Genomic DNA, 57,671 nt, shown 5'->3' with positions numbered 1-57,671 from the left:
CCCACCCGGCAGCGGGCGCACCTCGCTGCTGCTCGCCCTGGCGGGTCGCTTCCCGACCAGCGAGGGACGGCTGACCCGGCACGGCCCCGCCGCGCTGGGGCAGGTCGCCGGCGTGCACGAGCCCGACCCCGCGCTGACCGTCGCCGAGCATGTCCGGGAGCGGCTGCTGCTGCTCGGGCCGGTGCCCCGCCGCCGGCGGCAGTTGGTGCCGGTCGCCGCGCTGCGGGCCCGCCGGGCGTACCGGCGGGACGCCTTCGCCGCCGCGATCGCCGGGGCCGGGTTCACCGGGGAGATGCCCTTCGACCCGGACACCCGGGGGCGCGACCTCACCCCGCTGCAACGGCAGGTGCTCGGCCTGGTCCTGGCCACCCTGGGCGGGCCCCGGCTGATCGTCGCCGACGACGTGGACGCCGGTTGCGACGCCCCGGAACGAGCCCGGCTCTGGGCGACGCTCGCCCGCCTGGCCGACCAGGGCTACGTGGTGGTCGCCAGCGCCCGCGCGGTCGAGGCGGACAGCCCCGCGACCGTGCACCGCCTCGGTGACCCGCCGGCCGCGCCGTCACCCCCCGACGAGGCGGCGGCCTGGCCGCCCGCGGCCAGAGCCCGGCTGACCGAGGCGGCAACCGGATCGCCCGAGGCGGCGGCCGGACCGCCCGAGGCCGCTGCTCCGGGCGACGAGACCGATCCGATCGAGACCGTCGAGGTGGCCCGATGAGCGTCTTCCGGCTCGCCCGGTTCGAGCTGCGCCGGCTGACCCGGGGCCGGCTGCCCCGCGCCGCGCTCGCCGTGCTCACCGTCGTCCCGCTGCTCTACGGGGCGCTCTACCTCTACGCCTTCTGGGACCCGTACGCCAAGCTGGACCGCATCCCGGTGGCGCTGGTCAACGCCGACCGCCCCGCCACCGCCAGCGACGGCACGGTCGTGCACGCGGGGCAGGACCTCGCCGACGAGCTGCTCGACCGGCGGGTCTTCGGCTGGCACGTCACCGACGCCGGGGACGCCGCCGCCGGCCTGCGCAGCGGTCGCTACCACCTGGTCTTCGCGATCCCGGAGGACTTCTCCGCCAGCCTGGCCGACAGCCCGGAGCCCGACCGGCCGGCCCGGCGGGGGGAGCTGCGGGTGGTCAACGACGACGCCACCAACTACCTCTCCGGGCTGCTGGCCCGCACGGCGTTCAGCGAGATCCGCGCCGCCGCCGCGCAGAGCGCCGCCGGGAACTACTTCGAGAAGATGCTCGTGGGCTTCACCGACGCCAAGGCCGAGACCGGCCGGGCAGCCGACGGAGCCGCGAAGCTCGCCGACGGGCTCGACTCCTCCACCACCGGTGCGGGCAAGGTGGCCGACGGGCTGGGCACGTCGCAGGACGGTGCGGGCCAGATCGCGGACGGGCTGGACGCGTCCGCGACCGGGGCGGGCAGCCTCTCGGCGGGGCTCGACAAGACCGCGAAGGGCGCCGACGAACTCGCCGCCGGGCTCGGCGAACTGCGTACCGGGGCGGTGCAGCTCGCCGACGGCACCGCCCGCGCCGCGACGCAGACCCGCGCGGTGGCGGAAAGGGTCAACGGCGCGGCCGGCCGGATCGAGCCGGTGCTGAGGGACAACGCGAAGCGGATCGAGGAGTCGGCCACGGCGATCGCCGAGGGGGCGCAGGCGCTCGCCGACGGGCTGGACGCCCTGCCCCGGCGGGCACAGGAGGCGGTCAGCCAGGCCGAGCAGGTCCGCGACCGGCTCGACGCGCTGGTCGCCGCGCACCCCGAACTCGCCGACGATCCCAGCGTGGTGGCCGCCCGTACGGCCGCGAAGGCCGCCGTCGAGGCGGCCCGCGCCGTGGCCGGCACGCTGGACGACGCCGACCTGACCACCCTGGAGAACCGGATGACCAGGGTCGCCGCCACCGCCCGGGAGATCGCCGCCGGGGCGCCCCACCTGGCCGACGACGTCGTCGCCGCCAAGGCCAAGGTCAACGAGCTGGCCAGCGGGCTAGGCACCCTCGCCGAGGGCAGCGCCAAGCTGCGCGACGGCCTCGGCACGGCGGCCACCGGGGCCGGCGAGCTGCGCGGCGGGCTGTTCCGGCTGGCCACCGGCGCCCGGGAACTCGACGGCGGCCTGCACCGGCTCAGCACCGGCGGCGAGCGGCTCGCCGACGGCCTCACCCGGCTGGAGAGTGGCGCGGGCGACCTCGCGGCCGGCCTGACCCGGCTGGGCGGCGGCGCCGGCGACCTGGCCGACGGCCTCGCCGAGGGGGAGGAGAAGATCCCCGGGTACGCCGACGCGGAGGCCCGCGCCGCCGTCCTCGGCGACCCGGTCTCGCTGGACCGCACCGCCCGCAACGCCGCCGGCGCGTACGGCGTGGGCTTCGCCCCGTACTTCCTCGGGCTGGCCCTCTGGGTCGGCGCGATGATCACGTACATGCTGCTGCGGCCGGTCAACCGGCGGCACGTGATGTCCGGCGCGCCCGCCTGGCGGGTGGCGCTGGCGGGCTGGCTGCCCGCCGCGGCGATCGGGCTGGCCCAGGCCGGGGTGCTCTTCGCGGTGGTGACCCTCGCGCTCGACCTCGACCCGGCGCGCCCGGCGGCCACCCTCGGCCTGCTCGCGCTGGCCGCGCTCGCCTTCACCGCGATCGTGCAGTGGCTCGGCGCGCTGCTCGGGCCCGCCGGCCGGCTCGCCGCGCTGGCCCTGCTGATGCTCCAGCTCACCTCGTCCGGCGGCACCTATCCGGTGCAGACCTCACCGGGCTTCTTCCAGGCGATCCACCCCTGGCTGCCGATGACCTACGTGGTCACGGCCCTGCGGCACACCGTCAACGGTGGGTCGGCCGGGCCCGTCGCAACGGGGGCGCTGGTGCTGGCCGGCTTCGGCGCGGCGGCGCTCGCGCTCACCGTGGTCACCGCCCGCCGGGCGCGCCGCCTGACCCCGGCCACGCTGCACCCCGAGCTGTCCATGTGAGGATGCTGACGGGCCGGAGGTGCGGACGGGGGGAGGGCCGGTGACGGACGGACGGTCGCGGCGGCGGGAGGACACCCGCCAGCGCCTCTTCGAGGCGGCCGTGGAGCTCATCGCCGAACAGGGCTTCTCGGCGACCACCGTGGACGACATCGCGGCCCGTGCCGGGGTGGCCAAGGGCACCGTCTACTACAACTTCGAGTCCAAGACGGTGCTCTTCGAGGAGCTGCTCCGGCACGGGATCGGCCTGCTCACCGCCGAGTTCCGGGCCGCCGTGGCCGGGCTGCCGCCGCGCGAGGCGTTGGCGGCGCTGGTGCGCGCCGAGCTGGAGTACATCCGGCGTTACCGGGCCTTCGCGCAGCTCCTGCTCTCCGAGATGTGGCGGACGAACCGGGAGTGGCAGCAGACGCTGCGGCTGCTGCGCGGCGAGGCGATCGAGGTGATCGCCGAGACGGTCCGGTCCGGGGTGGCCGCCGGCGACCTGCCCGCGGACCTGGACGTGCGGACCGCCTCGTCCGCGCTGTTCGGCGTCGGGCTGGTGGTGGCGGTGGACTGGCTGGTGTTCCAGCCGGACCGGCCGATCGAGGACGTCGAGGAGGCGCTGCTCGGCATCGTCCGCCGGGTCGCCCGGACCTGACCCGGCCGCCCCGCGCCCGGGCGGCGTCGGAAGGTCGGCTCTCGGGTGTCACCGGGTGCCGGGCGGGCCGTAAATGCGTTGAACCGGACACCCCCACCGAGCAGGCTGGACGTCTCCCCACCGCCTTCCCGAAGGGACTCCGATGCGTCTGCTCCGGGACCTGTGGGTCACCTCGCCCCGCCGCATGGCGGTCGTGACCTGCCTGATCGTGTTCGGCGCCGGCGGTCAGGCCGCCGCCGCCGCGCTGGCCGGTCCCGTCCTGGTGCACCGCGCCGCCGGGTTCTTCGCGCTGCTGGCGGTGGCGCTGGTCGCCGCCGTGCTCACCGACCTCGTGGTCAGCCTGCTGATGGCCGGGCTGACCGCCGACTGGTCCGCCGACGTGCGCCGCCGGCTGTGCCGGGTGGCGTTCGGGCAGGACCTGCCGACCCTGGAGACCACTCCGGTCGGCGAGCTGCTCGACCGCATCGACGGCGACGTCTACCAGGTCGCCGCCGCGGTGCGCAACCAGGGCGTACGGATCGCGCAGGCGCTGACGACGGGCCTGCTCTCGACGGTCGTCGCCCTCGCGGTCTGGTGGCCGGCCGGCATCGGGATGCTGCTGCTCACGGTGCTGCTCGCGGTCGGCCTGCGCCGGCCCACCGCGCGGATCGCCCCGGCCCGGATGGCCGAGGAGGAGGCGTGGTCCGACCTCGCCGCCGTGATGGAGGAGGCCGTCCACGGCCAGGACGACGTGCGGACCAGTCTGGCCCGGCCGTACGTGCTGCGCCTCTACGCCCGGCGGGCGGCCGAGGTGCTCGACCGGGGCGTCCGCGTGTGGCGGATGTCGGCCCGGGTCACCACGGTGGCCGCCGGCGCCACCCTGGCCGGGATCGCCGCCGTGGTGCTCGGCGGCGCGTGGGCGCTGGTCGCCGGCCGGGTCGACGGCGCCCGGCTCACCGCCGTCTGGCTGCTCGCGATCGGATTCGGCATGACCGTCGAGCACGTCAGCCGGATGGTCCCCGAGCTCCAGTACGCCCTCGGCGCGTGGGGCCGGGTGCAACTGCTGGCGAACTCCCCGCAGGAGCCGGTGGGCGGAGCCGCCCCGACCGAGGGCGACCTGCTGGTCCGCGGCCTCACCTTCCAGTACCACGGCGCCGAGCCGGACGGCGGGCGCGGCCCCGCGCTGCGCGACGTCCACCTGACCTTCACCCGTGGCCGCTCGTACGCCCTGGTCGGCCGGACCGGCTCCGGCAAGTCCACCCTGGCGAAGGTGCTCACCCGGGCCGTCGACGTGCCACCAGGGACGGTCTTCCTGGCCGGCCGCGACGTGCGCGACCTCGACGTCGAGCAGCTGTGTCGGTGGATCGCCGTGGTGCCCCAGCGCACGGAGATCCTCGCCGGCACCCTCGCCGAGAACGTCGCGCTGTTCGAGCCGGAACTGCGCGACGCCGCCGCCCGGGCGCTGCACGAGCTGGGCCTGGCGGGCTGGATCGCCGAGCTGCCCGACGGCCTGGAGACCCGGCTCGGCGAGGGTGGGCACGTGCTCTCGGCCGGGCAGGAGCAACTGGTCGCCTTCGCCCGGATCCTGGTGCGCGACCCGCACGTGGTGATCCTCGACGAGGCCACCGCCCGTCTCGACCCGGTCACCGAGGCGCGGGTGCAGCAGGCCACCGAGCGGCTGCTGCGCGACCGGATCGGCATCGTCATCGCGCACCGCCTCTCGTCCGTACGCCGCTGCGACGAGGTGGTGGTGATGGCCGACGGGGCGGTGGTCGAGGCGGGCCCGCTGCGGGAGTCGGCCCGCTTCGCCGACCTGCTCGCCAGCAGCCACGCCACCGCGTACGCGCACGCGGGGTCGGGGGCCCGGTCCGGCGGGGTGGACCTGCTGACCGGCCCGTCGGACCCGTGGCCGTCCGCCGGCCCCGACCCGGTGGAGCCGGCGGCCGGGCGGCCGGCCGCGCCCGACGGCGACCCGACGCCGGCGGTGCAGGCGGAGCCCGCGGCGGAAGCCCCGGCGCCGCCCCGGGGGCTGCGGGGCCTGCGCGGGCTGCGGGAGGTCCTGCGGCTGTGCGTCAACGACGCCCGGTACGGGCTGGCCTCGCTCGCGATGTTCGTGCTGCTGGTGGTCCTCGGGATGGACGGGCCGGTGCTGCCCTGGCTCTGGGCCGACCTGGTCGACGGCGTCGGCGATCCCTGGCTGCCGGCGGTGGGGATCGTTGCCGCCCTGCTGGTCACCCTGCCGGTGCACTGGTTCACCGGCTACCGGTTCCCGCAGTGGTGGGTCCGGCAGATGCTGCGGATCAGCCTGCGGCTGGTGCACGGGCAGACCGGGCCGCGCCGGGTCAGCGGGCACACCCCGGCGGAGGTGGTGGCCCAGGGCGGCGACACCGAGCGGGTGGTGCAGCTCGCCGACAACGTGAGCGACCAGGGGATCTCGCTCGTGCTGCTGGCCGCGATGACGGCCGTGACCGGCAGCGTCGTGCCGGGGCTGTTCTTCGCCGGGACGATGGTGGTCTCCGGGCTGGCCGCGACGCTGTTCGGGCCGCGGCTGGAACGCTCCGCCCGGGCCACCGTCGCCGCGCGGGCCGCGTTCGCCACCGCGCTGGTCTCCTCGCTGTCGGCCGCCCGTACGGTGAAACTCGCCGGGGCCACCCGGCCGGTGCTGGCCCACCTGGCCGACCTCGACGTGGTCCGCAGCGACCGGCAACGCCGCGAGATCGCGGTGCAGGTGTGGTCGCGGTCGACCCCGTCGCTGGTCAGCGGCCTGCTGCCGATCGGCGCGTGGGCGCTGTTCCTGGCCGGCGAGCTGTCGGCCGGCGCCACCCTGGTCGCGGTCGCCACCCTGGCGGCGGCCCGCTGGTTCGCCTGGACGACGGCGTCGCTGATCTCGCAGATCCCCTCCGCACGGGTGTGGACGCGGCGGACGGTGGCGATGACCGGGGTGGCGGCGTACTCGGCGGCGGTGCCGGACGTGGACCTCGGCGCGGGCACCGCGCCGGCGCCGGACGTGCCGCCCCGGCGCCCGCTGCGCCGGCTGGAGCTGACGGGCTTCGGGGTCCGGCACACCGACGGGACGGTGGCCGTCCGCGACGTCGACCTGACGGTGGAACGCGGCCAGCTGGTCCTGGTCGTCGGGCCGGTCGGCTCGGGCAAGTCGTCGCTGCTGCGGGCGCTCGCCGGCATCGCGCCGCACACCGGCCTGCTGACCTGGAACGGCGAGCCGGTCACCGAGCCGGAGCTGTTCCTGCGCCCCAACCAGGTGGGTTACGTCGGCCAGCTGCCCCGGGTGCTCTCCGGCACGGTGGCCGACAACATCACGCTGGGCCACCAGGTGGACGCCGCCGCGGCGGTGTCGACCGCCCAGCTCGACCACGACCTGGCGGCGGCCGGGGGCGGGCTCGGGCTGCTGATCGGGCACAAGGGCACCCGGCTCTCCGGCGGGCAGTTGCAGCGCCTCGCGCTGGCCCGGGCGCTCGCGCCGCGTACCGAGCTGCTGGTCGCCGACGACGTGTCCTCGGCGCTGGACGTCACCACGGAGCTGGCGCTCTGGCAGGCCCTGCGCGAGCACGGGGTGACCGTGGTGGGCTCGACCTCGAAGCGGGCGGCCCTGGTGCGGGCCGACCACGTCGTGGTCCTCCTGTCCGGCACGGTCGCCGCCCAGGGCCCCTGGCGCGACCTGGAACCGCACTGGTCCCACCTGGCCGGCTGACCCGCCCTCCCCGGCCCCGTTCCGAGGGGCCGGGAGGGGGTGGGGTCAGAGGGCGCGGGTGTACTGGGCGGGCCAGCTGGGGGTGGCGCCGAGCTTGGCGGCGGCGCGGTGCGGCCAGTACGGGTCGCGCAGGAGTTCCCGCCCGAGCAGGACCAGGTCGGCGTCGCCGGCGGCGACGATCTCCTCGGCCTGCTCCGGCTCGACGATCAGGCCGACCGCGCCGGTGGCCACGCCCGCCTCGCCGCGTACCCGGGCGGACAGCGGCACCTGGTAGCCCGGGCCGACGGGGATCGTGGCGGTGCTGGACGCGCCGCCCGAGGAGCAGTCGACGAGGTCGACCCCGGCACCGGCCAGCTCGCCGGCGAGCACCACGCTGTCCTCGACCGTCCAGCCGTCGGGCTCCCAGTCCGTGGCGGAGATCCGGGTCAGCACGGGCACGTCCTCGCCGACCGCCGCGCGCACCGCGCGGGCCACCTCCAGGGTCAGCCGCATCCGGCCGGCCCGGTCTCCGCCCCAGCCGTCCCGCCGCTGGTTGGTCAGGGGCGAGAGGAACTCGTGCAGCAGGTAGCCGTGCGCGGCGTGGATCTCCACGGCGGCGAACCCGGCGTCGACGGCCCGCCCGGCCGCCGCCGCGAACGCCTCGACCACGCCGGCGATCCCGGCCTCGTCCAGGGCGGTCGGCACCCGGTGGTCGGGCAGGAACGGCGTCGACCCGGGGCCGACCGGCGTCCACCCGCCCTCGGCGTCGGGCACCCCGCCCCGGCGCGGCGCCCACGGCCGGTACGTCGACGCCTTGAACCCGGCGTGCGCGAGCTGTACCGCCGGCACGGCGCCGTGCGCCGCGACGAACGCGGTCACCGGCCGCCAGGCGTCGACGTGCGCCCCGGACCAGAGCCCGGTGTCCTGGGGGCTGATCCGCCCCTCCGGCACCACCGCGGTGGCCTCGGTCAGCACCAGGCCGGCGCCGCCGACCGCCCGGCCGCCCAGGTGCACCAGGTGCCAGTCGGTGGGCAGGCCGTCCGGGCCGGCGGTGTACTGGCACATCGGAGCCAGGGCGATCCGGTTGGGCAGGGTGACCGCGCGCAGGGCCAGCGGCGTGAACAGGACACTCATGTCGACATCCTCTCTACCGGCCGAGGAGGACCTTCCCACGGAGGTCCTCCTCGGCGTCGACGCGACCGTCGGCGGTGGGCGTCGCCCGGACGCCCCCGGGGTCGTGGCGGGGCTGGTCCGCCGGGGTCGTGGCGGGGGTGGCCCGCCGGGACCGTGCCGCAGCGGGGTCCCGCAGCGGCGGGCGGGAGGAGTCCTCAGGCCGGGACGGGGCTGAGGTCCTCCGGCCGGCGGGACCGGGCGTCGGCGTCGGCGTCCGCCGGGTCGAGCGGCGAGCGCCGGCCGGCCGAGTCGTACGCGGTCCGGTCCAGCGTGCCCTCGCGGGCCGCGACGATGGTCGGCACCAGCGCCTGACCGGCCACGTTGGTGGCGGTGCGGATCATGTCGAGGATCGGGTCGATCGCCAGCAGCAGGCCGGCGCCGGCCAGCGGCAGGCCGAGCGTGCTCAGGGTCAGCGTGAGCATCACGATCGCGCCGGTCAGGCCGGCGGTGGCCGCCGAGCCGACCACCGACACGAAGGCGATCAGCAGGTAGTCGGTGACGCCGAGGTCCACCCCGAAGACCTGGGCGACGAAGATCGCCGCGAGGGCCGGGTAGATCGCCGCGCAGCCGTCCATCTTCGTGGTCGCGCCGAACGGCACCGCGAACGAGGCGTACTCGCGGGGGACGCCGAGCCGCTCGACCGAGCGCTGGGTCACCGGCATCGTGCCCACCGAGGAACGGGAGACGAAGGCCAGTTCGATCGCGGGCCAGGCGCCGGCGAAGAAGCGCAGCGGGTTGAGCCGGCCGGCGGCGAGCAGCACCAGCGGGTAGACCACGAACAGCACGATCGCGCAGCCGACGTAGACGGCGGTGGTGAACTTCGCGAGCGGGGCCACCAGGTCCCAGCCGTACGAGGCGACGGCGTTGCCGATCAGGCCGAGCGTGCCGATCGGGGCGAGCCGGATGACCCACCAGAGCGCCTTCTGGACGATCTCCAGCAGCGCCCGGTTGAGCGCCACGAACGGCTCGGCCTTCTCGCCGACCAGCAGCGCCGCGGCGCCGACGACGAGGGCCAGGAAGACGATCTGGAGCACGTTGCCCTCGACGAACGCGCCGACGGGGTTGGTCGGCACGATGCCGGTGAGGAAGTCGGTCCAGGAGCCGGTCCGCTTCGGGGCGGCGGCGCCGGCGGTGTCCAGGGTGACGCCGCGGCCGGGGTTGGTGAGCAGGCCGAGCCCGATGCCGACGGCCACCGCGACTAACGCGGTGGCGCCGAACCAGAGCAGGGTCTTCAGCGCGAGCCGGGCGGCGTTGGCCACCCCCCGCAGGCTGACGACGCTGACCACGATGGCGGTGAAGACCAGCGGCGGCACGGCCAGCTTGAGGAGCTGGACGAAGAGGCCGCCGACGGTGTCGAGGGTGCTGGTGAGCCAGCTCAGGTCGTTGGCGCGGGCGAGGAAGCCGAGCGCCACGCCGAGGACGAGGCCGAGCAGGATCTGCACGGAGAAGGGGATCTTGCGCAGGGCGGAAGCCATGAGGATGTGTCCCAGGGTCTGGAGGGTCGAACGGGGCAGCGTCAGGAGAGCGGCTGCGCCGGACAGATGCCGCTGGCCTGCAGTCGGAGGTCGACATACAGGCGCACGGTGAGGTGCCAGACGTTGGTCATCGCCCGCCGAGGCTATCTCCCCGGCCGACCGATCGGAAGGATCGACTCCGGTGACGCTCCTTACAGCGAATGCTTGGAAGGGGCCCTTCCTCTACCGGAGGCGTTAACAAGGTGCCCTTCCTTACCGGCGGAGGGCGATGGTGATGGCGGTGGCGGCGGCCCAGAGGAGCGCCACCAGGAGCAGCAGTCGCTCCAGCACCCCGACCAGGGCGCCCCGGCCCACCGCGAGCATCGCCAGGCCCACCACCCCGGCCAGCGGCAGCGCCACCGCCGCCGCCCCGGCGGCCAGCCGGCGCAGCGACCGGTCGGCCCCGGGCGGGAAGGCGATCGCCAGCATCGCGAAGACCACCGCCGCGGTCGCGACGATGCTCGCCCCGCCGTGCACCAGGTCGGCCGCCGTGGCCCGCTCGAACGGCGGCAGCGGGCAGCCCGCGCTGCACGTCACCGCGCCCGAGACCAGGGTGCAGACGCTTCCGGCGGCGAGCAGCGCGGCCGCGAACCGCAGCTCCGCCGGCAGCGCCGCCGCGAGCAGCAGCAGCGCCGCGGCGAGGGCGAAGACCCCGATCCGGTACGCCGGGGCGTACGCGCTGTCGGTGACGCCCGCCTCGCTGACGTACCCGGTCAGGCCCGGGCCGGGACCGGCGACCACGGCGACGGTCACGGCGGTCGCGCCCGCGGCGATGCAGCCGGTGGCGGCCGACGCGGCGGCGGCCCGGGACGGGGAGACGGTTGGGCCCGCCCGGCGCGGCTCGGCCACGCCCGGGGTGGCGGTCGGGTCTGCCCGGCGCGGCTCAGCCACGCCCGTGCGGCGTCGTCCAGCCGGAGGTGTCGGGGCCGAGCGGGACGATGCCCGTCGGGTTGATCGCCGCGTGGGTGCCGTAGTAGTGCCGCTTGATGTGGTCGAAGTCGACCGTCTCACCGAAGCCCGGCGTCTGGAACAGGTCCCGCGCGTACGCCCAGAGCACCGGCATCTCGGTGAGCTTCTGCCGGTTGCACTTGAAGTGCCCGTGGTACGCCACGTCGAAGCGGACCAGGGTGGTGAACAGCCGCACGTCGGCCTCGGTGATCGCGTCGCCCATCAGGTAACGCCGGCCCGCCAGCCGCTCCGACAGCGCGTCGAGCCGGGCGAACAGCGCCGTGAACGCCTCCTCGTACGCGGCCTGCGAGGTGGCGAAGCCGCACCGGTAGACGCCGTTGTTGACGTCCCGGTGGACTTCCGCCATCAGCGCGTCCATCTCCGGGCGGAGCCCCACCGGGTAGAGGTCCGGCGCGCCCGGCTTGTGCAGGCTGCGCCACTCGGTGGAGAAGTCGAGGGTGAGCTGCGGATAGTCGTTGGTGACCACCCGCCCGGTGCGCGTGTCGACCAGGGCCGGCACGGTGACCCGCCCGGTGTAGTCGGGGTCCGTGGCCAGGTACGCCTCGGAGAGGAAGCCGATGCCGAGCACCGGGTCGAACCCGTCCGGGTCGAGGCTGAACCGCCAGCCGCGCTCGTCGCGGATCGGGTCGACCGTGCCGAGCGAGATCGCGTCCTCCAGGCCGAGCAGGTTACGGACGATCCGGGCCCGGTGCGCCCAGGGACAGGCCCGGCACCAGATCAGCCGGTAGCGGCCCGGCTCCAGCGGCCAGCGGCCCTGCTCGTCCGGGCCGCCGCCCGGCGGGGAGGTCGAGTGCGGGGTGACCCGGTCGGTGAACCGGTTGGGCTGGCGGACGAACGCGCCACCGCCGCTGGTCTCTGCGCTGAACTGGGCCCGGGCCATGCCGTCAACCTATCCGCTGGGCGCGCGGATATCCTGGCGGCCGGGCGACCCCGTGACCCGGAAGCGCCCGCCCCCGCCCCTTCCCACCCCCCGAAGGATCGCGCTGATGACCGTGGCATACCTGGTGGCCGGTGTCCGCACCCCGATCGGCCGGTACGGCGGCGTCCTCGCCGGCGTCCGCCCCGACGACCTGGCCGCGCACGTGATCCGCGAGCTGGTCGCCCGGCACCCGTCCGTGGACTGGGCGCGGGTGGACGACGTGATCCTGGGCTGCGCCAACCAGGCCGGGGAGGACAACCGCAACGTGGCCCGGATGGCGGCGCTGCTCGGCGGGCTGCCCGAGGAGGTGCCCGGCAGCACGGTCAACCGGCTCTGCGGTTCGGGCCTCGACGCCCTGGCCACCGCCGCCCGGTCGATCGTGGCCGGCGAGGCCGACCTCGTCGTGGCCGGCGGGGTGGAGAGCATGAGCCGCGCCCCGTTCGTGATGCCGAAGGCGACGACCCCGTACTCCCGCAACGCCGAGGTCTACGACACCACCATCGGCTGGCGGCTGGTCAATCCCCTGATGAAGAAGCACTGGGGCATCGACTCCATGCCGGAGACCGCGGAGAACGTCGCTGCCGAGTACGGCGTCGGACGGACCGAGCAGGACGAGTTCGCGTACCGGTCGCAGCAGCGGGCCGCGAAGGCGCAGGCCGACGGCCGGTTCGCCGAGGAGATCGTGCCGGTGACCGTGCCGGCGGGGCGGCGCGAGACGAAGCTCGTCGAGGTCGACGAGCACCCCCGGGAGACCTCGCTGGAGAAGCTGGCCGCGCTGCCCACCCCGTTCCGCGAGGGCGGCACGGTAACCGCCGGCAACTCGTCCGGCGTCAACGACGGCGCGGTGGCGCTGCTGGTCGCCTCCGAGGCGGCCGTGACCCGCTACGGCCTGACCCCGCTGGCCCGGTTCGCCGGGGCCGCCGCGGCCGGCGTACCGCCCCGGACCATGGGCGTCGGGCCGGTGCCGGCCACCCGGAAGCTGCTCGACCGGCTCGGCGTCGGCCTCGACGCGGTCGACGTGATCGAGCTGAACGAGGCGTTCGCCGCGCAGTCCGTCGCGGTGCTGCGCGAGCTGGGCCTGCCCACCGACGCCGAGCACGTCAACCCGAACGGCGGGGCGATCGCGCTCGGGCACCCGCTCGGCGCGAGCGGCGCCCGGCTGGCCCTGACCGCCGCGCTGGAGCTGCGCCGCCGGGGCGGCCGGCGGGCGCTCGCCACCATGTGCGTCGGCGTCGGACAGGGCATCTCGCTGCTGCTGGAGTCCGCCGGCTGACGCGGCGTCGGCCGGTGCCGTCGCTGTCCGCTCAGTCGGGGGTACGGGCGCAGCCGCAGGTGCCGGCGAGGTGCCGGCGCCCCCGGCTGGCGCCGCCGGCGAAGTGCATCAGGAAGAAGCCGTCCTCCACGGCCGCGCAACGCTTCGCCTCCGCTTCGAACTCCTCGTCGCGTCCCTCGATAACCAGCAGGCGGCCGAGCGCCCGCCACGCGTCGGCGCGTTGGTCGAGGTCGTCGGTGGCGTCCCGGAGCACCTGGATCGTCTCGTCGAGGCGTCCCTGCTGGTAGAGCAGCCGGGCCAGACGTCCGTACAGGTACGTCCCGCCTGCCGCCAGCGCCGCTCGGTAGATCCCGATCGCCTCGTCCGGCAGGCCGTGCTCCTCGAACACCCGGCCCACCGGGTACAGCGGGACGTCCCCAGCGTGCCGGACCGAGCGGCTGACGGCGACCGCGTCGTCCCGCCGGCCCGTCTCGGCCAGCAGCTTCACCAGGTCCGGCACGACCGCATGGTCGCCCGCCGACACCAGGGCGCGGTGGATCCCCTCCGCCTCCTCGGCGTGTCCCGTACGGGCCAGGTGCCGGGCCAGGTCGGCCTGGGCGGACGGCTCGTCTTCCGCCACGGCGGCGCGGAACGCGGCGGTGGCCTCGTCGATGCGACCGGCCCTGGCCAACAGGGCGGCCAGACCGCCGCGGGCGCCCACCACTCCGCCCGCGATGGCCCGCCGCCATTCGGCTACCGCCTCGTCGAACCGGCCGTTGTCGGCCAGCATGTCGGCCAGCCAGGCTAGGTTGCCGAGGTACGGCTCGTCGGCCACCCGGGCCCGGGCCAGGGCCACGGCCTCGTCGACCCGGCCGTGGTCGACCAACCACTCGGCCCGTTCGTGGTCGTGGATCGGTTCGTCGGTGGACACGGGCGCCACGGTAGAGCACAGGAGGCCGCTACGCCCTGGGCTTTTCGCCCGCCCGCCGCTGCCCGGTCTGCGTTCGGTGTCCGTCCCGTGACGGACATCGGAAGTGCCGACGAAGTGGGTCATGGGACCTCCCGGAGCCGGGAGTGGGCGGCCTAGAGTGGTGGGCACCACAGGATCCGCGGGTCGGCCGGTGTGCCCGCCGCGTGCCGCGCACGCGCCGACACCGGTTCCCTCCCGCACCGCGGCGACGACATGGGGTGCAGCAGTGCAGATGCCGGACGGACTTCCCGCCGAGATCGACCTCTCCCGGCCGAGCGCGGCCCGGGTCTACGACTACTTCCTCGGCGGGGCGCACAACTTCGAGATCGACCGGCAGCTCGCCGAGCAGATCGCCGGCATGACCCCCAACCTGGCGGCCACCATGCGCGCCGGCCGCGAGTTCCTGCGCCGGGCCGTGCGTACGCTGCTGGACGCCGGGATCGACCAGTTCCTCGACATCGGCTCTGGCATCCCGACCGTGGGCAACGTGCACGAGGTCGCCCAGACGGCCAACCCGAAGGCCCGGGTGGTCTACGTCGACATCGACCCGGTCGCGGTGGCGCACAGCCGGGAGCTGCTCGCCGGCAACGAGCTGACCGGAGTGATCCACGCCGACCTGCGCGAGCCGGAGCGGATCCTGACCGAGGCCCGTGAGCTGGCGCTGCTCGACTTCAGCCGGCCGCTGGGCATCCTGCTCGCCGGGGTGGTGCACTTCGTACCGGACGCCGACCGTCCCGGCGACGTCCTGGCCACCCTGCGTGCCGCCGCCGCCCCGGGCAGCTTCCTGGTCATCTCGCACTCCACCTTCGAGGACCAGCCGCAGGAGATGCTCGACGCCCAGCGCCTCTCGGCGCGTACCGACACCGAGATCACGCTGCGCTCGCGGGCCGAGGTCGCCAGCTTCTTCGGCGACTGGACGATCCTGGAACCGGGCGTGGTGCACATGCCGCTCTGGCGTCCGGACTCGCCGTCCGACGTGGACGACCAGCCGGAGCGGTTCGGCGCATTCGGCGGCGTCGCCCGGTACGACCAGCCCACCGCCTGAGCCCATGGGCGCCGTCCCGGAGCCCGGCGGCGACGACCTCAGCCGGTCGGGCGCCCTGTGGTACGCAACCGAGTGGTCCCGGGCGGTGCGCCGGCTCGGTTTCGTGCCGCTCAGCGCGGCCGAGACCGAGCGGCTGCTGCACCTGCACACCGTCCGGCTGGCGCAGGCCGTGCTCGCCGAACCCTTCTCGGCCCTGCCGGCCGAGAAGGTCGGGCGCGCACTGGTCGAGGAGCACCTGACGGAGCCGCGGGTGCTCGACTGGTCGGTGCGGGCCCTCGGCGAGCGCTTCCTCCCCGAGGTGCTGCCCGCCCGGGCGCACCACGACGAGACGGTGGAGCGGGTCGCGGCCCTGCAGGGCGGGCTGGCCGCCGGGTTCGCCCGCGCCCTGCGCGACCGCACCTTCGCCCAGCAGGAGCGGATCGCCCGCTCGGCGTGGCAGGCGCGGGACGAGGTGGAGCAGGCCCTGCGTGACAGCGAGGCCCGGTTCCGGGCGGTCTTCGTCGGGGCGCCCACGGGCATCGGCATCGCCGGCATCGACGGTCGGATCATCGACGTCAACCAGGCGTTCGCGGACATGCTCGGCTACTCCGTCGAGGAGCTGCGGCAGATCAACGTGGCGTCGCTGTTCCACGCCGACGACGCGGCCGGGATGTGGGAGCTCTACCAGGAACTGGTCGAGGGCAAGCACGACAGCGCCCGGGTGGAGAAGCGCTACCACCGCAAGGACGGCAGCGTGGTCTGGACCGACCTGTCCGTCTCGCTGATCCGGCACGACGACGGGCGGCCCCGGTTCACCGTCGCGATGATCGAGGACATCACCGAGCGGTACGAGCTCCAGCAGCGGCTGCGCTTCCAGGCGCTGCACGATCCGCTCACCGGCCTGCCCAACCGGACCCTGTTCTTCGAGACGCTGGGCCGGGTCTTCGAAACGGCCGACGCGGACCACCGCGTCGGGGTCTGCTTCCTCGACCTGGACGGCTTCAAGGCGGTCAACGACAGCCTCGGCCACGACCTCGGTGACCGGCTGCTCGTGGTGATCGCCCGGCGGCTCGCCGAGTGCGTCGCCGGACGCGGCCACCTGGTCGCCCGGATGGGCGGGGACGAGTTCGTCATCCTGGTCGACGACGGCACCGGCATCGACGACGCGGTGGCCGTCGCCGAGGCGGCTCTGGCCGCCGTGTCCGCCCCGGTCCGGATCGGCGAGCACCAGCTCGCCGCCTCGGCGAGCGTCGGCATCGTCGAGTGTCCCGTCGGCGGGACGAGCGCCTCGGAGCTGATGAAGGCCGCCGACACCACGCTCTACTGGGCGAAGGCGGAGGGCCGCGGCCGGTGGGCGGTCTACGACCCGGAGCGCGGCGCCCGGGACATCGCCCGCTCCGCGCTGGCCGCCGGGCTGCCGGCGGCGCTGGACCGGGACGAGTTCGTGCTCCACTACCAGCCGATCGTGTCCCTGCTGGAGGGCTCGATGCTGGCCGTGGAGGCGCTGGTCCGCTGGCAGCACCCGGAGCTGGGGCTCATCGGGCCGGACCGGTTCATCGGGCTGGCGGAGGAGACCGGCCTGATCGTCCGGCTCGGCGAGTGGGTGCTGCGGCAGGCCTGCCGGGACGCGGAGGAGTGGCGGCGCGAGTTCCCGGCGGCCCGGCTGGTGGTCAGCGTCAACCTGGCCGCCCGGCAGGCCGACGACCCGCGGATCGTGGAGACCGTCGCCGACGCGTTGGCCTCCACCGGGCTCCCGGCCGGGCTGCTGCAACTGGAGCTGACCGAGAGCGCCGTGATGGGCACCGCGGGGGAGCCGCTGCGGTCGCTGCACCGGCTGGCCGCGTTGGGCGTACGGCTGGCGATCGACGACTTCGGCACCGGCTACTCGAACCTGGCGTACCTGCGGCGGCTGCCGATCCACTGCCTCAAGCTGGCCGGCCCGTTCGTCGAGGGGATCCGGGGCGACGGCCCGGAGGCGGCCACCGACCACCGCGACGAGCGGATCGTGGACGCGCTGGTGCGGCTGGCGCACGCGTTGGAGCTGTGGGTCACCGCGGAGGCGGTCGAGACCGGGGTGCAGGCCGAGCGGCTGCGGGCGCTGCGCTGCGACACCGGGCAGGGGCGGTACTTCGGCCCGCCGGCGCCGGCGGCGGAGATCACGGCCCGGCTGCGCGGCGGCGGGCACGGAGCCGCGGCATGAGCCTCACCGACACCGAGGCGGCCGTCGCCGTCCTCGCCGCGCTGGCCATCCTCGCCGGGCTGGCCGGCGTGGTGGTGCCCGGCCTGCCGGCGCTGCCGCTGTGCTGGGGCGGGGTGCTGGTCTGGGCGCTCTTCGGCGGCGCCGGCCCGGGGCGCTGGGCGGTGCTCGCCGCTGCCACGGTGGTCGTCGCCGGCGGCACCGTCGTGAAGTACGCCTGGCCGGGGCGGAACCTGAAACGCACCGGGGTGCCCACCTCGTCGCTGCTCGCCGGCGGCGTGCTGGGACTGGTCGGCTTCTTCGTCGTGCCGGTGGTCGGGCTGGTGCTCGGCTTCGTCGGCGGGGTGTGGGCGGCGGAGCGGCTGCGGCTGGGCGACTCCCGGCTGGCCTGGCCGGCGACGAAGCAGGCCGTGGCGGCGGCCGGCCTGTCCATGCTGGTCGAGTTCCTCGCCGGCCTGCTCGTGGCGGCGCTCTGGGTCGCCGGTCTGCTGCTGACCTGACGGCGTGGTGGGGCGGCGGCGCGGGGCGGGCGTCGGGTACGGCGCAGCGCCGCACGGGTGAGAGAGAGAGGTGACGTGCCCCGCGCCGCCGCGGTGCCGGGGCGGTCCGAGCGCCCGGCGGTGGCCCGTCGCGATCGGGCCTGGTCACGGGCTCAAGCATGCGGCGCACGCGCCCGGACGGCAACGCAATTTGCCCGCTCGCCGAGCGGCGGGAGCGCCGCACGGCCGGTCGGCGGGAGCGCCCCACGGCCGTCGGCGAGAGCGCCCCACGGGCCGGTCGACGGGGGCGCCCCACGGGCCGGTCGGCGAGAGCGCTGCCCCCTGGTCGGTCACGGGTAGTAGTCCCCCTCCGCCCGCCTGTCGAGCTGCCCCATCAGGTGGGGCGTCCGGCCCGGCCCGAGTTCGGTTCGGCATGGTCTGGCCTAGTTCCTCCTGGCTCGTCCGGGGCCGGCCTGGCCTGGCCTGGCCGGCTCGGGCTCCGGCTCGGCCCCTTCGCCCGGCTCGTGCGCCTGGTCCCATGGATGGGGCAGCTCGACAGGGCCGGTCCGGCCACACCCGGCGGAGGCCGGGCGACCGGCCGGTCAGTGAGCCCGGCGCACCAACCCCGGGCGGTTGCCGGGATCCTGTGCTGGGCATTGACGGTGGTCAGGTTAGCCAGTAGACCTTGGTGATGGAGGCCCGCCGATGAGGAAAGCTCCGCTCACGTTGGAACAACTGCGGGTCGCCATCGCCGAGGGCGAGATCGACACCGTGGTGCTGGCCCTGGTGGACATGCAGGGCCGGTTGCAGGGCAAGCGGTTCCACGCGTCCCACTTCCTCGACCACGTCGTCGCGCACGGCAGCGAGGGCTGCAACTACCTGCTCGCCGTGGACGTCGACATGAACACCGTCGACGGGTACGCGATGTCGAGCTGGGAACGCGGCTACGGCGACTTCGCCATGGTGCCGGACTTCGACACGCTGCGCCGGGTGCCCTGGCAGCCGGGCAGCGCGCTGCTCCTGGCGGACCTGGCGTGGCTGGACGGGTCAGGGCCGGTGGCCGCCTCGCCCCGGCAGATCCTGCGCCGTCAGCTGGACCGGATGGCGGGGCACGGGCTGACCGCGTACGCCGGCACGGAGCTGGAGTTCGTGCTGTTCCGCGACTCCTACGAGGACGCCTGGCGGCGCGGCTACCGGGAGCTGACCCCCGCCAACCAGTACAACGTGGACTACTCCCTGCTCGGCACCGCCCGGGTGGAGCCGCTGCTGCGCCGCATCCGCCGGGAGATGGCGGGGGCGGGGCTGACCCCCGAGAGCGCGAAGGGGGAGTGCAACCTGGGCCAGCACGAGATCGCCTTCCGCTACGACGAGGCGGTGGCCTGCGCCGACCACCACGTCATCTACAAGAACGGGGCGAAGGAGATCGCCGCCCAGGAGGGCATGTCGATCACCTTCATGGCCAAGCCGAACGAGCGGGAGGGCAACTCCTGCCACATCCACTTCTCGCTGCGTGACGCGGACGGCCGGTCGGCGCTGCTCGGCGACGGGCCGGCGCACCTGTCGGCGACCGGGCGGCGGGTGCTGGCCGGGCTGCTCGCCACCATGCAGGAGTTCAGCCTCCTGTTCGCCCCGAACGTCAACTCCTACAAGCGCTACCAGCCCGGGTCCTTCGCCCCGACCGCGCTGCGGTGGGGCACGGACAACCGCACCTGCGCCCTGCGGCTGGTCGGGCACGGGCAGGGCATGCGGGTGGAGAACCGGGTCCCGGGGGCGGACGTGAACCCGTACCTGGCCATCGCCGCGCTGGTCGCCGGCGCCGTGCACGGCATCGAGCGCGGGCTGGAGCTGGGCGAGGAGTGCACCGGCAACGCGTACGACGATCCGGCCGCCGAGCGGGTCCCCGGCACGCTGCGCGACGCCCTCGCCCGATGGGAGTCCTCGACGGTGGCGGGGGAGGCATTCGGCGACGAGGTGGTGGCGCACTACGCCAACCAGGCGCGGGTCGAGCTGGCCGCCTTCGACGCCGCCGTGACCGACTGGGAGCTCTTCCGTGGCTTCGAACGCCTCTGACCTCGACCGCGTGACCGACGGGAAGGGGTGGGGCCCGTGACCGAGGTGGTGAACCCGGCGACGGGCGAGGTGGTGGCGGTCGTGCCGTCGGCCTCGGCCGACGAGGTCGACGCGGCGATCGGGCGGGCGGACGCGGCCTTCCCGCGGTGGCGGGCGGTGGCGCCGGGGGACCGGGCGCGGCTGCTGCGCCGGTTCGCCGCGCTGGTGGACGCGCACCTGGAGGAGCTGGCGCAGCTGGAGGTGCGCAACTCGGGGCACACCGTCGGCAACGCGCGGTGGGAGGCGGGCAACGTCCGGGACGTGCTCGACTACTACGCGGGCGCGCCGGAGCGGCTGACCGGGCGGCAGATCCCGGTGCCGGGCGGGCTGGACGTGACGTTCCACGAACCGCTCGGCGTGGTCGGGGTGATCGTGCCGTGGAACTTCCCGATGCCGATCGCCGCCTGGGGCTTCGCGCCGGCGCTGGCGGCCGGCAACACGGTGGTGCTCAAACCCGCCGAGTTGACCCCGCTGACCGCGCTGCGCCTGGCCGAGCTGGCCCGCGAGGCGGGGCTGCCCGAGGACGTGTTCACGGTGCTGCCGGGAGCCGGGTCCGTGGTGGGGGAGCGGTTCGTCACCCATCCCGCCGTCCGCAAGGTCTGCTTCACCGGCTCCACCGAGGTCGGCACCCGGATCATGGCCGGCTGTGCCGCCCAGGTGAAGCGGGTGACCCTGGAGCTGGGCGGCAAGAGCGCCAACCTGGTCTTCACCGACGCCGACCTGGAGAAGGCGGCGGCGACCGCCCCGTACGCCGTCTTCGACAACGCCGGCCAGGACTGCTGCGCCCGGTCCCGGATCCTGGTCCAGCGGCCGGCGTACGACCGCTTTTTGGAGCTGCTCGAGCCGGCGGTGCGGGCGTTGCGGGTGGAGGATCCGGCCCGGGAGACCGCCGAGATGGGCCCGCTCATCTCCGCCGGCCAGCGGGACCGGGTCGCGGGGTACGTCGACGGGGCGACCGTCGCCTTCACCGGCTCCCGCCCCGACGGCCCCGGCTTCTGGTACGCCCCGACGGTGCTGCTCGCCGACTCCACGGCGGACCGGCACTGGCGGGAGGAGATCTTCGGCCCGGTCGTCTCGGTGCTCCCGTTCGACGACGAGGCCGACGCGGTGCGGCTCGCCAACGACACCGAGTACGGCCTGTCCGGCTCGGTCTGGACCCGGGACGTGGGCCGCGCCGTCCGGGTGGCGCGGGCGGTCGAGGCGGGCAACCTCAGCGTCAACTCGCACTCCTCGGTGCGGTACTGGACCCCCTTCGGCGGGATGAAGCGCTCCGGGCTGGGCCGCGAGCTGGGCCCGGACGCGCTGCACGCCTTCACCGACGTCAAGAACGTGTTCATCGCAACGGAGGAGTGAGGCGCGTGCAGGGTCGTCTTCAGGACCGGGTGGCCGTGGTCACCGGTGCGGGCAGCGGGATCGGGCTGGCCACCGTGCGGCGGTTCGCCGCCGAGGGAGCGCGGGTGGTCTGCGTGGACATCGACCCGGAGGCCGGCAAGCGGGCCGCCGACTCCGTGGGCGGCGAGTTCGTCGCGGCGGACGTCGCCGACGAGGCGGCCGTACGGGACCTCTTCGACGGGGTGGCCGAGCGGCACGGGCGGGTCGACATCGCGTTCAACAACGCCGGCATCTCCCCGCCCGAGGACGACTCCATCCTGGAGACCGGGCTGGACGCCTGGGAGCGGGTGCTGCGGGTCAACACCACGAGCGTCTACCTCTGCTGCAAGCACGTCATCCCGCACATGCGCCGGCAGGGCAAGGGCTCGATCGTCAACACCGCCTCGTTCGTGGCGCTGATGGGCGCGGCCACCTCGCAGATCGCGTACACGGCGAGCAAGGGCGGGGTGCTGGCGATGACCCGGGAACTGGGCGTGCAGTTCGCCCGGGAGGGCATCCGGGTCAACGCGCTCTGCCCCGGCCCGGTCGGCACCCCGCTGCTGCTGGAGCTCTTCGCCGCCGATCCGGAGCGCGCGGCCCGCCGGCTGGTGCACGTGCCGATGGGGCGGTTCGGCAGGCCGGAGGAGATCGCCGCCGCGGTGGCCTTCCTCGCCAGCGACGACGCCTCCTTCATGACCGCCGCGCAGTTCGTGGTCGACGGCGGCATCACCGGCGCGTACGTCACCCCGCTGTGAGCCCGCGCCCTCCGCATCAAGGGGGGAGGTGCTGTCGGGCAGCCGACGGCCGGCCGAGGCGGACATAACCAGCGACCAAGGCGTGGCATGCGTTACGTTGCTGGCCCGTCAGGGTATTGAGCGGGGCACGGCCGGATGGATCATCGGGCCGAGGCGGGGAAGGCCGGAGCGGGAGGCTGCATGAGCTCGGCCCAGGGGGGCGTGGACGAGGGGCACCCGCCCGACCGCGTCCGGGAAGCGGAGTTTCCCCCGCTGCTCGCCGCGGCGTTCGCGGCCGGCGGCGAGATGGGCGAGCGGATGCGCGCGTTCGACTGGTCCACCACCCCGCTGGGCACCCCGGACCGCTGGCCGGCTGCGCTCTGCGCGGCGGTCGGCATGATGCTCGCCTCCAGCGCCCAGATCGTCATGTTCTGGGGCGAGGACCTGCTCGCCTTCTACAACGACGCCTACCGGCCGACGATCGGCGGCAAGCACCCGGACGTGCTGGGCCGGCCGGCCCGCGAGCACTGGGCGGAGACCTGGGACGTGCTCGGGCCGCTGCTGGAGGGCGTCCGGCGCGGCTGCCGGTCGTACCGGGCCGAGGACCATCCCTTCCCGCTCGACCGGCACGGCTTCCTCGAGGAGACGTACTTCGACGTCTCGTACGATCCGATCCTGGGCGTCGACGGCACCGTCGACGGCATCTTCTGCATCGTCAACGAGACCACCGGCCGGGTGCTCGGCGAGCGCCGGCTGCGGCTGCTGGCGGAGTTGGGCAGCGAGCTGGCCGAGGTGGGCAGCACGGCGGAGCTGGGCCGGGCCGCCGCCGCGGTGTTCGACCGGCACCGGCCGGACGTGCCGTTCGCCCTGGTGCACCTGCCCGACGACACCGGCCGCCTCGCGCTGGCGGGGCGCAGCGGCGTCGACGCCGCTGCGGTCACCACGCCGTCCCCGGCGTCGCTCGCCGAGGTCGCCGCCGGTGGCGCTGCCACCACCGTCGCCGTGACGGACCTGCTCGCCCGGGTCCCGGCCGGCGCGGCCGAGCGGGCGCTGGTGCTGCCGGTCACCGCGGCGAACGAGACCGTCGGGACGCTGGTCGTCGGCCTCGCCCGCCGGCTGCCGCTGACCGACGAGTACCGCGACTTCTTCGACCTGGTCGCCGCGCAGGTCTCCCGGGCCGTCGGCAGGCAGCAGGCGTACGAGCACCAGCGCGCCCGGGCCGCCGAGCTGGCCGCCCTCGACCGGGCCAAGACCAACTTCTTCGCCAACATCAGCCACGAGTTCCGCACCCCGTTGACCCTGGTGCTCGGCCCGCTGGAGGACCTGCTCGCCGACCCGGCGCTGCCCGAGGCGTACACGGACCGGCTCACCACCATGCACCGCAACGCGCTGCGGCTGCTCAAGCTCGTCAACACCGTGCTCGACTTCTCCCGGCTGGAGTCCGGTCGGCTGGCCGCCCACTACCGGCCGACCGACCTGGCGGACTACACCTCCCGGCTGGCCAGCACCTTCCGCTCGGCGACCGAACGGGCCGGGCTGCGCCTGGTGGTCGACTGTCCGCCGCTGCCGGCACCGGTCTTCGTGGACCGGGACATGTGGGAGAAGATCGTCCTCAACCTGGTGTCGAACGCGGTGAAGTTCACCTTCGACGGGGAGATCCGGGTGCGGGTCCGCGCCGTCGACGGCGCCGCCCGGCTGGAGGTCGCCGACACCGGCGTCGGCATCGTCCCCAGGGAGTTGCCGCACGTCTTCGAGCGCTTCCACCGGGCGCCGGGGGCGCGCTCGCGCACCCACGAGGGCACCGGGATCGGCCTGGCGCTGGTCCGCGAGCTGGTCGAGATGCACGGCGGCGAGGTGGCCGTCAGCAGCCGCGTCGACGAGGGCAGCACCTTCACCGTGACCGTCCCCTTCGGCACCGGGCACCTGCCGCCCGAACGGGTCGCCGACGCCGGCCCCCCGGCGCCGGTCGAGCTGGTGCGGGCCGACCTGTACGTGGCGGAGACCGCCCGCTGGGCCGACGCCGCGGGAGCCGGGGCGACCCGGGTGGCCGGCTCGGGCGCCACCGGGCGGATCCTGGTCGCCGACGACAACGCCGACCTGCGCGAACACGTCACCCGGCTGCTCTCCCCGTCGTGGGAGGTGGTCGCCGTGACCGACGGCGTGGAGGCGCTGCGGCTGGCCGTCGACGGCGCGTTCGACCTGGTGCTGACCGACGTGATGATGCCCCGGCTGGACGGCTTCGGGCTGGTCGCCGCGCTGCGTGCGGACGCGCGTACCCGGCATGTGCCGATCGTGCTGCTCTCGGCCCGCGCCGGCTCCGCCGAGGCGGTCGCCGGGCTCTCGGCCGGTGCCGACGACTACCTCACCAAGCCCTTCTCCGGCCAGGAGTTGATCGCCCGGGTCCGGGCCAACGTCGAGCTGGGCCAGCTCCGCGGCCAGATCATCCGCGGGCTACGGGCGCTGGCCGACGCCGCGGTGGCGGTCAACACCGCCCGATCCACGGCCGACGTGCTCCAGGTCGCCGCGCGGCACGCGCTCAGCCTCGCCGAGGCCGCCCGGGTGGTGGTCTCGGCGACCGGGATGCGTTTCGAGGCCGACGGCGGCGGGTCGGTCCCGGTCGAGCCGTCCTTCGTGCTGCCGCTGACCGGCACCGTCGGCGAGCACCTCGGCGAGCTGCGGGTCTGGCGGCCGGACGGCGACGGCGCCCACACCGACGAGGCCGCGCTCACCCAGCTCGCCCGGCTGGTCGGCGTGCGGCTGGAGAACGCCCAGCTCTACGAGGCCGAGCACCGCATCGCCACCACGCTCCAGCACAGCCTGCTGCCCCGGTCGTTGCCGCAGCTGCCGGGCGCCGTCGTCGCCAGCCGCTACCTGCCGGGCAGCGCCGACGTGGAGGTCGGCGGAGACTGGTACGACGTCGTCGCCCTGTGCGACGACGAGCTGGTGCTGGCCATCGGCGACGTGGTGGGCAAGGGCGTCCGCGCGGCGGCGGCGATGGGCCAGCTCCGCAACGCGCTGCGGGCGTACGTGCTGGAGGGGTTCGACCCGGGGGAGTCGCTGACCCGGCTCAACCGGCTGGTCGGGACGACGGAGCGGCGCTCCTTCGCCACCGTGGTCTGCCTCTGGTTCAGCCCGCGCACCGGCCGGCTGCGGTACGCCAGCGCCGGCCACCCCTCGCCGCTGCTGATCCGGGGAGACGACGTGGCGTTCCTGCACGACCGGGCGCTCGGCCCGCCCGTCGGGGCGATCCCGGACACGTCCTACCGGACGGTCGAGGGGGAGCTGACCCCGGGCAGCCGGCTGCTGCTCTACACCGACGGGCTGATCGAGGACCGGCAGCTCGACATCGACGACGCGCTGGCCCGGCTCAGGCAGGACGCGGCGATGCCCGGCGAGCACGTGACGGACGTGATCGACGCCGTGGTCCGGCGGATCGCCGGACGGCCCCTGCGTGACGACGTCGCGGTGCTGGCCCTGGAGGCGGCGGAACTCAACCGGTTCGCGCTGCGGCTGCCGGCCGACCCCACCCGGCTCAGCGTGCTGCGCAAGCGGCTGGAGGACTTCCTCGTCGCCCACTCCGTCAACGAGACGGACCTGTTCGACCTGACCGTCGCCGTCTCCGAGGCGGCCGCCAACGCCATCGAGCACCCCGTCGACCCCGCGGAGCCGACGATCGCCGTCGAGGTGGTCATCGAGGATCGCACCGTGGTGGCCACCGTGCGCGACAGCGGGCGGTGGCGGGAATCGACCGGGGCGGGCTTCCGCGGGCGGGGGTTGTCCCTCATCAAGGCGCTGGGGGAGCTGTCGGTCACGCGTACCCCCGAGGGGACGGAAGTGACGCTGCGCCGGCGGCTGGCGGACTGAGCACCCGCCCGGCGGCGGCCGGAGCGGCGCGGCCCGAGGTCAGGCCGGGCGGAGCCAGGTCTGCTCGCCCAGGCCGGCGATGTCCAGCACGCGGCGGACCTGCCGGGACGGCAGGACGGCGAAGGCGTCGGGGAGCTGCTGGGCGAGCCGGACCACGGCGTGGATCGCCGCCGAGTCGAAGAAGGTGACCGCCCGCAGGTCGAGCGTCACCCGCTCGGCCGGCTCCCGCAGCACGGTCTGGACCATCGTGTCGGCGGTGGCCATGTCGACCTCGCCGGTCACCACGACGCGGACGTGACCACCGTCGACCTCCGCGCTGGCGGAGAAGACGGGAGGCGCGCCGTCCCCTTGATCCACGCAGCCACAATGGCACAGCCTCTCGGGCGCGGCAACAACCGGGCCGGGCGGGCGGTGGCGGGGGGCACCCGCCCCCGCGGCGATAGGCTTGGGCCCATGACCGTCCGTGCGCCGCTGACCCCAGGCACGCTCTCCCCGTTGCGGCCCGTGCCCGCCCACATCGTCCGCCCGGAGTACGTGGGCAAGAAGCGTCCCCAGGAGTGGCGCGGCTCGCACGTGCAGACCCCGGAGACCGTCGAGAAGATGCGGATCGCGGGTCGGCTCGCCGCCCAGGCCACCCAGCTCGCGGGTGAGCACTGCAAGCCCGGCGTGACCACCGACGAGATCGACCGGGTCGTGCACGAGTTCCTCTGCGACCACGGCGCCTACCCGTCGACGCTGGGCTACAAGGGCTTTCCCAAGTCCTGCTGCACCAGCCTCAACGAGGTGATCTGCCACGGCATCCCCGACTCCACCGTGCTCGCCGACGGCGACATCATCAACGTCGACGTCACGGCGTACATCAACGGGGTGCACGGCGACACCGACGCCACCTTCTGCGTCGGCGAGGTCAGCGAGGAGGCCCGGCTGCTGGTCGAGCGGACCCACGAGGCGATGATGCGCGGCATCCGCGCGGTCGCCCCGGGCCGCCAGATCAACGTGGTCGGCCGGGTCATCGAGTCGTACGCGAAGCGCTTCGGCTACGGCGTGGTCCGCGACTTCACCGGCCACGGCATCGGCGAGTCCTTCCACAGCGGGCTCTACGTGCCGCACTACGACAGCCCGCGCCCGACCGACGTGATGGAGCCGGGGATGACGTTCACGATCGAGCCGATGATCACCCTCGGCACCCACCAGTACGACATGTGGGACGACGGCTGGACGGTGGTCACCAAGGACCGCAAGTGGACCGCGCAGTTCGAGCACACCATCCTGGTGACCGAGGACGGCCACGAGATCCTCACACTGCCGTGACCGACACCCCTGCGGCGCTCCGCGAGGCGCACCACGCGGACGTGTCCGGCGGCTGGCTGCGGCCCGCCGTCTTCGGCGCGATGGACGGTCTCGTCACCAACATCGCCCTGATCGCGGGCGTCGGCGGCGGCGGGGTGTCGCCCCGCAGCATCGTGCTCACCGGCACCGCCGGCCTGGTGGCCGGCGCCATCTCGATGGGGCTGGGGGAGTACACGAGCGTCCGCTCGGCCAACGAGCAGGTCGCGGCCGAGGTGGCCAAGGAACGCCGCGAGCTGGAGCGGCACCCCGAGGCGGAGGCGCGCGAGCTGGCCGAGGCGTGGGTCGCCCGGGGCCTGCCGCACGACCTCGCCATGCAGGTCGCCGAGGCCGTGCGGCGCAACCCGGAGGAGGCGCTGCGGGTGCACGTCCGGGAGGAGCTCGGCGTCGACCCCGACGACCAGCCCAGCCCGTGGGCGGCGGCGCTCTCGTCGTTCCTGTTCTTCTCGGTCGGGGCCCTGGTGCCGCTGCTGACCTACCTGTTCGGCTCGACCAGCCTCTGGCTGGCGCTGGCCGTCGGTGGGCTCGGGCTCTTCGCGGCCGGGGCGGTGGTCGCCCGGTTCACCGCCCGGGCCTGGTGGTCCGGCGGCCTGCGTCAGCTCCTGCTGGGCGCCGCGGCGGCCGGCGCCACCTACCTCGTCGGCGCCCTCATCGGCGTCCAGGGCGCCCTCGGCTGATCCCCGCCGCACCCCGGGTCGGCGCGGAGCCGGTCGTACGCGCTCCGCTTCGTCGGCAAGGGCGGCATTCCGCCGCCGCGCGGCGGGTCAGCCGTCGAGGAGGTCGTCGACCGTCCCGTCGACGGGGCGGCCCCGGGCCGTCAGCTCCGCCGCCTGGCGGGCCAGCACGGCGCCCACCTCGGTCATGTCCGCGCCGGCCAGGCCGGTGCGCCGCACCGCGTCCCCCGGGTCACGGAAGTAGGTGCGGCTGAGCAGGCCGTTCACGGTGGCCGCCGCCAGCCGCGCCTCGCCGAGCATCAGCAGGGCCTGGTCGGTCTCGTACCACTCGGCCAGTCGGGCCGCCCGGGCGTGCGCCGCGCTGCCCCTGTACCACGCCTGCCGGGCCGCCGTGCTGAACTCGGCCGGCCGGGCGCGGGCCAGCCGACCCAGGTGCTCGTCACGGAGCGTGCGTAGCCAGCCGGTCGGGTCGTGCAGTGCCCGGGTGCTGACGTACCGGTCGGCGGTCAGCGGCCAGAGCGGGGAGATCAGCCGGGCCTGGCGGAGGTAGTCGTCCGCGCCGGCCACGGTCAGGTCGACCAGCACGCCGTCGACCCGCCGGGTCGCCGGGGGCGGGCCGCCGCCGGGCCGGTAGGTCACCACCAGCAGCCCGACCTCGCCGTCCCCGCCGCCGTCGTCGTCGCCGTGCGCGAGCGGGCCGTGCACGGCGACGGCGAGCACGTCGGCCGGGAAGCGCCGGCGGGCGGCGTCGGCGACCCGCTCGGCCACCGCCCACCGTGGATCGTCGAGGTGCCGGTCGCCACCGGAGGCCACGCCGTCCACGTCCACGCCGACCACCTCACGCCCTCGCCGACCGGGCCGCCCGGCACGAGCCGGCCCGCGGTGTCGCGGCGGCGCCGGTCACCGCACCAGCCTAGTCGCGCCCGCCCGACCCGCCCGGCCCGCCGCGCCCGGTGGGGACCAGCCGGAAGAGGAGGATCTCCCGGCCGCCGGCCCGCCGCACGTACGTCTGGTAGGCCGGCCACTGCTCGACCAGGAGCCGCCACAACCGCTCCCGTTCGGTGCCCGCGGCGGCCTCGGCGCGCACCGGGACCCGGCGGCCCTTCACGTCCACCTCGGCGGCCGGGTCGGCGAGCAGGTTCAGCGCCCAGCCCGGCTGGTGGGTCTGGCCGAAGTTCGTGCCGACCACCACGTACGCGCCGCCGTCGGGCACGTACAGCAGGGGGTTGCTGCGCGGCCGGCCGGAGCGCCGGCCGGTGGTGGTGATGACCAGCGACGGGACGAGCCCCAGCGCGACCACCCGGCCCCGGGTGAGCCGCCCGACCACCCGGTCGGCGGGGACGAGCAGGCGGACGGCGGCGCCGAACCACCGGTGGTGGCCGACGCGGCGGGTGAGGGCTCCCAGGACGGGCACGGGCACCAGTGTGCCCGGTCCCGGCCGGTCAGTCGAGGCGTCGCTCGACCGGCAGCCGGGACCGGGTGAACAGTCCCGCGCCGAGCATCGCGACCAGCGGCACCACCACCAGGACGCCGAGGGTGGTCCACGGGACCACCACCGGGTACGGGTCCTGAACCGGCCACGAGCCGGCGTACCGGCGGTTCAGGGCGGTCAGGATGATCACGGCCGAGGCGAGGCCGGCGACGATGCCGAGCGCCGAGCCCAGCACGGCGATCACCCCCGCCTGGCACAGCGACAGGAGCCGGCGCAGGACGGGGCCGGCGCCCACCGCGGCCAGCGTGGACAGGTCGGCGCGCCCCTCGGCCGCCGCCAGCCCGGTGGCGATGCCGGCGGCGCCCACGGTGATCACCCCGGCCGCGGCGGCCAGCAGGAGCAGCGCCGGCCGTCCGTCGCCCGACCGGTCGCCCTGCTCGACCTCCACGTGGGCGCCGAGCGGGCGCAGCGCGGTGGCGAACCGGTCCTGCCGGCCCTGGTCGGGTGCCCCGTCGGCCGCGACGGCCCAGCCGAGCGGGCGGGTGGCCAGCCCGAGCCGGTCGGCCGCCCGCCGCGAGAGCAACAGCCGCTCCGTCGGCACCCCGGTGCGCAGCGCGTACGCGGCGACGGCGGTGGGCGCCGAGGTCACCGGCCCGGCCGGTCCCGACCCGTTCACCACCACCTCGATCCGCCCGTCCACCACGTAGCGCGGATCGGTCACGACCGCGCCGCCGGCGCGCAGCACGGCGGCCGCGGCGGCGACGTCGTCGGGGTCGGCGCCGGTGAGCAGCGGCAGGGCGGTCCCGTCGTCCACCAGCACCTGGAAGTACGTGTCGTGGATGTCGTTCCCCCGGCAGCGGGCGTCCGCGCGGGCCTGCCGCCGCTCGGCCTCGCTCAGGCCGTCGCTGAACGGCCAGGGACACGCCCGGTGCGGCGGCAGCACCGGAGCGACCGAGCAGGGCTCGGCCTCCGTCGTGCACCGCACCCCGGCCAGCGGCGCCACCGTGGCGGCGCCGAGCTGGTCGCGGGCCGCCTCGGTGACCCGGGCCAGGGCGGGCGCGGTGTCCAGGTCCGGCCGGTGCACCAGCACGGTGTCGGCGGGCAGGCTGGGCTCGTACGTCGCGGCACTCCGCGCGTGGTCGCTGGCCAGGTACACCCCGACCGCGACGCTGCCGGCGACCGCCGCCATCACCGCCGAGATCGCCGGGGCGGCCGAGGAACGGTTGCGGCTGGCGTCGCGCAGCGCGATCCGGGGTGCCAGCGGGAGCGACCACCCGAGCCGGGCGAGCAGGCCGACCAGCGTCGGGGTGGCGAAGACCAGCCCCAGCTCGCCGAGGACCAGACCGGCGAGGATCAGCGGCGGCGACGTCCGGGCGGCTCCGAACGCGGCCACCGCCGCCCCGCCGGCCGCCATGCACACGCCGGCCGTGAGCCAGCGCCGCCGGTGCGCGGGTGGGGTGCGGCGGCCGGCCAGCCCGGCCACCACGTCCTGCCGGGCCGCCGCCCAGGCCGGGGCCAGCGCGGCCAGCACGCCGGACAGCACCGCGACGGCCGCGACCGCCACCAGGGCCTCCGGCCAGCAGCGGTACCCGCCGAAGCGCGCGCCGTAGAGGTGCTGCTCGACCAGCGGCCGGGCGGCGAACGCGGCGGCGACGCCGAGCGTGAGCCCGGTGGCCGCCCCGAGGGCGCCCAGCAGCACGCCGTCGGCCAGCACGATCCGGCGCAGGTGGGCGTCGTCGCCGCCCGCCACCGCGACCAACGCGAGGTCCCGGCGCCGCCGCCGTACGCCTACCGCGAAGGCCGGGCCGACGAGCAGCACCACCTCCAGCAGCCCCAGCCCGCCGACGAGTACCGAGACGCTCATCCCCTCTACGTCGACCGAGGAGAACGGCTCGGGCCCGACGACGTCCACCCCCGAGGGCGGGGCGGGGGTGCGGGCGTGGACCAGGACGCCGTGGTCGTTGAGCCGACGGAACAGCGTCTCGTCCACCGTCCCGGGCAGGTCCACCAGCCAGGTCACGTCCGGCTCGGCGTCCGTCGGGCCCGCGATCGCCGGGTGCAGCGTGACGACCGGTCCCAGGTCGTCCGGGTACTCGACCACCCCGACCACCCGCCACGAGCGGGAACCGTCCCCGGACGTGACGGTGCCACCGGGACGGACGTCGAGTCGGCGCAGCGCGGCGGGGCTCACCGCGATCTCGTCCGGCCCGGCCGGCGCCCGGCCGGAACGGAACCGGGCCAGCCCCCGGCCGAGCGGGTCCGCGAGGTCCACGGCGCGGCCGGTGACGTCCCGGTCGACCCGGTCGCCGACCCGGGCGTCGAAGCTCACCCAGCGGCGCAGCGGGACGACCCGGCTCCCGGGCGGCAGCAGGGCGGTGACCTGTTCGGCGGTGACCCGCCCGGCCGGCGGCGTCGCGTCGTGGTCGGACACCCAGCCATCGCCCCAGGCGTCCTGGGTGACCGGCCCGCGCGCCACCCAGAGCAGTTCCGCGTCGGCGACGCCGAGCCGTTGCTCGGTCCGCTCGGCCCGGGTCAGCTCGGACATGTCCCAGCTCACCGCGGTGAAGGTCAGCACCAGCACCGGCAGCGTGATCATCGCGAGCACCAGCGCCGTACGCCCCCGCGCCCGTCGGGCCTCCCGGCGGGCGATCCGCAGCGCCACCCACCAGGAGCCGACGGCGCCCGCGAGCCGGCCGCCCCGGCCCGCCGTCACCGACCGCTGCCGGTCAACAGCTGCTCCACGCTGCCCAGCGGGGCCGTCGAGTCGACCAGCACCCCGTCGCGGAGGAAGACCACCCGGTCGGCCCAGGCGGCGTGCCGTGCCTCGTGGGTGACCAGGACCGCGGCGGCCCCCGCGTCGACCCGCCGGCGCAGCAGGTGCAGCACCGCCTCGCCGGTCTGCGAGTCCAGCGCCCCGGTGGGCTCGTCGGCGAGCACCAGCCGGCGCTCGCCGACCAGCGCGCGGGCGATCGCCACCCGCTGCTGCTGGCCGCCGGAGAGCTGGTCGGGGAACCGGTCGCCCAGTTCCGGCAGGCCCACCTCGGCCAGCGCGTCCAGCGCCAGCCGGCGCGCCCGCCGGACGCCGGTCCCGTCGAGTTCCAGGGGGAGCGCGACGTTCTCCACGGCGGTGAGGCTGCCGAGCAGGTTCAGGTCCTGGAAGATGTAGCCGATCCGGCGGCGACGCACCTGGGCGAGGCGGCGCCGGTCCAGGGCGCCGAGGTGCTCGCCCTCGACGAGCACCTCGCCGGCGGTCGGGCCGTCCAGCCCGCCGGCGAGGGCCAGCAGGGTGGACTTCCCGGAACCGGAGGGCCCCATCACCGCGACGAGTTCGCCCGGGTGGACGGCGAGGCTCACGCCGCGCAGCGCGTGCACCGCCGCCGGCCCGGTGCCGTGGGTGCGGTGCACGTCGCGCACGTCGAGCACGGCCGGCGCCGGGCCGTCGCCCGCCGGCCCGCTGCCCACGCTCACCGTCGCGCCTCCTCGTCCGCCCGGTCCACCGCCTCGGCGGGCGTCGTCGGCGCGCGGCCGGGCCCCGTCGGACGGTAGCGCACCAGGCTCGTCTCGCAGTGGTCCAGCCAGCGCACCTCGGCCTCGGCCTGGAAGACCATGGCGTCCAGCACCAGCCGCCACGGCAGGTCCTCCGGGCGGTCGCTGGCGTACTTCAACCGGGTCAACTCCTGCAGCGTCCGCATGGTCGCGCTGCGCTGGGTCTGCACCACCGAGCGCACGTCGACGCCGGGCGTGGTCAGCGCGAGGGCCAGCTTGATCGCCAACTCGTCGCGGGGCCGGTCGGTGCGGCTGATCGGGGTGGCGAACCACAGCGCCAGGTCCGTCCGCCCGGCGTCGGTGATCTCGTACGGGCGCTGCCCGGCCTCGCTCTCGGGGAGCGAGCGGACCAGCCCGTCCCGCTCCAGGCGGGACAGGGTGGTGTAGACCTGCCCGATGTTCAGCGGCCAGGTCGAGCCGGTCGACTCCTCGAACGCGGCACGGAGCTGGTAGCCGTACATCTGGCCGCGTTCGAGCAGGGCGAGCAGCCCGTGACGGATGGACATGGTTCCGGAGTATGCATACCTGGTATGCGACCCGCAACCGGAGCGTCACCGCCGGCAGCGGCGGTCAGGCGGGCCGGCCGGGGAACGGCACGGTCAGCGGGGTGATTCCCGCCGTCCGGCGCCAGCGGGTCGCCCGCAGGGCGTACTCGACCAGGGCGGCCAGCGCCCTGTCGCGGTCGGCGCCGGTGGTGGCGGGCACCGCCGCCCGCCAGAACGCCGCGGTGCGCTCCTCCACCTCGACGGCCAGCCGCAGCGCGCTCGCCCGGTCGGTCACCGGGAACGGCAGGGCGTAGCCCGCCCGGTCGGCCGGGACGACGCCACCGCCCGCGCTCAGCTGCATCACCAGGTCGTCGCGGCGGCGCCGGTGCGCGGCCTCCGCCTCGCGGGCGGCGGTACGGGCCGCGCCGGTGAGGCGTACCCCGATGGGGCCGTAGGCCCAGATCGCCGCGTACTCGGCGGTGAGCGCCGCGCCCAGCGCCCCGGCCGGCCCGGTCGGTGTCGGTGCGGTCACTTCAGCGCCTCCACGTGCGTGGCCCGGGCGGCGGCGATCGAGGCGAGCAGCGCGGCCCGCTCCGCCGGCGCCGCCGCGCAGGCACTGGTCGCCGTCTCCCGGCCGGTGCGCTCGCGCTCGCGCAGCGCGGCCCGGGCGGCGGCCGGGTCGGCCGCCGGGGCGGGGGTGGCCGCGGCGGGCGCCGAGGGCAGTGGCACGCCGATCACCCGGGCCAGTTCGGCCGCGTGTGCGCCGTGCGCCTCGGCGATCGGGGTGAGCAGGCCGGCCAGCGCGGGGTGCGCCGCGGCGGCGTCGCGGTGCCCGGCGGCGAGCCGGAGCGCCTCGTCGAGCAGCGGCGTGAGCGGGTCGGGCCCGGGACTGGGATCGTCGTCGCGGTCGAGAAGATCACAGCCGGTCAGTGGCGCCGTCGCGCCGCCGAGTGCCAGGAGTGCCCCGGCGCGCAGCACCGTTCGCCGGGAATGCCCGGTTGCTCCGCCGCGTTGTGTCGTTCTGCCCGTCGCCACCGGACAAGTCAACACCATCACCGGCCGTACGTGGGCCACCGGCGTCGGTGCGCCGCCCGGTCCGGTGCCCGGCAGGCGCGTTACGCTCTGCGCAGCCACCGGCGCGTCAGCTCCGGTGGCGTGCCGGCATGGCGACCGATCGGGGCGCCGTCGATCACGAGAAGGGTGCGGAGATGACGCAGCGTGGCCGTGCCACGAGGTCGACGGGTCCGGCGGGCAGACCCCGGCGCGCCGACGCCCCCCGGGGCGGGGAACGCGCCGGCGGCCCGCGCGGCGACCTCGCCGCCCGGCGGGCCCGGCTGCGTGAGGTCATCGAGCCGGTGGTCGCCGGCGCCGGCTACGACCTGGAGGAGCTCACCGTCTCCCGGGCCGGCCGCCGGCACGTGGTGCGGGTGATCGTGGACGCCGACGGCGGGATCAACCTGGACGCCGTCGCCGAGGTCTCCCGGGCCGTCTCCGCGGCCCTCGACGCGGCCGAGGAGTCCGGGGGTGACATCGTCGCCGGGGAATACCAGCTGGAGGTCAGCTCCCCGGGCGTGGACCGGCCGCTGACCCTGCCTCGGCACTGGCGGCGCAACGTCGGGCGGCTGGTCAAGGTGACCGCCCGCGGCGCGGGCGCGCCGCCCGGGCAGCGCGCCGGGCAGCCCGCCGGCGACCGGCAGGTCACCGGCCGGGTGGTCGAGGCCGACGACGAACGCGTGGTGCTGGAGACCGACACCGGCCGCGCCGCGTGGACCTACGCCGAGCTCGGCCCCGGCCGGGTGCAGGTCGAGTTCCACCGCCTCGACGAGATCGAGGAGACGGACGAACCCGACGACATGGACGACACCGACGACTTCGACGACGAAGATGATGTGGAGGACGAGGAGAGGTGAACATCGACCTCGCGGCGCTGCGCGCACTCGAGCGCGAGCGGGAGATCCCGTTCGACACGATCCTCGCGGCGATCGAGACCGCGCTGCTGACCGCCTACCGGCACACCGAGGGGGCGGAACCGCACGCCCGGGTGGAGATCGACCGCAAGTCCGGCGCGGCCCTGGTCTACGCGCAGGAGCTGGACGACGACGGCACGGTGGTGCGGGAGTGGGACGACACCCCGCACGACTTCGGCCGGATCGCCGCCATGACCGCCAAGCAGGTGATCCTCCAGCGGCTGCGGGAGGCCACCGACGAGGTGCACTTCGGCGAGTACGTCGGCCGCGACGGCGACCTGGTCACCGGCGTGGTCCAGGCGCACGAGGCGCGGGCGGAGAAGGGCATCGTCACCGTCGACCTGGGCAAGCTGGAGGGCGTCCTGCCGCAGTCGGAGCAGGTGCCCGGCGAGCGGTACGTCCACGGCGAGCGGATCCGCTGCGTGGTGGTGCACGTGGCCAAGGGGATGCGCGGCCCGCAGATCACCCTGTCCCGCTCCCATCCGGCGCTGGTCAAGAAGCTCTTCGCGCTCGAGGTGCCGGAGATCGCCGACGGCACGGTCGAGATCGGCGCGATCGCACGTGAGGCGGGTCACCGTACGAAGATCGCGGTCCGCTCCACCGCCCAGGGCGTGAACGCCAAGGGGGCCTGCATCGGCCCGATGGGCCAGCGGGTCCGCGCGGTGATGAGCGAGCTGCACGGCGAGAAGATCGACATCATCGACTGGTCGGACGACCCGGCGACCTTCGTCGGCAACGCGTTGTCGCCGGCCAAGGCGCTGCGGGTCGAGGTGGTCGACCTGGCCACCCGGACGGCCCGGGTGACGGTGCCGGACTTCCAGCTCTCCCTCGCCATCGGCAGGGAGGGGCAGAATGCCCGGCTTGCTGCCCGGCTGACCGGTTGGCGGATCGACATCCGGTCCGACGCGGAGCAGGCCGGGGCGAGCGGCCGGAGCGGGGCTGATCACGTCCCGGAGCCGGGCAGCGCGATCTCGGGCGCCTAGGGGTAGACTTTCTCCAGTGGTACGACGCGCGCTGCCGGAGCGCACCTGTGTGGGTTGCCGGCGACGTGCGCCGGCCAGCGAATTGCTGCGGATCGTCGCGGTCGGCGACGAGGCTGGTCACAGTCTCCGGCCCGATCCGGCCCGCAGGCTGCCGGGTCGGGGAGCGAACATGCACCCGGATCCGGCCTGCTTCGCGCAAGCGGTGCGGCGGCGCGCCTTCGGGCGGGCGCTGCGCGTCACCGGGGTCCTCGACCACGGTGAGCTCGCGGAGCACGTCGATGCGCCAACCACTACGTCCGGTCAGCCCGACCGGGCGAGGGTCGCTAGCAAGGTAGGACGACCGACATGAGCACACGATGAAGTCCCTGAAATGACCAGGCTTCAAGTGCACGAGTGAGGTCGCTGCGGGTGCTGCCCGCACGACCTCGGAGTGAGGAGTGCAGTGGCAGGTAAGGCCCGCGTACACGAGCTTGCGAAAGAGCTCGGGGTCGAAAGCAAGACCGTTCTCGCCAAGCTCAAGGAGATGGGCGAGTTCGTGAAGTCCGCGTCCAGCACCGTCGAGGCGCCCGTCGCCCGACGTCTGCGTGGCGCATTCGTCGCGTCCGCCGGTGGGTCCTCGGCGCCGACCGCCCCTCCGGCGGCAGCCCCGAGCCCGGCACCGACCCCGACGCCGTCCCCGACCCCGGGTGCCCCCCGGGTATCGGCCAAGCCGATGCCGCCGCGGCGGCCGGCCGCGCCGACCCCTGGACCGAAGCCCAAGGGCCCGGTCCCCGGCCCGCCGCAGCCGGCGACCCCGGTCGCCAAGCCAGCGAGCGCGCACGACATCGAGGTGGCGGCCGCCGAGGCGCGCGCCGCCGCGCTGAAGGCTGAGCAGGAGGCCGCGGTCAAGGCCGCGCAGGCCGCCCGCCAGCAGCAGCGGGAGAACGTCCGACGGGAGCCCCCGACCGAGGGTGGTCCCCGTCCGGGTCCGCGTCCCGGCCCGAACGCCGTGCCGCCCCGTCCGGGTTCCCCGGCCGCGGGTCGTCCCGGCGCCCCGCAGCCGGGCCCGGGTGCCCGGCCGGGTGGTCGTCCGCCGGCGCGCGGCGCCGGCAACAACCCGTTCGGCATCCAGGGCGGTCAGCAGCAGCGGCCGCCGGCCGCCGGTGCCGGCGGTCCCCGGCCCAGCCCGGCGGGCATGCCGCCGCGGCCGAGCCCGGCCTCCATGCCGCCCCGGCCGAGCCCGGCCTCCATGCCGAGCCAGCGACCCACCACGGGTCGCCCCGGCGGTCCCGGTGGCGGGCGTGGCGGCCCCGGCGGCGGCGCGGGTCGTCCCGGTGGCGGTGGCTTCCGTCCCGGTGGCGGCGGCGGTGGCGGTGGCTTCCGCGGCGGTCCCGGTGGTGGCGGCGGCGGTGGCGGTGGCTACCGTGGTGGCCCCGGTGGCGGCGGCGGTGGTGCTCCCGGCGGCGGTTTCCGTCCGGGTGCCCCGGCCGGTGGCGGTGGTCGTCCCGGTGGCGGCGGTCGTGGCCGTGGCGGTGGCGCCGCGGGTGCCTTCGGGCGTCCGGGTGGCCGGCCGACCCGTGGTCGCAAGTCCAAGAAGCAGCGCAGACAGGAGTTCGACAACCTGTCGGCCCCGACCATGAGCTCGGGTGCCCCCCGGGGTCAGGGTCAGGTCATCAGGCTCTCCCGTGGCGCCTCGCTGTCGGACTTCGCCGACAAGATCAACGCCAACCCGGGTTCGCTGGTCCAGGAGATGTTCAACCTGGGCGAGATGGTCACCGCGACCCAGTCGTGCTCCGACGACACCCTGCAGCTGCTGGGTGAGCACCTCGGCTTCAACGTGCAGATCGTCAGCCCGGAGGACGAGGACCGCGAGCTGCTCGCGCAGTTCAACATCGACCTCGACGCCGAGGTCGCGGAGGACCGCCTGGTCAGCCGTGCGCCGGTCGTGACCGTCATGGGTCACGTCGACCACGGTAAGACCAAGCTGCTCGACGCGATCCGCAAGGCGAACGTCGTGGCCGGCGAGGCGGGTGGCATCACCCAGCACATCGGCGCGTACCAGGTCCACGTCCCGCACGAGGGCGAGGACCGGGCGGTGACCTTCATCGACACCCCGGGTCACGAGGCGTTCACCGCCATGCGTGCCCGTGGTGCCCAGGTGACCGACATCGTGGTGCTGGTGGTGGCGGCCGACGACGGCGTGATGCCGCAGACGATCGAGGCGTTGAACCACGCCAAGGCGGCCGACGTGCCGATCGTGGTGGCGGTCAACAAGGTCGACAAGCCGGAGGCCAACCCGGACAAGGTCCGCCAGCAGCTGACCGAGTACGGGCTGGTCGCCGAGGAGTACGGCGGCGACACGATGTTCGTCAACGTGGCGGCGAAGCCCGGCATCGGCATCGACGAACTGCTCGAGGCGGTCCTGCTGACCGCCGACGCGTCGCTGGAGCTGACCGCTCCGATCGACGGGCCGGCGCAGGGTGTGGCCATCGAGGCGCACCTGGACAAGGGCCGCGGTGCGGTGGCGACGGTGCTGGTGCAGAAGGGCACCCTGCGGGCGGGCGACTCGATCGTCGCCGGTGGGGCGCACGGCCGGGTCCGGGCGATGCTCGACGAGAACGGCAACCAGGTCGCCGAGGCGGGTCCGGCCCGTCCGGTCCTGGTGCTCGGTCTGACCGCGGTGCCGGGTGCGGGTGACACCTTCCTGGCGGCCGAGGACGACCGCACGGTGCGCCAGATCGCCGAGCAGCGGCAGGCGCGGCGGCGGGCGGCGGCATTCGCCAACTCCCGTGGCCGGGCCACCCTCGAGACGCTCATGGAGCAGCTCAAGGAGGGCGAGAAGACCTCGCTCAACCTGGTGCTCAAGGGCGACGTCTCCGGTTCCGTGGAGGCCCTCGAGGACGCGCTGTTCAACCTCGACATCCCGGAGGAGGTCCAGCTCAGGATCATCCACCGGGGCGTGGGTGCGATCACCGAGAGCGACGTCATGCTCGCGAGCGCCTCGTCCGAGGCGGTCACGATCATCGGCTTCAACGTGCGGGCCTCCAACAAGGTCCGCGAGATGGCCGACCGCGAGGGCGTGGAGATCCGGTACTACACCGTCATCTACCAGGCCATCGAGGAGATCGACGCCGCCCTCAAGGGGCTGCTCAAGCCGGAGTACGAGGAGGTCGAGCTGGGCAGCGCGGAGATCCGCGACGTCTTCCGCTCGTCCAAGGTCGGCAACATCTCCGGTTGCATCGTCCGGTCGGGCATCATCCGGCGCAACGCCAAGGCGCGCCTGCTGCGCGACGGCTCGGTGGTGGCGGACAACCTCACCATCAGCTCGCTCAAGCGGTTCAAGGACGACGCCACGGAGGTGCGCGAGGGCTTCGAGTGTGGTCTGACCCTGGGTGGTTACAACAACGTCCAGGTCGGCGACATCATCGAGACCTTCGAGATGCGGGAGAAGGCTCGCGCCTGATCCGGTGAACCACTGATCGAGGGGTTTACGCCGAAAGGCGTAAACCCCTTGATCATGTGGGGGTACGTCCGGGTATCGTCCGGGGCGATGTTCACCGGAACCGCGGTCTTCGACCTGCTGCTGCCGGGCGACTCCCGGTCGCTCAAGGCCAAGAGATCATACGTACGCCCGATCGTGGCGGCCCTGCGCCGCTTCGAGGTCTCGGCCGCCGAGGTCGGGGCGCTCGACCTGCACGGTCGGGCCCAGATAGCCGTGGCCGTGGTGGCCGCCGAGGCGTCGCACGTCCGCGAGGTGCTGGACTCCTGCGAGCGCCTGGTGGCCGGCCGACCGGAGGCCGAGTTGCTCTCGGTACGCCGGCGGCTCTACGGCGAGGAGGACTGACGCCGGCGCGGGTGCGCGCGTCCGGCGGGCGGTGCCGATGCCCGGCGGCGCGGGTGCGCGCGGCGGGCGGTGACGACCCCGGCGGTGCGGGTGTGCCGGGCGTCGTGCCGGGCCGGCGCACCGCCGGCGCGACGCGCGGCGGCGGTCGCCGCGCGGGTAGTGTTCGAGATGTTGGCCGGTCGGCTCCGGGGCGCTCCGCGTCGCCGGTGACGGCCGGGAACGGGACGCCGTGGAGGTGGCGAAATGTCGGATCCGGCCAAGGTACGCCGGCACGCGGAGCGGGTGCGTGAACTGGTCGCGTCGGTGGTGCGTAGCCAGATCAAGGACCCCCGGCTCGGCATGATCACCATTACCGACGCCCGGATCACCGCCGACCTGCGCGACGCGACCGTCTTCTACACGGTGCTCGGCGACGCGGCGGCCCAGTCCGGCACCGCCGCGGCGCTGGAGAGTGCCAAGGGCATGCTGCGCAGCACCGTCGGCAAGGCGCTCGGCCTGCGGCACTCGCCGACCCTGACCTTCGTCCTCGACGACGTGCAGGACCAGGTCAAGCACATCGACGACCTGCTCGCCCAGGCCCGCACCGCCGACGCCGAGGTGCAGCGGCTCGCCGCCAGGGCCGAGTACGCGGGCGAGGCCCAGCCGTACCGGCTGGACGAGGACGACGAGTCCCACGAGGACGAGGACGAGACTCCGCCCCGGGGCGGGGACCAGCGGTGACCGAACCGTCCGGCGGTCCGGCCGGTGGCGCCCTCGCCGAGGCGACGCCACCGGCCGACTCCGGCCCTGCCGAGGCGGACTGGGCGGCGGCCGTCGCGGCGGTGCGGGGGCTGCCGCCGGACGGGCGGGTGCTGCTGATCTGCCACGTCAACCCGGACGGCGACGCGCTGGGCAGCATGCTCGGCTTCGGGCTCGGGCTGCGTCGGCTGGGCGTACGGCGAATGCAGGCGACCTTCCCCGGCCCGCCGGAGGTGCCCGAGCCGTTCCGCGGCCTGCCCGGGCTCGACCTGCTCGTGCCGGCGACCGAGGCGTACCCGGACCCGGATCTGGTCGTCTGCTTCGACGCGGCCAGCGAGTCCCGGCTCGGCGAACTGGTCGACCGGCTGGGCGCGGCCGGCGGCGCGCTGGTGCTCGACCACCACGCGTCGAACACCCGCTTCGGCCGGGTCAACCTGGTGGACCCGCACGCGGCGGCCACCTCGGTGGTCGTCGAGAAGCTGCTCGCCCGGCTCGGCGTCGCGCTGGACGCGGAGATCGCGGAGTGCCTCTACGTCGCCCTGAGCACCGACACCGGCTCGTTCCGGTTCGAGGCGACCACGCCGGCGGTGCACCAGCTCGCGGCGCGCCTGATCGCCACCGGCATCCGCCCCGGTGACATCTCCCGCCGGATCTTCGACACCCGGCCGTTCGGCGCCGTCCGCCTCTTCGGCGAGGTGCTCGGCCGGGCACGCCTGGAGCCGGCCGCGGCCGTCGGGCACGGCCTGGTCTGGACGTACGCCACGCAGGACGACCTGGCCCGGCACGACCAGCCGGCGTACGTGCTGGAGGCGCTGATCGACTCGGTCCGGTGCACCGCCGAGGCCGACGTGAGCTGCGTGGTCAAGCAGACCGCGACCGGCGACTGGGCCGTGTCGATGCGCAGCAAGGGTGCGGTGGACGTCAGCCGGGTGGCGGTCGCGCTGGGCGGCGGCGGGCACCGTTTCGCCGCCGGATTCACCGGCCGGGGGACGGTCGACGAGGTCGTCGACCGGATCCGCGCGGAGCTCGACGGCGCGCTGACCGGGCCCGACCGGCGCTGAGCCGGCGGGCCCGCACGGGAAGATCAGGGTCAGCTCCGGGGAGTGTACGTCTTCCGGGGCTCGGCGAGTCCGGGGAGAATCGCGGGATGGAGCAGCCCCACGACCTCACCGTCGAGGCGCCCCGCGCCTGGGACCGTCCCGCCGTCACCGTGCCGGTGCTCGTCTGCCTCTCGTTGGTCGGCGGCCGGTTCCCGTCGTTCTCGACGGAGGCCAACCTCTGGACCCTCGGCACCGGCGGCGTGTTGATCTGGCTGGGCCTGAGCAATCGGGTGCCCCGGCGGCCCGCCCCGCGCCGGCTCGGCGCCCCGGCGGCCTGGTGGGCCCTCCCGGTGGTGGTCTTCGGGGTCTTCGAGGGGGCCACGTTCGTGCTGGCCGTCGGGGACGACTTCCCCACCTTCTCCCGGTTGGCGGATCCGATGCTGGAGGACCGGCTGGTCCGGTCGGCCGCCTGGCTGGCCTGGCTGTCCGCGTTCTGGGGGTTGGTGCGGCGATGATGCGGGCGATGGCGATCGGCGGCTTCCTGGCGGCGCTGGTGATCTTCGCCGCCGTCGAGTGGGCGGCCCGCCGCGAGGGCTCCCGGATCCCGACGCTCGGCGAGGTCTGCGCGTACGTGATGCGCTACGAGGTGGGGTCGGTGCCCGTCGGCCGGATCGGGCTCTTCGGCTTCTGGTGGTGGCTCGGCTGGCACTTCCTGGCCCGCTGACCGCCGGCCTCCCTCCGCCGGTCCGCGACCCGGGACGACCCGACGGACCAATGTGAGTCCAGATCGCGGGAACCGTGGGCAGCATGTGGACCTGAACGATAACTTGGGAATCGACCGGCGCCTTGTGGCGGTGCCGGTCGTGGGCGGTGGGGCCACACCCGGCAACGCCTCCCTCCAGGGTCGGACCGACCCGGGCTCACACGCTGCCCACCAGCCGCTCCGGTGACCCCGGACCGCTGCCGGGCGTTCAGCACGCCGCCCGTGAGGGCCGCCGTCGCGTCGGCGGCTGCCCGCGCCCTGGAAGGGGACCACCACCATGCCGAGCAAGCCCAAGCCCGAGACCACCGACGAGGCCCGCGAGCAGATGCGCCGCGCGCTGCAGACCTCGATGGACACCCGTCAGTGACCCCGGCCGACCGGCGGTGACACGGCCGGCGTCCGCCGCCGACGGCGGCATCGCCCAGCCGGCGTCGACCGCCGGTCGCGGGCGTCCGCCGCTTTCCACGGCCGACGCCCGGCCCGCCGGCTGCCGTTGTGCGGGTCGACCCGGACGTCGGAAGGCCGACGCTCCGAGCGAGCCGGACACCGCTCCGCCCACCGCGGGCCGTGGCGCTGCTGGTGGCCGGCCCGGAGCCGGCAGCGCTGGCGACCGTGCCGGTGCGTCGGTACGGTCCCCGCATGCGCCGGATCCTCGTCGTCGGCAGCTCGGGCGCCGGTAAGAGCACCCTCTCCCGCGAGGTCGCGCGCCGGCTCGACCTGCCGCTCATCCACCTCGACCGGCACTTCTGGCAGCCCGGCTGGGTGGCCCCCGACGACGCCCGCTGGCGTGCCGCGGTCGCCGAACTCGCCGCCCGGCCGTCCTGGGTGATGGACGGCAACTACGGCGGCACCCTCGACCTCCGCCTGCCCCGCGCCGACCTGCTGGTCCTCTGCGACCCGGGTCGACTGCTCTGCCTCGGCCGGGTGCTGCGCCGCCGGTGGGCGTACCGCGCCACCGGCCGCCCCGACCTCCCGCCCGGCTGCCCGGAGAAGATCGACGCCGAGTTCCTCCGGTACGTGTGGCGCTACCCGCGCCGGTCCCGGCCCCGGCTGCTCGCCGCGGTCGCCACGCACGCGCCGGCGTTGCCGGTGGTCCGGCTGCGCAGCCGCGCCGAGGTGCACCGCTGGCTCGCCGAGTTGCCGCCGGCGTGAGCAGAAACCCGGGCCGGCGGGGACGGCGCTGCGTTAGGGTCCGGGCATGAGGTCGTTCCGCGGCGTCCTGCCCCCACCGCGCTCCTGACCGGAGCGTCACGCCACCGGTGGTCCCCCGAGCCCGGGTGACCACCGGCCTTCGCGGTGCGACCTGCCCGGACGACGGGCCTTCCGCCGATCCCGGCCGAGCCACCGCCGCCCGCGGCCTGCCCGTCCTGTGTGCGCTCCGACAGACATCACCTCTGTCAGCGGCTCGATTCTCCCTGGAGCGCACCTGTGTCCCGATCGTCCCTTTCCTGCTCGTCCGCATCTCCGTCCACCCCAGAACCCCGCCGGGCGTCCACTGCCGGCCTTCGCATCGGCCTGCTGTACGTCACCGTCGCCGCCGTGCTGTGGGGCACCACCGGTGTCGCCGTGCAACTCGTCCGCGAGTCCACCGCACTGACCCCGACGGGCATCGGTTTCTACCGCCTCGCCATCGGCGCGGTGGCGCTGCTCGCCCTCGTGGCGCACCGGCTGGGACCGGTGCTGGCGGCGCTGCGGTCGGAACCGGTGGTCCTCGTCCTGATCGGGGTCGGTCTCGGGGCCTATCAGGCCCTCTACTTCGTCGCCGTCGCGGCGGGCGGCGTCGGGGTGGCCACGCTGGTCAGCCTGGGGCTCGCCCCGGTCCTCATCTTCGCGTGGGAGAGCCTGCGCGCGCGGCGGCTGCCCGGGCGGACCCTGCTGGGCGCCCTGGTGGCCGGCGTCGCCGGCCTCGTGCTCGTCACGGTGTCGGCCGGGCAGCCGGGCGCCGCCGCGCCGCGCCCGCTGTTCGGCCTGCTCGCGGCCTTCGGCTCGGGGGTCGGCTATGCCGCCAGCATCGTGCTGAGCCGGCACGCCGCGCGTCGTGTCCCGCCGATGACGCTCACCACCGTCTCCATCGTGGTGGGCGCGGTGGCTCTGGCGCCGGTCGCGCTGGCCGAGGGGGTCGCCGTTCCGGCCCGGCTCGCGCCCGTCGGCCTGCTAGTCCATCTCGGGGTGGTCACCACGGCCGTGGCGTACGCCCTGTTCTACGCCGGGCTGCGCACCACCACGGGCAGCGCCGCCGCGCTGTCGACCCTGGCGGAGCCGCTCACCGCCGTGCTGCTCGCCGGGTGGCTCGTCGGCGAGACGCTGCCCGTGCCGGTGGCCGTCGGGGGAGTGCTCCTGCTCGGTGCCGTGACCGTCGTCCATCTGTTACCAGGTAAGTGATCGCATCGCTTGCGATCCTTACCGTGCCCGTGCCAGGATCGGCGGCGATGAGTCAGCCAGCCGTCGCCGCCCCTGCCGCCGCGTCACCCCGCCGGATCGCCGCGCTCGCCCTGCCGGCGCTGGTGGTGCTGGCCGCCGAACCGCTCTACGTGCTCGTCGACACGGCGGTGGTGGGGCATCTCGGCCGGGTGCCGCTCGCCGCGCTCGCCGTCGGCGGCACGGTGCTGACCCTCATCGCGTGGCTCGGCACCGTGGTCGCGTACGGCACCACCGGGCGGTCGGCCCGGCGCTTCGGGGCCGGCGACCGGGCCGCCGCCGTCGCCGAGGGCGTGCAGTCCTCCTGGCTGGCGCTCGGGGTGGGCGTGCTGGTCGCGGTCGGCATGCAGGTCGGCGGCGGGGCGTTGGCGCGTACGCTCGCCGGAGGCCCTGGCGAGGTGGCCGACGCCGCCGCGCAGTGGCTGCGGGTCGCGGCGCTCGGCGCCCCGGGCCTGCTGCTCGCCGCCGCCGGCAACGGCTGGCTGCGCGGCGTGCAGGACACCCGCCGGCCGCTGGCGTTCGTGCTCGGGCCGAACCTGCTCTCCGCCGTGCTCTGCCCCCTGCTGGTCTACCCGCTCGGCCTCGGCCTGGTCGGCTCCGCGGTGGCCAACGTGGTCGCCCAGACCATCGGCGGGGCGCTCTTCGCCGGGGCGCTGGTCGCCGAGCGGGTCTCGCTGCGGCCCCGGCCGCGGCTGATCGGGCAGCAACTGGTGCTCAGCCGGGACCTGCTGATCCGGGGCGTCGCGTTCCAGGCCAGCTTCCTCTCCGCCACCGCCGTCGCCGCCCGCTTCGGGGCCGCCGCCGTGGGCGCCCACCAGATCGCCCTGCAACTCTGGTTCTTCACCGCGCTGGTGCTCGACGCGCTCGCCATCGCCGCCCAGTCGCTGGTCGGCGCCGCGCTCGGCGGCGGCGACGACGCCGGGGCCCGGGCCCTCGCCCGCCGGATCGGGCTGCTCGGCGGCGCCTGCGGCGTGGCGTTCGCGGGGCTCATCGCCGCCGGCGCCGGCGTCGTCCCCGGCTGGTTCAGCTCCGATCCGCAGGTACGCGACCAGGCGATGCTGGCCTGGCCGTGGTTCGTGGCGATGCAGCCGCTGGCCGGCGTCGTGTTCGCCCTCGACGGCGTGCTGATCGGCGCCGGGGACGTCCGCTACCTGCGCAACCTGACCATCGTGGCCGCCCTCGGCGGCTTCCTGCCCGCCATCTGGCTGGCGTACGGGCTCGACCTCGGGCTCGGCGGCATCTGGGCCGGGCTCACGCTGTTCGTGGTGATCCGGCTGGTCGCCCTGCTGCTGCGGCTGCGCTCGGGCGGCTGGGCCGTGGTCGGCGCGGTGCGCTGACCACACCCGTCCGGGTGCTCCCGCGGTTCAGCAGCTCTCGCCGTCGCCGGGCCGCCAGCTCGGGTCGTAGACGTCGCCGGTCGGCCGCGCGGAGGGCCGGCTGCGCAGCGGCTCCTCGGGGGCGAGGGCCAGGAACCCCCGCTTGATCCCGGCGCAGTCGGCGTTGTAGAGGGTGCTCGCCGCCTCGTGCACCCACAGCCCACGGGACGAGGACCGGACGTCGTCGGGGTGCGGGACGTGCCAGACCACCTCGTCGCGCACGGTGACCAGCTCGGCTCCCGGCGGGTACTCCTGCGCCCGCCAGAGGTCGAAGTGGTAGACCCAGATGAAGCTGGTGGTGATCTCCAGCACCCGGATGCCGTCGGGGTCGGTGGTCGCCCGGTAGGTGACGGTGCCCCGCGCGCGGACCGTGTCGGCGTTGTCCAGCCGCGGGTCGGCCTCGTCGTCAACCCGGGTCACGTAGTTCAGCGCCACGCCGTCGGCCAGATCGCGCCGGACTTCGTCCCGGTTGTCGGGCGCGATCAGCCCGAGGAAGGGCGCCGGGTCGTTGGCCAGCAGCATCGACCTGTCGACGCGGCCCTCGACGAGCGCCTGCCGGACCTTCGCCAGGCCGTCGGCGACCTGCTTCGCGGTGAACGGCGTGGCCGCCTTCGCCGGCGGCAGGACGATGGCGTCCTTCCCGGCGGCGAACGACTCCGCCGGGGTGGCCGCCCACGGGCTCACCGAGTTGCCGTCGGCGTCGGTGGGACGGACCGGGCCGGGGGCGGCCCGGCGCTCGGGCAGGATGGGCTCGTTGTCGCGGACCCGCTCGTAGACGCCGAGGCCGATGGTGCCCACCACCGCGAGGAACGAGAGCGTCACCAGGGCGGCGAAGCCGCCCAGCAGCTTCGCGCTGTGCCGCGCCCAGCCCAGCCGGAACCGTTCCGAACGGGTCAACACGCGGTCCGCCTCCGATTCGCGCATCCAGGACGGGACGCGGATCGGCTCCTCGGACTGGGCGGCGTACGGGTCGAAAGGCGGGGGCGGATCGCTCGGCCGCTGGTCGGTGCTCATTCGGCTGTCCAGGTGGGGTGGGTGGAGGGGGCGCATGATCTTCGCACCCGACGCGCCCCGGCGTGGTCCCGCGCGACCCGGGGCGGGCAACGCTGCCCGACCGGTGGACGCCGCGCTGGCCATCCACCCGACCGTACGGCGGCGACGGGGCGTCCGGGCCGGTCTGGCAGGCTTGGGTGTCGTGAGCGCAGACGGTCTGATCGTGGTCGACAAGCCCGGCGGCATGACGTCGCACGACGTGGTGGCGCGGATCCGCCGGTTGGCGCGGACCCGCCGGGTGGGGCACGGCGGCACCCTCGACCCGATGGCCACCGGCGTGCTGGTGATCGGGATCGGCCGGGCCACCCGCCTGCTCACCTACGTGATCGGCGCGCACAAGAGCTACACGGCCACCGTCCGGCTCGGCCAGGCCACCGTCACCGACGACGCCGAGGGCGACGTGATCGCCACCACTGCGGCCGGGCGGGTCACCGACGAGGCGGTCCGCGCCGCCCTCGCCGCGCTGACCGGCGAGATCGACCAGGTGCCGAGCGCGGTCAGCGCGATCAAGGTCGACGGGCAGCGGGCGTACAAGCGGGTGCGCGAGGGGGAGAGCGTCGAGCTGCCCGCCCGCCGGGTCACCGTCTCCCGGCTGGACCTGCTGGCCGTACGCCGGGACACCCCCGACGTGGTGGACGTCGACATCGACGTGACCTGCTCCTCGGGGACGTACATCCGGGCCATCGCCCGGGACGCGGGCCTGGCGCTCGGGGTGGGCGGGCACCTGACCGCGCTGCGGCGTACCGCCGTCGGCGGCTTCACCCTCGCGGAGGCCGCCACCCTCGACGAGCTGGAGCGGCGCGCGCCCGAGGTGGTCCACCTGCCGCTGGCCGCGGCGGCCGACCGGTTCTTCCCGCGGCGCGACGCCGGCGCCGACGAGGCGAAGGTGCTCTCCCACGGCGGGCCGCTCGACCCGGCCGGCATTCCCGGCCCCTACGCGGTCTTCGGCCCCGACGGTGGGCTGATCGCTATCGTCAGCGAGCGGGACGGCCGGGCCCGCGCGGAGATCGTGCTCGCCCCCGCCTGACGGCGGGGCGGGGGACCGGCGGCCCTTGCGGGCCGCCGCGGAGGCAGGGAGGAGCGCAATGCAGCGGTGGCGGGGGTACGACGCGGCGCCCGGTGGCTGGGGGCGGTCGGTCGTCACCATCGGCGTCTTCGACGGCGTGCACAAGGGGCACCAGGCGACCATCGGGCACGCCGTGGCCCGGGCCCGCGAGCTGGGCGTGCAGTCGGTGGTGGTCACCTTCGACCCGCACCCGGCCGAGGTGGTCCGCCCCGGCTCGCACCCGGCGGTGCTCACCGAGCCCGCCCGCAAGGCCGAGCTGATCGAGGCGCTCGGCGTGGACGTGCTCTGCGTGGTGCCGTTCACCCCGGAGTTCTCCCGGCTGCCCGCCGAGGCGTTCGTGCACGACGTCCTGGTCGAGCACCTGCACGCCGCCCTGGTGGTGGTGGGAGAGAACTTCCGCTTCGGGCACCGCGCCGCCGGCGACGTGGCGCTGCTGGAGCGGCTCGGCCGCACCTTCGGCTTCGGCGTCGAGGGGGCCCCGCTGGTCGCCGAGGCGGGCACCGTCTTCTCCTCCACGTACATCCGTTCCTGCGTCGACGCGGGGGACGTCGGGGCGGCCGCCGCCGCGCTCGGCCGCCCGCACCGGCTGGAGGGCGTGGTGGTCCGCGGCGACCAGCGCGGCCGCGAGCTGGGCTTCCCCACCGCCAACCTGCTCTGTCACCGGTACGCGGCGGTGCCCGCCGACGGCGTCTACGCCGCCCGGCTGGTGCGCCGGGGCCACGCCGAACCGCTGGGGGCGGCGGTGTCGGTCGGCACCAATCCGACCTTCTCCGGGCGGGAACGCCGGGTGGAGGCGTACGTGCTGGACTTCGCCGGCGACCTCTACGGCGAGCGGCTGGCGCTGGACTTCGTCGCACACCTGCGCGGGCAGATCCGATACGACGCGATCGAGCCGTTGATCGCCCAGATGGGGCAGGACGTCGAGCGCACCCGCCGGGCCCTCGACTGACCGCCTCGCGGCCCTTGACCGGCCGGCGCCCGGCCGTACTGGTAGTCTGGCGGGGACGTCGGCTGACCGACGTGGGGCCTCGCGTGCCTGCACGACGCCGCGGGTGCGAGGTACCGGTCCGTTTCCGGTCCACCGACCGATCCGACGGACATCATCGAACAACCCACGAAACAGGGAGAACATGGCGCTCGACCAGGAAGCCAAGGCCAAGATCCGCGCGGAGTACGCGACCGCCGAGGGCGACACCGGTTCGCCGGAGGTGCAGGTCGCGGTCCTCACCAAGCGGATCGCCGAGCTCACCGAGCACCTGAAGGTGCACAAGCACGACCACCACAGCCGCCGCGGGCTGCTGCTGCTGGTCGGCCGTCGCCGTCGGCTGCTCAACTACGTCCAGAAGAAGGACATCAACCGCTACCGGTCGCTCATCGAGCGGCTCGGTCTGCGCCGGTGACGTGACGGGGGAGTGGCCTGACCGGGCCGCTCCCCCGCTCCGCTACCACCCGAGAAACAGGGCCGCGCGACCACCCGAGAAAGGGAGCAGGTCAGCGTACCGGTCTCCGGTAGTGGCCCCCGGGCACCCCGGCATCTCGCCGGCCACCCGGGCGCTTCGATCGAAGACCGGCCGTCTGAGCAGCTCCCGCGTCGTGGGCCCCCGATGCGAAGGAGCACGACAGCACCATGACCGAGACCAACCTCGGCACCGAATCCCGCACCGCCGTGATCGACAACGGGTCCTTCGGCACCCGTGAGATCACCTTCTCCACCGGCCGGCTGGCCCGCCAGGCCGCCGGCTCCGTCATCGCCCAGCTCGGCGAGACGGTCGTCCTCTCCGCCACCACCGCCGGCAAGCAGCCGAAGGAGCAGTTCGACTTCTTCCCGCTGACCGTCGACGTCGAGGAGCGGATGTACGCCGCGGGCCGCATCCCCGGCTCGTTCTTCCGCCGTGAGGGCCGCCCCAGCGAGGACGCGATCCTCACCTGCCGGCTGATCGACCGGCCGCTGCGCCCGTCGTTCGTCAAGGGCCTGCGCAACGAGGTCCAGGTCGTCGAGACCGTCCTCGCGCTCGACCCGCAGCACCCCTACGACGTCGTGGCGATCAACGCCGCGTCGATGTCGACCAAGCTCTCCGGCCTGCCGTTCTCCGGCCCGATCGGGGCGACCCGGATGGCGCACGTCGACGGCCAGTGGGTCGCCTTCCCGACCCACGAGGAGCTGGCCCGGGCCACCTTCGACATGGTGGTGGCCGGCCGCGCCCTGGCCGACGGCGACGTCGCGATCATGATGGTCGAGGCCGAGGCCACCGAGCACACCGTGGCGCTGGTCGCCGGCGGCGCCCCCGCCCCGACCGAGGAGGTCGTGGCGAGCGGCCTGGAGGCCGCCAAGCCGGCCATCCGCGAGCTGTGCCGCGCGCAGAGCGAGCTGGCCGACGTGGCCGCCAAGCCGGTCGCCGAGTTCCCGGTCTTCCTGGACTACCAGGACGACGCGTACGACGCGGTGGCCGACGTGGCCCGCGCCGACGTCGCCGAGGCCCTGCAGATCGCCGGCAAGGCGGTCCGTGAGGAGGCCCTGGACGCGATCAAGGGCCGCGTGCTGGCCGAGCTCGGTCCGCGCTTCGAGGGCCGGGAGAAGGAGCTCAGCGCGGCCCTCCGGTCGCTGACCAAGTCCGAGGTCCGCAACCGGGTGCTGCGCGAGCAGGTCCGCATCGACGGCCGCAGCCCGCGCGACATCCGCCCGCTGACCGCCGAGGTCGGCGTGCTGCCGCGGGTGCACGGCTCGGCGCTGTTCGAGCGCGGCGAGACGCAGATCCTGGGCGTCACCACGCTGAACATGCTGCGCATGGAGCAGTCGCTGGACACCCTCTCCCCGGAGAAGTCCAAGCGCTACATGCACAACTACAACTTCCCGCCGTACTCGACCGGTGAGACCGGCCGGGTCGGCTCGCCGAAGCGGCGCGAGATCGGCCACGGCGCGCTCGCCGAGCGGGCGCTGATCCCGGTGCTGCCGTCGCGCGAGGAGTTCCCCTACGCCATCCGGCAGGTCTCCGAGGCGCTCGGCTCCAACGGCTCCACCTCGATGGGCTCGGTCTGCGCCTCGACGCTGGGCCTGCTGTCCGCCGGTGTGCCGCTGAAGGCGCCGGTCGCCGGCATCGCCATGGGCCTCATCTCCGACGAGGTCGACGGCAAGACCCAGTACGTGACGCTGACCGACATCCTCGGCGCCGAGGACGCGTTCGGCGACATGGACTTCAAGGTCGCCGGCACCCGGGACTTCGTCACCGCGCTCCAGCTCGACACCAAGCTCGACGGCATCCCGTCGGACGTGCTGGCCGCCGCGCTCCAGCAGGCGCACGAGGCCCGGCAGACCATTCTCGACGTGATGCAGCGGGCCATCGAGGCCCCGGCCGAGATGTCGGACTACGCGCCGCGGGTCACCACCGTCAAGATCCCGGTGGACAAGATCGGCATGGTGATCGGCCCGAAGGGTCAGACCATCAACGCCATCCAGGACGAGACCGGCGCCGAGATCTCCATCGAGGACGACGGCACGATCTACGTCGGCGCGACCAACGGCCCGTCGGCCCAGGCCGCGGTCGAGCGGATCAACGCGATCGCCAACCCGACGCTGCCGAAGGTCGGCGACAAGTTCCTCGGCACCGTGGTGAAGACGGCCGCGTTCGGCGCGTTCGTCTCGCTGCTGCCGGGCCGCGACGGCCTGCTGCACATCTCCAAGGTGGGCGACGGCAAGCGGGTCGAGAAGGTCGAGGACTTCCTCAACGTCGGCGACAGGGTCGAGGTCGAGATCGCGGACATCGACGCCCGCGGCAAGATCTACCTGGACAAGGTCCGCCCGGAGGGCGCCGAGGCGCCGGCCGCCGGCGAGGCCGCCGGTGGCGAGCGTCCGGCCGGCCGGGACCGGGGTGACCGGGGCCCGCGCGACCGCGGCGACCGCGAGCGCGGCGGCGACCGGGGCGGTCGTGGCCCGGGCGGCGGCGAGCGCGGCCAGGGCGGCGGCGAGGGTGGCGAGGGCGGCGAGGGCGGCGAGCGTCCGCGCCGCCGGACCCGGCACAGCTGACGCACCAGCACACCGCACCACCCACCCCTCGTCGATCTGGGAGCAACAACACGTGAGTCGGGCCGTTCGTGCGCCGTTTCCGCCGGATCGACGGGGGGTGGCGTCATTCCCGGGCCCCCCGGGCCCCTCGGACGCCGCGTTCCGCGGCACCGGGGGGGCCCGCTCCGGCGGTGCCTCCCGGGCGGTGACCCGCACGATCAGTGACGACCCCCTGGGCGGCACGGTACGCCGTACCGTGCTGCCCAGCGGGCTGCGCGTGCTCACCGAGGCGATCCCGGCGATGCGCAGCGTGTCGTTCGGCATCTGGGTCGCGGTCGGCTCCCGCGACGAGACCGGCCCGCAGGCCGGCGCGGCGCACTTCCTGGAGCACCTGCTGTTCAAGGGCACCAACAAGCGCAGCGCCCTGGACATCTCCTCCGAGATCGAGGCGGTGGGCGGCGAGACCAACGCCTTCACCACGAAGGAATACACCTGCTACTACGCCCGGGTGCTCGACGAGGACCTGCCGCTGGCCATCGACGTCATGTGCGACCTGGTCGCCGACTCGGTGCTGAAGCCGGCCGACGTGGAGACCGAGCGGGGCGTGATCCTCGAAGAGATCGCCATGCACGACGACGAGCCCGGCGACGAGGTGCACGACCTCTTCGCCCGGGCGGTCTACGGCGACCACCCGCTGGGCCGGCTGATCTCCGGCACCGAGGAGACGGTCACCCCGATGACCCGGCGGCAGATCCAGGGCTTCTACCGCCGCCGCTACACCGCCCCGCAGATCGTCATCGCCGCCGCCGGCAACCTGGACCACACCGCGGTGGTGAAGCTCGTCCGCCAGGCGCTGCGCGGCACCCCGCTGGACACCGACCCGGCGGTGCCGGCGCCGCACCGGTCGGCCACCCCGGCGGTACGCACCAGGCCCGCCACCACCCTGGTGGAGCCGAAGGAGACCGAGCAGGCGCACGTCATCCTCGGTTGCCCCGGCATCGACCGGCTGGACGAGCGCCGCTTCGCCCTCGGCGTGCTCAACAACGTCCTCGGCGGCGGCATGTCGAGCCGGCTGTTCCAGGAGATCCGCGAGCAGCGCGGCCTGGCCTACTCGGTCTACTCCTACGCCAGCCAGTACGCCGACAGCGGCCTCTTCGCCGTCTACGCCGGCTGCGCACCCGGCAAGGTGGACGAGGTGCTGGAGCTGACCCGGGCCGAACTCGGCCGGGTGGCCGCCGACGGGCTGACCGAGGCCGAGGTGGCTCGCGGCAAGGGGATGAGCAAGGGCTCGTTCGTGCTGGGCCTGGAGGACACGGGCTCGCGGATGAGCCGGCTGGCCAAGGGCGAGCTGCTCTACGGCGACCTGATGCCGGTCGACGAGCTGCTCCGCCGGGTCGACGCGGTCACCGTGGCCGACGTGAACACCCTCGCCGCCGAGCTGCTGAGCCGGCCGATGTCGCTGGCCGTGGTCGGCCCGTTCGGCGAGGGCGACTTCTCCGCCCGCTGACCGGCCGCGCCACCCGCCCGCGCCCGTGGCCGGGCCCTGCCTCGGGTCCGGCGGGATGCGGACGTCCCGATTGGGATAGGTTGTGCCCCGTGACTGACGAGCAGGAGAAGAGCGCGGACGAGCCGATCCGGGTCGGCGTGCTGGGCGCCCGGGGCCGGATGGGCGTCGAGGTGTGCAAGGCCGTGGACGCCGCCGGCGACATGGAACTGGTGGCCATGGTCGACCAGGGCGACTGGCTGTTCAACGCCTCCGACGCCGGGGCCGAGGTGGTCGTCGACTTCACCACTCCCGACGTCGTCATGGACAACCTGCACTGGTGCATCGACCAGGGCATCAACGCGGTCGTCGGCACCACCGGCTTCACCGAGCAGCGGCTGGAGCGGGTGCGCGGCTGGCTGGCCCGCAAGCCCGGCGTGGGCGTGGTGATCGCCCCCAACTTCGGCATCGGCGCGGTGCTGATGATGCAGTTCGCCGCCCGCGCGGCCCGGCACTTCGAGTCGGTCGAGATCGTCGAGCAGCACCACCCCCGCAAGCTGGACGCGCCCAGCGGCACCGCCACGCACACCGCGCGGCTGATCGCCGCGGCCCGCGCCGAGGCCGGGCTGGGTCCGGCGCCCGACGCGACCAAGGACGAGGTGGCGGGCGCCCGGGGCGCCGACATCGAGGGGGTACGCGTGCACGCCGTGCGCGCCACTGGCCTCGTCGCCCACCAGGAGGTGCTCTTCGGCACCACCGGCGAGACGCTGACCATCCGGCACGACTCGTACGACCGGGCGTCGTTCATGCCCGGCGTGCTGCTGGCCGTCCGCGCGGTCCGCAACCGGCCGGGGCTGACCGTCGGCCTGGACGCCCTGCTGGACTGACGGGGAATCCCGTCGCCTGGCCGCCGGACGGCCCCTAGGCTGCCCGGGTGATCGATTCTGACATCCTCGACCGGGCGGGCCGCCGGGTCACCCTGCGCCCCGTGGACGACGACAACTGGCGGGCGGTGGCCGACGTCGCCCCCCGCGACGACCAGCGCGCCTGGGTGCCGGCCCTGGCCGCCCGCTACCTGCTGCTGACCATGCGCTCCGACGTCTGGAACTCGCTCGCCGTGTACGCGGACGAGACGGTGGCCGGGCACGTCATGTGGGGCGTGGACGACGACGGCTCGCGCTGGATCGGCGGCATGGTCATCGACGCGGCCGAGCAGGGCCGGGGCGTCGGCCGGGCGGCCGTGCGCACCCTCGCCGCGTGGCTCGCCGCCCAGGACGGTGGGCACCCCGTCCGGCTCTCCTACCACCCCGACAACGCCTCGGCCGCCCGGCTCTACACGAGCCTGGGCTTCACGCCCACCGGCGCGATGGAGGACGACGAACTGGTCGCCGAGTTGCGCCCCGCCGCCTCCGCCTGACCGCCCGCCGGTTCACGGGCGGGGCGTCAGCCCTCCTGGAGCACGGAGAGGATGTTGCCGGCCGGGTCGGTGAACCAGGCGATCGACGGCCCCTGGCCGCGCATGACGCCCTTGTCGTCCTGCGGCATGCCGGGGTAGCGCTCGAACCGGACGCCGCGCCCGGTCAGCTCGTCGACGGCCCGGTCGATGTCGTCGACCGGGAAGTTGAGCACCGTGTAGGTCGCCGGGGTGTGGTCCTCCTTCGGGTAGACCAGGATGTCCCGGTCGCCGGCGACGTGCAGCGTCAGCAGGCCGCCCATGGCGTCGTCCCGCGACACCCGCAGGCCGAGCGTGTCGGCGTAGAACCGCTGCGCCCGGTCGACGTCGTCAACCGCGAAGCTGCTCATCGCCTTCGTGTCCGTGAACATGTCGCTCCTCCTTGTCGTGGCGTACGAGGGGTGGACGGCCCGGACCTTCGGAACTCATCGCCCTGGGGCGGGGCGGGCGCGGCGGCCCGGCTCAGGGGTCGATCCGCCGGGCCCGCCCCCGCAACTGGTCGGGGCAGCCGTTGGTGGCGATCCGGTAGAGCCACGTCCGGGTGGAGGACCTGGAAGCCGTCGCGCCCGCGCCAGGCGCGCAGCAGCGTCTCCTGCCCCGCGTCCTCGGCGTCGAAGATCGAACCGAGCACGCCCGCCCCGCTGGTCGCCGTCGCTGCGGTCATGGGGCCACGGTAGGCGACGCCCCCGACAGTGTCCGCCGATCCGGGCCCGCGCGGAGGCGTGTCGTCAGTCCACGGGGGGCGCCGGCGACGGCACCGGCCCGGCCGGCGGGGCGTCCGGCAGCGTCGCCTCCGTGGGCGTGGCGTCCGCGGGGTCCGCCTCCGTCGGCACCGCCACGTGCAGGCGCACCTGCGGGACGAGCATGTCGTCCACGTCCAGGGCACGCGCCGCGCCGTCGGGCTCCCAGCCGGTGCTGGTGAGGAACTTCCGGGTCGCCTCGTCGCCGTCGAACGCCCAGGCCACCGCCCGGGCGAACCCGTCGGCGCGCCACAGGTCGACGGTCGCGGCGAGCAGCCGGCTGCCGTGCCCGCGCCGTCCCCAGCGCGGCTCCACCAGCAGGTCGGTCACCGCCGCCACGCCCGGCCCGAGCGCCTCGGCCGGCTCGCCCGGGGCGAGTGCCTCGGCATCGGCCGGACCGGAGGCGGCGAACCCCACCAGATACGATTGCTCGGCCTGTTCGACGGCGACGAGCACCCGATGCGTGCCGGAGGGCGGCTCCTGCACCGCCGCGCTCCACCGCCGGGCGAGCCACGCCTCGTCCAGGTTGTCGAGCACGTGCCGGGGCAGGATCCGGCGATAGGCGACCCGCCAGGTCGCGAGCTGGATGCGTGCGATCTCGCCGGCGTCTTCCGGACGCGCCGGGCGGACGTACCCGAGAGCCATGGGACGGAAGCCTACGCAGGGCGAGGGAGGCGACGGTGGCGCAGGGTCCCCGACGGACGGTTCAGCAGGTCGTGAGCGTGGTGGGGCTCGCCGTCGCAGTGGCCGCGTTCCTGTCCGTGGCGGCCGTCCGACACGGCTTCTTCGACCTGAAGGTCTACTACGGCGCGCTGACCTGGTGGGTGCACGACGGCGGGGAGATCTACGACTTCCTCAAGCCCGGCACGCAGTACGGCTTCACCTATCCGCCCTTCGCCGCCCTGGTCATGCTGCCGATGGCGTACCTGCCGTGGTCGGCGGCGATCGTGGTGAGCGTGGCCGCCAGCGTGGTGGTCACCGCCGTGCTGTTCTGGTGGCTGGTCGACCCGATCTCCCGCCGGGCCGGCTGGACCCGCTGGTTCGCCCTCGCCGTGGCGCTCTGCCTGGCCGCCGCGTACGAGCCGATGCGCGAGACGGTCAACTTCGGCCAGGTCAACATGCTGCTGCTCTTCCTGGTCGCGGTCGACCTGCTCCGGCTGCTGCCGGCCGGCAACCGCTGGGCCGGGGTGGGCATCGGCCTGGCCACGGCGATCAAGCTGACCCCGGGCATCTTCATCGTCTACCTGCTGGTCACCCGGCGCTGGCGGGCCGCGGTCACCTCGATGGCCGCCGCGGCGGGCGCGACCCTGCTCGCCGCCGCGCTTTTCCCCGACGCGTCGCGGGAGTTCTGGACCGAGGCGCTGTGGAACACCGGCCGGGTGGGCGAGCTGGCGTTCGTCTCCAACCAGTCGCTGCGCGGGGTGGTCGCCCGGCTGAACCCGGAGCACCCGAGCACCCTGGC

General features: G+C 75.0%; 49 protein-coding genes and 2 pseudogenes (2 of these 51 cut by a window edge). 34 read left to right on the top strand and 17 right to left on the bottom strand.

Features of this window, described 5'->3' with window-relative positions; genetic code table 11:
• The 4 genes from AB0G14_RS05265 to AB0G14_RS05250 form a co-directional block, all read left to right on the top strand.
• Positions 1-715: the 3' portion of an ABC transporter ATP-binding protein gene (locus tag AB0G14_RS05265; protein WP_357693914.1), read on the top strand. Its footprint begins 107 nt before the window's first position; 715 of the gene's 822 nt are visible here — the last part of the coding sequence; the start codon falls outside the window, past its left edge; the stop codon is at positions 713-715.
• Positions 712-2,946 carry a YhgE/Pip domain-containing protein gene (locus AB0G14_RS05260; RefSeq protein ID WP_357693912.1) on the top strand — a complete coding sequence of 745 codons (2,235 nt, stop codon included), beginning with the start codon at positions 712-714 and terminating at the stop codon, positions 2,944-2,946. Before AB0G14_RS05265 ends, AB0G14_RS05260 begins: the two co-directional genes overlap by 4 nt.
• 40 nt (positions 2,947-2,986) lie before the next feature.
• Entirely contained in the window at positions 2,987-3,580 is a 594-nt protein-coding gene (locus tag AB0G14_RS05255; RefSeq protein WP_357693909.1) for a TetR family transcriptional regulator, read from the top strand.
• 142 nt (positions 3,581-3,722) lie between these two features.
• Positions 3,723-7,268: an ABC transporter ATP-binding protein gene (locus tag AB0G14_RS05250; protein WP_357693907.1), complete on the top strand. Its 3,546-nt coding sequence runs from the start codon at positions 3,723-3,725 to the stop codon at positions 7,266-7,268.
• Positions 7,269-7,313: 45 nt separating this feature from the next.
• Here the strand turns inward: AB0G14_RS05250 and AB0G14_RS05245 are convergent, their stop codons facing one another.
• The 4 genes from AB0G14_RS05245 to AB0G14_RS05230 all read right to left on the bottom strand — a co-directional run bounded on the left by AB0G14_RS05245 (position 7,314) and on the right by AB0G14_RS05230 (position 11,783).
• Positions 7,314-8,381 carry an NADH:flavin oxidoreductase/NADH oxidase gene (locus AB0G14_RS05245; RefSeq protein ID WP_357693904.1) on the bottom strand — a complete coding sequence of 356 codons (1,068 nt, stop codon included), beginning with the start codon at positions 8,379-8,381 and terminating at the stop codon, positions 7,314-7,316.
• Positions 8,382-8,575: 194 nt separating this feature from the next.
• Complete coding sequence (locus AB0G14_RS05240) at positions 8,576-9,883, bottom strand: dicarboxylate/amino acid:cation symporter (protein ID WP_357693947.1); 1,308 nt, start codon at positions 9,881-9,883, stop codon at positions 8,576-8,578.
• A gap of 264 nt (positions 9,884-10,147) precedes the next feature.
• Positions 10,148-10,825, bottom strand: coding sequence for a DUF998 domain-containing protein (locus tag AB0G14_RS05235; RefSeq protein ID WP_357693902.1), 678 nt, complete (start codon positions 10,823-10,825; stop codon positions 10,148-10,150).
• Positions 10,818-11,783: a glutathione S-transferase C-terminal domain-containing protein gene (locus tag AB0G14_RS05230; protein ID WP_357693900.1), complete on the bottom strand. Its 966-nt coding sequence runs from the start codon at positions 11,781-11,783 to the stop codon at positions 10,818-10,820. Before AB0G14_RS05230 ends, AB0G14_RS05235 begins: the two co-directional genes overlap by 8 nt.
• Before the next feature lie 106 nt (positions 11,784-11,889).
• Between AB0G14_RS05230 and pcaF the strand changes: the two genes are divergently transcribed.
• Positions 11,890-13,095: a 3-oxoadipyl-CoA thiolase gene (pcaF, locus tag AB0G14_RS05225; protein WP_357693898.1), complete on the top strand. Its 1,206-nt coding sequence runs from the start codon at positions 11,890-11,892 to the stop codon at positions 13,093-13,095.
• Between the two features lie 31 nt (positions 13,096-13,126).
• On the opposite strand, the gene AB0G14_RS05220 is transcribed toward pcaF, so the two are convergent.
• Positions 13,127-14,005, bottom strand: coding sequence for a tetratricopeptide repeat protein (locus AB0G14_RS05220; protein WP_357693895.1), 879 nt, complete (start codon positions 14,003-14,005; stop codon positions 13,127-13,129).
• Between the two features lie 265 nt (positions 14,006-14,270).
• Between AB0G14_RS05220 and AB0G14_RS05215 the strand changes: the two genes are divergently transcribed.
• The 7 genes from AB0G14_RS05215 to AB0G14_RS05185 all read left to right on the top strand — a co-directional run bounded on the left by AB0G14_RS05215 (position 14,271) and on the right by AB0G14_RS05185 (position 25,822).
• Entirely contained in the window at positions 14,271-15,089 is an 819-nt protein-coding gene (locus AB0G14_RS05215; protein ID WP_357693893.1) for an SAM-dependent methyltransferase, read from the top strand.
• A gap of 4 nt (positions 15,090-15,093) precedes the next feature.
• Positions 15,094-17,268: an EAL domain-containing protein gene (locus AB0G14_RS05210; RefSeq protein ID WP_357693891.1), complete on the top strand. Its 2,175-nt coding sequence runs from the start codon at positions 15,094-15,096 to the stop codon at positions 17,266-17,268.
• Entirely contained in the window at positions 17,265-17,765 is a 501-nt protein-coding gene (locus AB0G14_RS05205) for a DUF456 domain-containing protein (protein WP_357693888.1), read from the top strand. The genes AB0G14_RS05210 and AB0G14_RS05205 overlap by 4 nt, the downstream gene beginning before the upstream one ends.
• A 684-nt stretch (positions 17,766-18,449) precedes the next feature.
• Positions 18,450-19,814 carry a glutamine synthetase family protein gene (locus AB0G14_RS05200; protein ID WP_357693886.1) on the top strand — a complete coding sequence of 455 codons (1,365 nt, stop codon included), beginning with the start codon at positions 18,450-18,452 and terminating at the stop codon, positions 19,812-19,814.
• 36 nt (positions 19,815-19,850) lie between these two features.
• A complete protein-coding gene (locus tag AB0G14_RS05195) occupies positions 19,851-21,206 on the top strand; it encodes an aldehyde dehydrogenase family protein (protein ID WP_357693884.1) in 1,356 nt (451 codons plus the stop codon).
• A 5-nt stretch (positions 21,207-21,211) separates the two neighbouring features.
• Entirely contained in the window at positions 21,212-21,979 is a 768-nt protein-coding gene (locus AB0G14_RS05190; RefSeq protein ID WP_357693882.1) for a 3-oxoacyl-ACP reductase, read from the top strand.
• 180 nt (positions 21,980-22,159) lie between these two features.
• Positions 22,160-25,822, top strand: a complete 3,663-nt coding sequence (locus tag AB0G14_RS05185) for a SpoIIE family protein phosphatase (RefSeq protein WP_357693880.1) — start codon at positions 22,160-22,162, stop codon at positions 25,820-25,822.
• A gap of 39 nt (positions 25,823-25,861) precedes the next feature.
• Here AB0G14_RS05185 and AB0G14_RS05180 read toward each other — a convergent pair whose 3' ends face one another.
• Positions 25,862-26,179 (bottom strand): STAS domain-containing protein, encoded by a 318-nt coding sequence (locus AB0G14_RS05180; protein ID WP_357693878.1) that lies wholly within the window; start codon positions 26,177-26,179, stop codon positions 25,862-25,864.
• Positions 26,180-26,275: 96 nt separating this feature from the next.
• On the opposite strand from AB0G14_RS05180, the gene map reads away from it, so the two are divergent.
• Positions 26,276-27,133: a type I methionyl aminopeptidase gene (gene map / locus AB0G14_RS05175; protein ID WP_357693876.1), complete on the top strand. Its 858-nt coding sequence runs from the start codon at positions 26,276-26,278 to the stop codon at positions 27,131-27,133.
• Positions 27,130-27,846, top strand: a complete 717-nt coding sequence (locus tag AB0G14_RS05170) for a VIT1/CCC1 transporter family protein (protein ID WP_357693874.1) — start codon at positions 27,130-27,132, stop codon at positions 27,844-27,846. The genes map and AB0G14_RS05170 overlap by 4 nt, the downstream gene beginning before the upstream one ends.
• 87 nt (positions 27,847-27,933) lie before the next feature.
• On the opposite strand, the gene AB0G14_RS05165 is transcribed toward AB0G14_RS05170, so the two are convergent.
• The 7 genes from AB0G14_RS05165 to AB0G14_RS05135 all read right to left on the bottom strand — a co-directional run bounded on the left by AB0G14_RS05165 (position 27,934) and on the right by AB0G14_RS05135 (position 34,284).
• A complete protein-coding gene (locus AB0G14_RS05165; RefSeq protein WP_357693872.1) occupies positions 27,934-28,671 on the bottom strand; it encodes a nucleotidyltransferase domain-containing protein in 738 nt (245 codons plus the stop codon).
• Positions 28,672-28,756: 85 nt separating this feature from the next.
• Positions 28,757-29,257, bottom strand: coding sequence for a nitroreductase/quinone reductase family protein (locus tag AB0G14_RS05160; RefSeq protein ID WP_357693870.1), 501 nt, complete (start codon positions 29,255-29,257; stop codon positions 28,757-28,759).
• 28 nt (positions 29,258-29,285) lie between these two features.
• On the bottom strand, positions 29,286-31,988 hold the full coding sequence (locus tag AB0G14_RS05155; RefSeq protein ID WP_357693868.1) for an FtsX-like permease family protein: 2,703 nt from the start codon (positions 31,986-31,988) through the stop codon (positions 29,286-29,288).
• Positions 31,985-32,743, bottom strand: a complete 759-nt coding sequence (locus AB0G14_RS05150) for an ABC transporter ATP-binding protein (RefSeq protein WP_357693866.1) — start codon at positions 32,741-32,743, stop codon at positions 31,985-31,987. The genes AB0G14_RS05155 and AB0G14_RS05150 overlap by 4 nt, the downstream gene beginning before the upstream one ends.
• On the bottom strand, positions 32,740-33,327 hold the full coding sequence (locus AB0G14_RS05145; RefSeq protein ID WP_350704982.1) for a PadR family transcriptional regulator: 588 nt from the start codon (positions 33,325-33,327) through the stop codon (positions 32,740-32,742). Before AB0G14_RS05145 ends, AB0G14_RS05150 begins: the two co-directional genes overlap by 4 nt.
• A gap of 64 nt (positions 33,328-33,391) precedes the next feature.
• Positions 33,392-33,838: a ferritin-like domain-containing protein gene (locus AB0G14_RS05140; RefSeq protein ID WP_357693864.1), complete on the bottom strand. Its 447-nt coding sequence runs from the start codon at positions 33,836-33,838 to the stop codon at positions 33,392-33,394.
• A complete protein-coding gene (locus AB0G14_RS05135) occupies positions 33,835-34,284 on the bottom strand; it encodes a hypothetical protein (protein ID WP_357693945.1) in 450 nt (149 codons plus the stop codon). The genes AB0G14_RS05140 and AB0G14_RS05135 overlap by 4 nt, the downstream gene beginning before the upstream one ends.
• A 230-nt stretch (positions 34,285-34,514) precedes the next feature.
• Here AB0G14_RS05135 and rimP point away from each other — a divergent pair, with 230 nt between their 5' ends.
• From rimP to AB0G14_RS05075, 12 genes are all read left to right on the top strand, one after another.
• Positions 34,515-35,216 carry a ribosome maturation factor RimP gene (rimP, locus tag AB0G14_RS05130; RefSeq protein ID WP_357693862.1) on the top strand — a complete coding sequence of 234 codons (702 nt, stop codon included), beginning with the start codon at positions 34,515-34,517 and terminating at the stop codon, positions 35,214-35,216.
• A complete protein-coding gene (gene nusA / locus AB0G14_RS05125; RefSeq protein WP_357453215.1) occupies positions 35,213-36,256 on the top strand; it encodes a transcription termination factor NusA in 1,044 nt (347 codons plus the stop codon). The genes rimP and nusA overlap by 4 nt, the downstream gene beginning before the upstream one ends.
• 16 nt (positions 36,257-36,272) lie before the next feature.
• Entirely contained in the window at positions 36,273-36,605 is a 333-nt protein-coding gene (locus AB0G14_RS05120) for a YlxR family protein (RefSeq protein ID WP_350704988.1), read from the top strand.
• Positions 36,606-36,698: 93 nt separating this feature from the next.
• A complete protein-coding gene (gene infB, locus AB0G14_RS05115; protein WP_357693859.1) occupies positions 36,699-39,698 on the top strand; it encodes a translation initiation factor IF-2 in 3,000 nt (999 codons plus the stop codon).
• Between the two features lie 87 nt (positions 39,699-39,785).
• Positions 39,786-40,079 carry a DUF503 domain-containing protein gene (locus AB0G14_RS05110; RefSeq protein WP_357693857.1) on the top strand — a complete coding sequence of 98 codons (294 nt, stop codon included), beginning with the start codon at positions 39,786-39,788 and terminating at the stop codon, positions 40,077-40,079.
• A gap of 243 nt (positions 40,080-40,322) precedes the next feature.
• Positions 40,323-40,799 (top strand): 30S ribosome-binding factor RbfA, encoded by a 477-nt coding sequence (gene rbfA / locus AB0G14_RS05105; protein ID WP_357693855.1) that lies wholly within the window; start codon positions 40,323-40,325, stop codon positions 40,797-40,799.
• A 101-nt stretch (positions 40,800-40,900) separates the two neighbouring features.
• Positions 40,901-41,878, top strand: coding sequence for a bifunctional oligoribonuclease/PAP phosphatase NrnA (locus AB0G14_RS05100; protein WP_357693943.1), 978 nt, complete (start codon positions 40,901-40,903; stop codon positions 41,876-41,878).
• A gap of 86 nt (positions 41,879-41,964) precedes the next feature.
• The gene (locus AB0G14_RS05095; protein WP_350680576.1) at positions 41,965-42,372 is read left to right on the top strand and encodes a hypothetical protein; all 408 of its coding nucleotides are present in this window, start codon (positions 41,965-41,967) and stop codon (positions 42,370-42,372) included.
• Positions 42,372-42,581, top strand: coding sequence for a DUF6186 family protein (locus tag AB0G14_RS05090; RefSeq protein ID WP_357693940.1), 210 nt, complete (start codon positions 42,372-42,374; stop codon positions 42,579-42,581). The genes AB0G14_RS05095 and AB0G14_RS05090 overlap by 1 nt, the downstream gene beginning before the upstream one ends.
• Positions 42,582-43,259: 678 nt before the next feature.
• A complete protein-coding gene (locus AB0G14_RS05085) occupies positions 43,260-43,772 on the top strand; it encodes an adenylate kinase (RefSeq protein ID WP_357693853.1) in 513 nt (170 codons plus the stop codon).
• Positions 43,773-44,129: 357 nt separating this feature from the next.
• The gene (locus tag AB0G14_RS05080; protein WP_357693938.1) at positions 44,130-45,002 is read left to right on the top strand and encodes a DMT family transporter; all 873 of its coding nucleotides are present in this window, start codon (positions 44,130-44,132) and stop codon (positions 45,000-45,002) included.
• Positions 45,003-45,049: 47 nt separating this feature from the next.
• Positions 45,050-46,375 (top strand): MATE family efflux transporter, encoded by a 1,326-nt coding sequence (locus AB0G14_RS05075; RefSeq protein ID WP_357693851.1) that lies wholly within the window; start codon positions 45,050-45,052, stop codon positions 46,373-46,375.
• Positions 46,376-46,402: 27 nt separating this feature from the next.
• Here the strand turns inward: AB0G14_RS05075 and AB0G14_RS05070 are convergent, their stop codons facing one another.
• On the bottom strand, positions 46,403-47,428 hold the full coding sequence (locus tag AB0G14_RS05070) for a hypothetical protein (protein ID WP_357693849.1): 1,026 nt from the start codon (positions 47,426-47,428) through the stop codon (positions 46,403-46,405).
• Between the two features lie 181 nt (positions 47,429-47,609).
• Between AB0G14_RS05070 and truB the strand changes: the two genes are divergently transcribed.
• The 7 genes from truB to AB0G14_RS05035 all read left to right on the top strand — a co-directional run bounded on the left by truB (position 47,610) and on the right by AB0G14_RS05035 (position 55,433).
• The gene (gene truB, locus AB0G14_RS05065) at positions 47,610-48,494 is read left to right on the top strand and encodes a tRNA pseudouridine(55) synthase TruB (protein ID WP_357693847.1); all 885 of its coding nucleotides are present in this window, start codon (positions 47,610-47,612) and stop codon (positions 48,492-48,494) included.
• A 58-nt stretch (positions 48,495-48,552) separates the two neighbouring features.
• On the top strand, positions 48,553-49,482 hold the full coding sequence (locus AB0G14_RS05060; protein WP_357693845.1) for a bifunctional riboflavin kinase/FAD synthetase: 930 nt from the start codon (positions 48,553-48,555) through the stop codon (positions 49,480-49,482).
• Between the two features lie 181 nt (positions 49,483-49,663).
• Positions 49,664-49,933 (top strand): 30S ribosomal protein S15, encoded by a 270-nt coding sequence (rpsO, locus tag AB0G14_RS05055; protein WP_043962418.1) that lies wholly within the window; start codon positions 49,664-49,666, stop codon positions 49,931-49,933.
• A gap of 227 nt (positions 49,934-50,160) precedes the next feature.
• Positions 50,161-52,554: a polyribonucleotide nucleotidyltransferase gene (locus tag AB0G14_RS05050; protein WP_357693843.1), complete on the top strand. Its 2,394-nt coding sequence runs from the start codon at positions 50,161-50,163 to the stop codon at positions 52,552-52,554.
• Between the two features lie 52 nt (positions 52,555-52,606).
• Entirely contained in the window at positions 52,607-54,040 is a 1,434-nt protein-coding gene (locus AB0G14_RS05045; protein ID WP_357693841.1) for a pitrilysin family protein, read from the top strand.
• A gap of 89 nt (positions 54,041-54,129) precedes the next feature.
• Positions 54,130-54,903 carry a 4-hydroxy-tetrahydrodipicolinate reductase gene (dapB, locus tag AB0G14_RS05040; protein WP_357693839.1) on the top strand — a complete coding sequence of 258 codons (774 nt, stop codon included), beginning with the start codon at positions 54,130-54,132 and terminating at the stop codon, positions 54,901-54,903.
• Between the two features lie 47 nt (positions 54,904-54,950).
• Positions 54,951-55,433, top strand: coding sequence for a GNAT family N-acetyltransferase (locus tag AB0G14_RS05035; protein ID WP_357693837.1), 483 nt, complete (start codon positions 54,951-54,953; stop codon positions 55,431-55,433).
• Between the two features lie 26 nt (positions 55,434-55,459).
• On the opposite strand, the gene AB0G14_RS05030 is transcribed toward AB0G14_RS05035, so the two are convergent.
• The 3 genes and pseudogenes from AB0G14_RS05030 to AB0G14_RS05020 all read right to left on the bottom strand — a co-directional run.
• Positions 55,460-55,840 carry a VOC family protein gene (locus tag AB0G14_RS05030; protein ID WP_357693835.1) on the bottom strand — a complete coding sequence of 127 codons (381 nt, stop codon included), beginning with the start codon at positions 55,838-55,840 and terminating at the stop codon, positions 55,460-55,462.
• A gap of 103 nt (positions 55,841-55,943) precedes the next feature.
• Positions 55,944-56,133: pseudogene (locus tag AB0G14_RS05025) on the bottom strand (sigma factor); the annotation flags it as partial.
• A 157-nt stretch (positions 56,134-56,290) separates the two neighbouring features.
• Positions 56,291-56,854, bottom strand: a pseudogene (locus AB0G14_RS05020) (GNAT family N-acetyltransferase); the annotation flags it as partial.
• Between the two features lie 35 nt (positions 56,855-56,889).
• Here AB0G14_RS05020 and AB0G14_RS05015 point away from each other — a divergent pair.
• Positions 56,890-57,671: the 5' portion of a glycosyltransferase 87 family protein gene (locus AB0G14_RS05015; protein ID WP_357693833.1), read on the top strand. Its footprint extends 526 nt past the window's final position; only the first 782 of its 1,308 coding nucleotides appear in the window; its start codon is at positions 56,890-56,892; its stop codon lies off the right edge, out of view.

Source organism: Micromonospora sp. NPDC023814 (assembly GCF_040639595.1).
GTDB lineage: Bacteria > Actinomycetota > Actinomycetes > Mycobacteriales > Micromonosporaceae > Micromonospora.
Note: the sequence above shows the minus strand (reverse complement) of the source record. Positions and strands in the feature narration are given on the sequence as shown.

Coding starts and splice junctions, on each gene's coding strand:
- AB0G14_RS05260 (WP_357693912.1), top strand. CDS start 712: ATGAGCGTCTTCCGGCTCGCCCGGTTCGAGCTGCGCCGGCTGACCCGG.
- AB0G14_RS05250 (WP_357693907.1), top strand. CDS start 3,723: ATGCGTCTGCTCCGGGACCTGTGGGTCACCTCGCCCCGCCGCATGGCG.
- AB0G14_RS05245 (WP_357693904.1), bottom strand. CDS start 8,381: ATGAGTGTCCTGTTCACGCCGCTGGCCCTGCGCGCGGTCACCCTGCCC.
- AB0G14_RS05230 (WP_357693900.1), bottom strand. CDS start 11,783: ATGGCCCGGGCCCAGTTCAGCGCAGAGACCAGCGGCGGTGGCGCGTTC.
- pcaF (WP_357693898.1), top strand. CDS start 11,890: ATGACCGTGGCATACCTGGTGGCCGGTGTCCGCACCCCGATCGGCCGG.
- AB0G14_RS05210 (WP_357693891.1), top strand. CDS start 15,094: ATGGGCGCCGTCCCGGAGCCCGGCGGCGACGACCTCAGCCGGTCGGGC.
- AB0G14_RS05205 (WP_357693888.1), top strand. CDS start 17,265: ATGAGCCTCACCGACACCGAGGCGGCCGTCGCCGTCCTCGCCGCGCTG.
- AB0G14_RS05200 (WP_357693886.1), top strand. CDS start 18,450: ATGAGGAAAGCTCCGCTCACGTTGGAACAACTGCGGGTCGCCATCGCC.
- AB0G14_RS05185 (WP_357693880.1), top strand. CDS start 22,160: ATGAGCTCGGCCCAGGGGGGCGTGGACGAGGGGCACCCGCCCGACCGC.
- map (WP_357693876.1), top strand. CDS start 26,276: ATGACCGTCCGTGCGCCGCTGACCCCAGGCACGCTCTCCCCGTTGCGG.
- AB0G14_RS05145 (WP_350704982.1), bottom strand. CDS start 33,327: ATGTCCATCCGTCACGGGCTGCTCGCCCTGCTCGAACGCGGCCAGATG.
- rimP (WP_357693862.1), top strand. CDS start 34,515: ATGACGCAGCGTGGCCGTGCCACGAGGTCGACGGGTCCGGCGGGCAGA.
- AB0G14_RS05110 (WP_357693857.1), top strand. CDS start 39,786: ATGTTCACCGGAACCGCGGTCTTCGACCTGCTGCTGCCGGGCGACTCC.
- rbfA (WP_357693855.1), top strand. CDS start 40,323: ATGTCGGATCCGGCCAAGGTACGCCGGCACGCGGAGCGGGTGCGTGAA.
- AB0G14_RS05095 (WP_350680576.1), top strand. CDS start 41,965: ATGGAGCAGCCCCACGACCTCACCGTCGAGGCGCCCCGCGCCTGGGAC.
- AB0G14_RS05090 (WP_357693940.1), top strand. CDS start 42,372: ATGCGGGCGATGGCGATCGGCGGCTTCCTGGCGGCGCTGGTGATCTTC.
- AB0G14_RS05085 (WP_357693853.1), top strand. CDS start 43,260: ATGCGCCGGATCCTCGTCGTCGGCAGCTCGGGCGCCGGTAAGAGCACC.
- AB0G14_RS05075 (WP_357693851.1), top strand. CDS start 45,050: ATGAGTCAGCCAGCCGTCGCCGCCCCTGCCGCCGCGTCACCCCGCCGG.
- AB0G14_RS05070 (WP_357693849.1), bottom strand. CDS start 47,428: ATGAGCACCGACCAGCGGCCGAGCGATCCGCCCCCGCCTTTCGACCCG.
- AB0G14_RS05060 (WP_357693845.1), top strand. CDS start 48,553: ATGCAGCGGTGGCGGGGGTACGACGCGGCGCCCGGTGGCTGGGGGCGG.
- rpsO (WP_043962418.1), top strand. CDS start 49,664: ATGGCGCTCGACCAGGAAGCCAAGGCCAAGATCCGCGCGGAGTACGCG.
- AB0G14_RS05050 (WP_357693843.1), top strand. CDS start 50,161: ATGACCGAGACCAACCTCGGCACCGAATCCCGCACCGCCGTGATCGAC.
- AB0G14_RS05030 (WP_357693835.1), bottom strand. CDS start 55,840: ATGTTCACGGACACGAAGGCGATGAGCAGCTTCGCGGTTGACGACGTC.